This is a genomic window from Arthrobacter sp. S41, assembly GCF_004320535.1.
Taxonomy (GTDB): Bacteria; Actinomycetota; Actinomycetes; order Actinomycetales; family Micrococcaceae; genus Glutamicibacter.
Map to the genome: position 1 here is coordinate 1 of NZ_SIHY01000004.1, position 56825 is coordinate 56825.

The 56825-nt window shown below is 57.3% G+C and carries 54 protein-coding genes, 1 tRNA gene and 1 pseudogene (1 of these 56 running past the window's edge); 30 read left to right on the forward strand and 26 right to left on the reverse strand.

The genetic code is table 11. The features are described 5' to 3' along the window. Positions 1–474, forward strand: a 474-nt coding sequence (locus EYR88_RS16170) for a hypothetical protein (RefSeq protein WP_207306540.1), incomplete at its 5' end; no start/stop codon positions are given. Positions 475–562: 88 nt separating this feature from the next. Here EYR88_RS16170 and EYR88_RS15605 read toward each other — a convergent pair. The 7 genes from EYR88_RS15605 to EYR88_RS15635 all read right to left on the reverse strand — a co-directional run bounded on the left by EYR88_RS15605 (position 563) and on the right by EYR88_RS15635 (position 8980). After that, complete coding sequence (locus tag EYR88_RS15605; protein ID WP_131090695.1) at positions 563–1327, reverse strand: hypothetical protein; 765 nt, start codon at positions 1325–1327, stop codon at positions 563–565. Between the two features lie 213 nt (positions 1328–1540). Next, entirely contained in the window at positions 1541–2617 is a 1077-nt protein-coding gene (locus EYR88_RS15610; RefSeq protein WP_131090696.1) for an endonuclease/exonuclease/phosphatase family protein, read from the reverse strand. Positions 2618–2658: 41 nt separating this feature from the next. Continuing rightward, a complete protein-coding gene (locus EYR88_RS15615) occupies positions 2659–4311 on the reverse strand; it encodes a thiamine pyrophosphate-binding protein (protein WP_131090697.1) in 1653 nt (550 codons plus the stop codon). 158 nt (positions 4312–4469) lie between these two features. Next, on the reverse strand, positions 4470–5807 hold the full coding sequence (locus EYR88_RS15620) for a TIGR01777 family oxidoreductase (RefSeq protein ID WP_242632627.1): 1338 nt from the start codon (positions 5805–5807) through the stop codon (positions 4470–4472). A 130-nt stretch (positions 5808–5937) separates the two neighbouring features. Continuing rightward, complete coding sequence (locus EYR88_RS15625; protein WP_131090699.1) at positions 5938–6933, reverse strand: tripartite tricarboxylate transporter substrate binding protein; 996 nt, start codon at positions 6931–6933, stop codon at positions 5938–5940. A 39-nt stretch (positions 6934–6972) separates the two neighbouring features. Beyond that, positions 6973–8478 (reverse strand): tripartite tricarboxylate transporter permease, encoded by a 1506-nt coding sequence (locus EYR88_RS15630; protein ID WP_131090700.1) that lies wholly within the window; start codon positions 8476–8478, stop codon positions 6973–6975. A 1-nt stretch (position 8479) separates the two neighbouring features. Continuing rightward, entirely contained in the window at positions 8480–8980 is a 501-nt protein-coding gene (locus EYR88_RS15635) for a tripartite tricarboxylate transporter TctB family protein (RefSeq protein ID WP_242632628.1), read from the reverse strand. A 138-nt stretch (positions 8981–9118) separates the two neighbouring features. On the opposite strand from EYR88_RS15635, the gene EYR88_RS15640 reads away from it, so the two are divergent. The 6 genes from EYR88_RS15640 (at position 9119) to EYR88_RS15665 (ending at position 14156) form a co-directional block, all read left to right on the forward strand. Then, on the forward strand, positions 9119–9898 hold the full coding sequence (locus EYR88_RS15640) for an IclR family transcriptional regulator (RefSeq protein ID WP_131090702.1): 780 nt from the start codon (positions 9119–9121) through the stop codon (positions 9896–9898). Positions 9899–10134: 236 nt separating this feature from the next. Beyond that, the gene (locus EYR88_RS15645; protein ID WP_131090703.1) at positions 10135–10758 is read left to right on the forward strand and encodes a methyltransferase; all 624 of its coding nucleotides are present in this window, start codon (positions 10135–10137) and stop codon (positions 10756–10758) included. Positions 10759–10778: 20 nt separating this feature from the next. Next, positions 10779–11555: an NAD(P)-dependent oxidoreductase gene (locus EYR88_RS15650; RefSeq protein WP_131090704.1), complete on the forward strand. Its 777-nt coding sequence runs from the start codon at positions 10779–10781 to the stop codon at positions 11553–11555. A 32-nt stretch (positions 11556–11587) separates the two neighbouring features. After that, a complete protein-coding gene (locus tag EYR88_RS15655; RefSeq protein WP_131090705.1) occupies positions 11588–12925 on the forward strand; it encodes a TRAP transporter large permease subunit in 1338 nt (445 codons plus the stop codon). 14 nt (positions 12926–12939) lie between these two features. Next, positions 12940–13188, forward strand: a complete 249-nt coding sequence (locus EYR88_RS15660) for a hypothetical protein (protein ID WP_131090706.1) — start codon at positions 12940–12942, stop codon at positions 13186–13188. Then, positions 13185–14156, forward strand: a complete 972-nt coding sequence (locus EYR88_RS15665; protein ID WP_131090707.1) for a cyclase family protein — start codon at positions 13185–13187, stop codon at positions 14154–14156. Before EYR88_RS15660 ends, EYR88_RS15665 begins: the two co-directional genes overlap by 4 nt. 63 nt (positions 14157–14219) lie before the next feature. On the opposite strand, the gene EYR88_RS15670 is transcribed toward EYR88_RS15665, so the two are convergent. After that, complete coding sequence (locus EYR88_RS15670; protein ID WP_242632629.1) at positions 14220–15890, reverse strand: NAD(P)/FAD-dependent oxidoreductase; 1671 nt, start codon at positions 15888–15890, stop codon at positions 14220–14222. A gap of 2 nt (positions 15891–15892) precedes the next feature. Next, complete coding sequence (locus tag EYR88_RS15675; RefSeq protein WP_131090708.1) at positions 15893–17383, reverse strand: amino acid permease; 1491 nt, start codon at positions 17381–17383, stop codon at positions 15893–15895. A 97-nt stretch (positions 17384–17480) separates the two neighbouring features. Here EYR88_RS15675 and EYR88_RS15680 point away from each other — a divergent pair, with 97 nt between their 5' ends. Then, entirely contained in the window at positions 17481–19067 is a 1587-nt protein-coding gene (locus tag EYR88_RS15680) for a PucR family transcriptional regulator (protein ID WP_131090709.1), read from the forward strand. Between the two features lie 76 nt (positions 19068–19143). Further along, positions 19144–20604, forward strand: coding sequence for a DUF222 domain-containing protein (locus EYR88_RS15685; RefSeq protein WP_131090710.1), 1461 nt, complete (start codon positions 19144–19146; stop codon positions 20602–20604). 60 nt (positions 20605–20664) lie between these two features. On the opposite strand, the gene EYR88_RS15690 is transcribed toward EYR88_RS15685, so the two are convergent. Together EYR88_RS15690 and EYR88_RS15695 are read right to left on the reverse strand one after the other, a co-directional pair. Beyond that, the gene (locus EYR88_RS15690) at positions 20665–21462 is read right to left on the reverse strand and encodes a carbon-nitrogen hydrolase family protein (protein ID WP_131090711.1); all 798 of its coding nucleotides are present in this window, start codon (positions 21460–21462) and stop codon (positions 20665–20667) included. 157 nt (positions 21463–21619) lie between these two features. Continuing rightward, the gene (locus EYR88_RS15695; protein ID WP_131090712.1) at positions 21620–24451 is read right to left on the reverse strand and encodes an FAD-binding and (Fe-S)-binding domain-containing protein; all 2832 of its coding nucleotides are present in this window, start codon (positions 24449–24451) and stop codon (positions 21620–21622) included. 131 nt (positions 24452–24582) lie between these two features. Here EYR88_RS15695 and EYR88_RS15700 point away from each other — a divergent pair, with 131 nt between their 5' ends. The 5 genes from EYR88_RS15700 (at position 24583) to EYR88_RS16320 (ending at position 28844) form a co-directional block, all read left to right on the forward strand. Then, positions 24583–25233 carry a GntR family transcriptional regulator gene (locus EYR88_RS15700; RefSeq protein WP_131090713.1) on the forward strand — a complete coding sequence of 217 codons (651 nt, stop codon included), beginning with the start codon at positions 24583–24585 and terminating at the stop codon, positions 25231–25233. Between the two features lie 135 nt (positions 25234–25368). Then, positions 25369–26754, forward strand: coding sequence for an MBL fold metallo-hydrolase (locus tag EYR88_RS15705; RefSeq protein ID WP_131090714.1), 1386 nt, complete (start codon positions 25369–25371; stop codon positions 26752–26754). 33 nt (positions 26755–26787) lie between these two features. Continuing rightward, positions 26788–27327 carry a rhodanese-like domain-containing protein gene (locus EYR88_RS15710; RefSeq protein WP_131090715.1) on the forward strand — a complete coding sequence of 180 codons (540 nt, stop codon included), beginning with the start codon at positions 26788–26790 and terminating at the stop codon, positions 27325–27327. 3 nt (positions 27328–27330) lie between these two features. Then, positions 27331–28200, forward strand: a complete 870-nt coding sequence (locus tag EYR88_RS15715; protein WP_131090716.1) for a sulfite exporter TauE/SafE family protein — start codon at positions 27331–27333, stop codon at positions 28198–28200. Further along, positions 28197–28844 (forward strand): metal-sensing transcriptional repressor, encoded by a 648-nt coding sequence (locus EYR88_RS16320; RefSeq protein ID WP_242632630.1) that lies wholly within the window; start codon positions 28197–28199, stop codon positions 28842–28844. The genes EYR88_RS15715 and EYR88_RS16320 overlap by 4 nt, the downstream gene beginning before the upstream one ends. A gap of 182 nt (positions 28845–29026) precedes the next feature. Here the strand turns inward: EYR88_RS16320 and EYR88_RS15730 are convergent, their stop codons facing one another. From EYR88_RS15730 to EYR88_RS15750, 5 genes are all read right to left on the reverse strand, one after another. Continuing rightward, positions 29027–29431 (reverse strand): VOC family protein, encoded by a 405-nt coding sequence (locus EYR88_RS15730; protein WP_131090717.1) that lies wholly within the window; start codon positions 29429–29431, stop codon positions 29027–29029. A gap of 6 nt (positions 29432–29437) precedes the next feature. After that, entirely contained in the window at positions 29438–29851 is a 414-nt protein-coding gene (locus EYR88_RS15735) for a DUF779 domain-containing protein (protein WP_131090718.1), read from the reverse strand. A gap of 134 nt (positions 29852–29985) precedes the next feature. Then, positions 29986–31017 carry an alcohol dehydrogenase AdhP gene (gene adhP / locus EYR88_RS15740; RefSeq protein WP_131090719.1) on the reverse strand — a complete coding sequence of 344 codons (1032 nt, stop codon included), beginning with the start codon at positions 31015–31017 and terminating at the stop codon, positions 29986–29988. A 129-nt stretch (positions 31018–31146) separates the two neighbouring features. Beyond that, on the reverse strand, positions 31147–32670 hold the full coding sequence (adh, locus tag EYR88_RS15745) for an aldehyde dehydrogenase (RefSeq protein ID WP_131090720.1): 1524 nt from the start codon (positions 32668–32670) through the stop codon (positions 31147–31149). A 105-nt stretch (positions 32671–32775) separates the two neighbouring features. Then, positions 32776–33996, reverse strand: a complete 1221-nt coding sequence (locus EYR88_RS15750) for a transcriptional regulator (protein WP_131090721.1) — start codon at positions 33994–33996, stop codon at positions 32776–32778. A gap of 218 nt (positions 33997–34214) precedes the next feature. Between EYR88_RS15750 and EYR88_RS15755 the strand changes: the two genes are divergently transcribed. The 6 genes from EYR88_RS15755 (at position 34215) to EYR88_RS15780 (ending at position 39104) form a co-directional block, all read left to right on the forward strand. Then, positions 34215–34553 (forward strand): helix-turn-helix domain-containing protein, encoded by a 339-nt coding sequence (locus EYR88_RS15755; RefSeq protein WP_131090722.1) that lies wholly within the window; start codon positions 34215–34217, stop codon positions 34551–34553. Between the two features lie 11 nt (positions 34554–34564). After that, complete coding sequence (locus EYR88_RS15760) at positions 34565–35536, forward strand: SRPBCC family protein (protein ID WP_131090723.1); 972 nt, start codon at positions 34565–34567, stop codon at positions 35534–35536. A gap of 59 nt (positions 35537–35595) precedes the next feature. Then, positions 35596–36297 (forward strand): class I SAM-dependent methyltransferase, encoded by a 702-nt coding sequence (locus tag EYR88_RS15765; protein WP_131090724.1) that lies wholly within the window; start codon positions 35596–35598, stop codon positions 36295–36297. A 264-nt stretch (positions 36298–36561) separates the two neighbouring features. Further along, complete coding sequence (locus EYR88_RS15770) at positions 36562–38166, forward strand: ABC-F family ATP-binding cassette domain-containing protein (RefSeq protein ID WP_131090725.1); 1605 nt, start codon at positions 36562–36564, stop codon at positions 38164–38166. 75 nt (positions 38167–38241) lie between these two features. Then, positions 38242–38493 carry a hypothetical protein gene (locus EYR88_RS15775; protein WP_131090726.1) on the forward strand — a complete coding sequence of 84 codons (252 nt, stop codon included), beginning with the start codon at positions 38242–38244 and terminating at the stop codon, positions 38491–38493. A gap of 20 nt (positions 38494–38513) precedes the next feature. Further along, a complete protein-coding gene (locus EYR88_RS15780; RefSeq protein WP_131090727.1) occupies positions 38514–39104 on the forward strand; it encodes a dienelactone hydrolase family protein in 591 nt (196 codons plus the stop codon). Positions 39105–39322: 218 nt separating this feature from the next. On the opposite strand, the gene EYR88_RS15785 is transcribed toward EYR88_RS15780, so the two are convergent. Continuing rightward, on the reverse strand, positions 39323–40291 hold the full coding sequence (locus EYR88_RS15785; protein ID WP_131090728.1) for an AraC family transcriptional regulator: 969 nt from the start codon (positions 40289–40291) through the stop codon (positions 39323–39325). Positions 40292–40435: 144 nt separating this feature from the next. Between EYR88_RS15785 and EYR88_RS15790 the strand changes: the two are divergent. Continuing rightward, positions 40436–41299 (forward strand): annotated as a pseudogene (locus EYR88_RS15790) (SDR family NAD(P)-dependent oxidoreductase). A 64-nt stretch (positions 41300–41363) separates the two neighbouring features. Here EYR88_RS15790 and EYR88_RS15795 read toward each other — a convergent pair. Beyond that, a tRNA-Lys gene (locus EYR88_RS15795) sits at positions 41364–41436 on the reverse strand. A 160-nt stretch (positions 41437–41596) separates the two neighbouring features. Here EYR88_RS15795 and EYR88_RS15800 point away from each other — a divergent pair. From EYR88_RS15800 to EYR88_RS15815, 4 genes are all read left to right on the forward strand, one after another. Further along, positions 41597–42262 (forward strand): hypothetical protein, encoded by a 666-nt coding sequence (locus EYR88_RS15800; protein ID WP_131090729.1) that lies wholly within the window; start codon positions 41597–41599, stop codon positions 42260–42262. A gap of 62 nt (positions 42263–42324) precedes the next feature. Further along, on the forward strand, positions 42325–43536 hold the full coding sequence (locus tag EYR88_RS15805; RefSeq protein ID WP_242632631.1) for an MFS transporter: 1212 nt from the start codon (positions 42325–42327) through the stop codon (positions 43534–43536). A gap of 334 nt (positions 43537–43870) precedes the next feature. Next, positions 43871–44389, forward strand: a complete 519-nt coding sequence (locus EYR88_RS15810; RefSeq protein WP_242632632.1) for a hypothetical protein — start codon at positions 43871–43873, stop codon at positions 44387–44389. A gap of 5 nt (positions 44390–44394) precedes the next feature. Further along, positions 44395–45423 (forward strand): inorganic phosphate transporter, encoded by a 1029-nt coding sequence (locus tag EYR88_RS15815; protein ID WP_131090731.1) that lies wholly within the window; start codon positions 44395–44397, stop codon positions 45421–45423. Here EYR88_RS15815 and EYR88_RS15820 read toward each other — a convergent pair. The 6 genes from EYR88_RS15820 to pstS all read right to left on the reverse strand — a co-directional run bounded on the left by EYR88_RS15820 (position 45420) and on the right by pstS (position 50422). Continuing rightward, on the reverse strand, positions 45420–45617 hold the full coding sequence (locus EYR88_RS15820) for a helix-turn-helix transcriptional regulator (RefSeq protein ID WP_131090732.1): 198 nt from the start codon (positions 45615–45617) through the stop codon (positions 45420–45422). The genes EYR88_RS15815 and EYR88_RS15820 overlap by 4 nt on opposite strands. After that, on the reverse strand, positions 45617–46081 hold the full coding sequence (locus tag EYR88_RS15825; protein ID WP_131090733.1) for a hypothetical protein: 465 nt from the start codon (positions 46079–46081) through the stop codon (positions 45617–45619). The genes EYR88_RS15820 and EYR88_RS15825 overlap by 1 nt, the downstream gene beginning before the upstream one ends. Before the next feature lie 204 nt (positions 46082–46285). Beyond that, positions 46286–47065: a phosphate ABC transporter ATP-binding protein PstB gene (gene pstB / locus EYR88_RS15830; RefSeq protein ID WP_131090734.1), complete on the reverse strand. Its 780-nt coding sequence runs from the start codon at positions 47063–47065 to the stop codon at positions 46286–46288. 46 nt (positions 47066–47111) lie between these two features. Beyond that, on the reverse strand, positions 47112–48254 hold the full coding sequence (gene pstA, locus EYR88_RS15835) for a phosphate ABC transporter permease PstA (protein WP_131090735.1): 1143 nt from the start codon (positions 48252–48254) through the stop codon (positions 47112–47114). Next, a complete protein-coding gene (pstC, locus tag EYR88_RS15840) occupies positions 48254–49189 on the reverse strand; it encodes a phosphate ABC transporter permease subunit PstC (RefSeq protein ID WP_131090736.1) in 936 nt (311 codons plus the stop codon). The genes pstA and pstC overlap by 1 nt, the downstream gene beginning before the upstream one ends. 117 nt (positions 49190–49306) lie before the next feature. Then, on the reverse strand, positions 49307–50422 hold the full coding sequence (pstS, locus tag EYR88_RS15845; RefSeq protein WP_131090737.1) for a phosphate ABC transporter substrate-binding protein PstS: 1116 nt from the start codon (positions 50420–50422) through the stop codon (positions 49307–49309). Positions 50423–50639: 217 nt separating this feature from the next. Here pstS and EYR88_RS15850 point away from each other — a divergent pair, with 217 nt between their 5' ends. From EYR88_RS15850 to disA, 3 genes are read left to right on the forward strand one after another with little or no spacing between them, the layout of a single operon-like run. Then, on the forward strand, positions 50640–51782 hold the full coding sequence (locus tag EYR88_RS15850; protein ID WP_131090738.1) for an FUSC family protein: 1143 nt from the start codon (positions 50640–50642) through the stop codon (positions 51780–51782). A gap of 35 nt (positions 51783–51817) precedes the next feature. Continuing rightward, entirely contained in the window at positions 51818–53212 is a 1395-nt protein-coding gene (radA, locus tag EYR88_RS15855) for a DNA repair protein RadA (protein WP_131090739.1), read from the forward strand. A 34-nt stretch (positions 53213–53246) separates the two neighbouring features. After that, positions 53247–54320, forward strand: a complete 1074-nt coding sequence (gene disA, locus EYR88_RS15860; protein ID WP_131090740.1) for a DNA integrity scanning diadenylate cyclase DisA — start codon at positions 53247–53249, stop codon at positions 54318–54320. Between the two features lie 4 nt (positions 54321–54324). Here disA and EYR88_RS15865 read toward each other — a convergent pair whose 3' ends face one another. Continuing rightward, positions 54325–54930 carry a hypothetical protein gene (locus tag EYR88_RS15865; protein ID WP_131090741.1) on the reverse strand — a complete coding sequence of 202 codons (606 nt, stop codon included), beginning with the start codon at positions 54928–54930 and terminating at the stop codon, positions 54325–54327. 86 nt (positions 54931–55016) lie between these two features. Here EYR88_RS15865 and EYR88_RS15870 point away from each other — a divergent pair, with 86 nt between their 5' ends. Then, on the forward strand, positions 55017–55925 hold the full coding sequence (locus tag EYR88_RS15870) for an A/G-specific adenine glycosylase (protein WP_242632633.1): 909 nt from the start codon (positions 55017–55019) through the stop codon (positions 55923–55925). Positions 55926–55938: 13 nt separating this feature from the next. Then, positions 55939–56739: a DUF1206 domain-containing protein gene (locus EYR88_RS15875; RefSeq protein ID WP_131090743.1), complete on the forward strand. Its 801-nt coding sequence runs from the start codon at positions 55939–55941 to the stop codon at positions 56737–56739. A 3-nt stretch (positions 56740–56742) separates the two neighbouring features. On the opposite strand, the gene EYR88_RS15880 is transcribed toward EYR88_RS15875, so the two are convergent. Beyond that, positions 56743–56825, reverse strand: partial view of an amino-acid N-acetyltransferase gene (locus tag EYR88_RS15880; RefSeq protein WP_131090744.1) — the 3' portion only. Its footprint extends 430 nt past the window's final position; 83 of the gene's 513 nt are visible here — the last part of the coding sequence; its start codon lies off the right edge, out of view — the gene reads right to left on this strand; the stop codon is at positions 56743–56745.

The window sequence follows — 56825 nt, forward strand, 5'->3', positions numbered from 1 at the left end:
AAAAAACACTCAAGAACATCACACGGGGGTGCAATGCCTCAAGCAAATGTTATGTATTCACCAAATAAAATAAATATTCGGTATCAACAAACTTGGCACACTATTGAGTTCTCAAACAACAAACACTTACCGGTTCTTTACCGACCATTTCAGGCGGTAATTTCGTCCAGCGTTATATTCAAATCTTATCACCGTGAATTTCTGAAAGTCAAATCAATTGTTTGTGATTTGAATCAGTATTCATGGTTCCCATTCTTCAACATCTTTTCCACAGTGACCTGTGCAAAACCGTTGATATTCTGGGGTTTTGCCTCCGATTTACATCCGGTTATTTCTTCCGTTTTGCTCTCGGCGACAAGGAAAAACTATACACAGGTTTGGGGGGTCGTGCAAATCGGTGAGGTGGTTTGTTGCGGTGACCGTGCACACTTAATCCGCTGCAACCAGTTTAAACCGCGACATCATGCGGTTTAAACTCAAAAAAACACCCTGTAAAACAGTTTTAACTGTTTTACAGGGTGTTTAGTAAGCGCCGTCATCGGCGCCAAAACCTGTTAACCGTCTAGTCTTCGACGATTTCGGCGTCCAGAACGCGTGGGTCATCTTGCGACAGTGCGCTCGGGACAATCGTTGGCATGCCGGCGAAAGCTACGTTCGCATTCTCGATCACGCGCTTTGCCATGAATCGGTTGCCAGCCCCACCAATCACCGCGCCAACACCGAACGGAACCAATCTTCCCATCATGCTGGCAGCCTGGGTGCCAATGATCTTATGCAGGAACTTCTTCTGCAAGGTGCGCTGCATGCTGGAGTAGAGGCTGGTATTCTTGTTCGCCCCGAAGGCTTGGGCCCAACCCTTCACAGGTCCTCCACCACGGCCAGCGGCCTGAGCGGTAAGCCCTGCAATCATCGAGCTTCCTTCTTCACCCATGAGGATGCCCATCACCAAGACTCGTGACTGGTCTGGATCTTCGATGGCGATGCCGTGTAGTTCGGCCAAGCTCTGCGCATAGAGTGCAGAAGCTTCAAGGAAGCCCAGGGTCGCCGCAGCTGAAAGACTCAGTGATATCACCGTGCCAATAGCCGGTACTGCTGCAGTACCACCGACGGCAGCTCCGGAACCGGTGACAACTAATAGGTAGTCACGTTCGACGATGGCGGCCAGTTCGGTCGAGTCCGCTTGGGGGTGCCTCTTACGCAGTCGATTGATGTACGCAAGTACCAGTGGCCGCTGCACGCCAATGCCCTTCAAAATAGCTTGCTGCACACTAGGGCGTGGCTTGCCATCTTTGCCAATGAAAGTCATCGAGATTGGATCTTTTTTCATGATGCCTCCAGCTTTCCGCAAAACCCTGAGAGTTACCTTGAGTCTGCCGTGCTTTGCTCGGGTTCGCTGCCATTGAGTGGATGGTGCATTACTTGCTTGTGGAACTTAATCTACAGATAACTTCAGACCAGTGACGGTTACGGCACGTTCAGTTGCGGGATTCTGCAATGCTAAGGCAAGAAAATACAGGGATGATCGCCCTGCGCGAACGGGCTAGAACTGAATGTCAGTCCAGATTAATGACCCAGGTTCATCAATGATCGTTGGTATTGCTTCATCCAGCGGTGGCTGGCTCTGCTCGATAAGGCCCTGGCCAACAACCTGCCACGAAGTATCAGGTACCAAGTAGCTTCCGGACTTGTTGAGCGCATCTTCGCGGCCCAGTGACTTAAGGAACGGTTTGATGCGTGACTCGCCGGACTCTTGTAGGTTCAGGGCTCCGGCGATGACAAACTTCTCGTCGCCCACACCTTTGGCTTGGCGCCCCTCATCGATATGAACGTAGTCCTTGCCGGCTAGATAGTCGGAGATAACTTTAAGTTCATCACTCTGGCGAGCTGCGGCAAGGTCTTGGTTCTGATCTTCGGGTTCAGTCTGTGTGGCTACTACGTGCACACGCTGACCGCGGTACTCAATAGGAATGTCCCATAGTCCGGTGTTCATCACTGGAATTGATGCGGCCAGTACACCGTCGAGTTTGGTGTGGTGCAACTGGTTGTTGGCAACGTCCTGCCATTTGAGCTTGGAGACCGCGGTGATCTGATCTTCATCAACCGGGTACTTGGAGAGCACGACTACCGAGCCCTGCTCTTCAAATTCGCCCTGACCCCAGGCATCTTGTGCCCCACCAATGACACCGTCAGCGTTCAGATCCGCGCCACTCTGCAACCCCTTGGAACCAACGGCTAGATAGGAGTACTGATAGTCAACATCTGGACGTTCATCCTCGGTGTTGTTCAGGTACTGGTCGCGGAAGGTATCTAGGGCTGCCTGGTCCGCATCCACATCGGTAAGGACAACTACGTCAGCGTTGGACTGAGCGATGCTGTCAGCGACATGCCCTGCCTGCAGGTTGCTTGCCCCCATCAGGTTTTCGTTCAACTTACCCGGCGCATCCGCGGTGAGGTTCGCTTCGATGGTGGCAACACGCAATGAGGTCTGCGACAGTGCTTGGGTTGGGATGCCAGCTACATCAGTGGCTCCGGCTGGGACAGCAAGGGCCGAGGCTGCGGGGAACACTAAAAGCGTCCCTAGGCTCACCCCTGCTGCTCCAACTAAAAACTTTCGCACGGATCAACCCTACGCCGTACCCCAACCGTTTTTCCAGCACCTTAATCGGATTGTAATGCGAGCTTCATCGTCGCCTTCTTGTTGGCCTCGAGAATCTCTTCCATATAAGGGGCACGAATCCGCATAGATACGCGGGCGTCAACCAGACATACTCCATGGGCACCGGCACTTACCCAGTCGCCAACAGCGCTCAAGTCCTCAAGCTGATCAACCCGCACGCCAGTGGCACCCATGGACCGAGCGATGCCAGCGAAGTCCACCGTCGGAATCAGCATCGGATCCTCATGCAGACCGATCGAACCGTACTGGTGCACCTCGGCGCCATAGGCGGAATCGTTGTAGATCACGATGACTCCGCTGTTGACCGTGCGGATGATCGACTCCAGGTCTGCCAAGCCCATCAGGAAGCCGCCATCGCCGGCAGCCAGCACCACGGTTCGCCCCTCGGCCGCTGCGCCAGCGCCCACCATCGAAGCGATGCCTAGTCCGATGGACTGGTAGGCGGTTCCCACACAGCTCAGCGAGCGGGTGCCGGTGGTGGACCAATACATTGGTCCCCAGCCGATGAAGTGACCACCGTCTTGAACCAGCACACGGTTGGCCGGCAGAATCTTTTCCAGTTCGCTAGCCACCCGGCGCGGATCAAGCAAGCCGTCCTCAGCCACGTCGTCGCCGGCCGGACGGGTGCGTAGGTCCTCCAGATCTAGGCTCGGGCACCAGGTGCTGTCGGCGGTGTGCACTGCATGCAGCAAATCTTCGAGGGCAACCTGCACGTCGCCCTGGGCAAAGATGTCCACGCGCGCGTTGGTGGCATTCGGCGCCAGATCAATTTGAATCAGCGTCGTCGACTGGTCAATCAGCTCGCCGAAGCGCATGGTGAATTGGTTCAGGGACGCACCCAAAACCAGCACGGTATCGGCCTGGGCGATAATGCGCGCGTTGGCTCCGGTGCTGAAACCACCGGTGATACCTAGATCAAATGTGTAGTCCAACAAATCGCGTGCCAGCAACGTGCCCGAGGTACTCGCATCCAACTTCTGCGCCAGTTCTCTAACTTGCTCGGCGGCGTCGATGGCACCGCGGCCATAAAGAATGTGCGTGCGTTTGGAGGCGTCGATCTTTTGAACGATCTGCTGCAGTGTGGCGGAAGCAAGCCGGGGCTTGGGTGGCGCACAATTCATCGAAGCGAGTTCTGGAAGTTCTTCCTCAGCGCTTTCGGCCGCGGCCAGATCGTAGGGAATGGCCAGAACCACTGGAGTCTGCTCACGCAGCGCATGCGCGGCGGCTTGAAGAGCGGTGCTTCCCGGAGTGTGGCGGTCCACTACATAACGAGGTGCTCGCACCCCAGCGTCGATGGCGGCTTGGTCTACGTCCCAGCCGCGCAGTCCAGTGCTCGGCGCATCGCCGGTGACAAAAAGCAACGGGGTGCCAGCGGCGGCAGCTTCGGCCAGCGCGGTCACCGCGTTGGTATAGCCGGCACCATAGGTGGTGGTGGCGATGGCCAGCTTATTTGAAATCCGGAAGTACGCGTCAGCTGCTGAGACAGCGGCCGATTCATGGCGCACCGCGGTGTAGTCGAATCCCGCGCGAACGGCGGCATCAAGGAAGTGGGCGTTGCCGTTGCCCATCAATCCGAAGATCTGTGGGGCTACCGGTTTTAGGGCGTGGGCAATGGCTGCGGAAACGCTAGACATTATGGACTCTTTTCAAGAAATGATGATGAAGAAAATTCCATATATGTCTGCCGTTACCAGTTGCTACGGCAACGGGTATCGCCCCTTTTGAGAGCGCCGGAATCCACAATACTGTGACCCCTGACTCAATGATGATAGGGCACTGGGAGCAGTTTGCGCTAGAGCGCTTTGTCCTCAGGCTGAACGCCTAGGCAGTGCGCGAGCGCCTCATCCAAGTGCGGCGTGCGGAATGTGTGCGAGCGTTGAAGCAGTTTTGCAGGTGTCACGCGCTGGCTGGCTAGGGCCAACAAGTCTGCTCCTTGCGCGCCCAGAAGAAGTTTGGGCGCCAACGTCGGAACGGGAAGCAAGTCCAATCGGTGAAGTGCTCGTGCCAAGGTCTTTGAATACTCTTGATTCCTTACTGGGCATGGTGCCACCGCATTAACTGGGCCTTCCAAAAACACATCCCATAACGCACGATGATAGATCTCGACCAAGTCGTCTAGGCCTATCCATGACTGCCACTGCTGCCCTTGACCAATTCTTCCGCCAAGCCCCGACAAGTACAGCGGCCTAAGTAAGCCCAGCACCCCTGACTGAGGGCTTTGAACCAGACCGGTGCGCACCTGCACACGGCGCATACCCTGGGCTTGACCCTCGCGGGCTGCAGCCTCCCAGTCTTGGACCGTTTGGGCTAGAAAATCGGTTCCGTGTTCGGCATCCTCATCCAACAGCTTCTCTCCAGCGTGTGCGCCGTAAACGCCGATGGCTGAGGCTGAGACAAAGGTCTTCACCCCGGCTGCTGCGGCGGCCCTAGCCAACTTTCTCGTGGGCTCGATTCGACTGTCGCGAATCCGCTCACGATGTTTCTGCGTGAAGCGTCCGGCGATCGTGGCACCAGCAAGATGGATGACGGCATCGCACCCAGCCAAGCTCGCTACATCCGGGTCCTCGGGATTCCAGAAGCGCTCATTGTCCGCGCGCGCAGTGCCGCGGACCAGGCGATAGACCTTGTGACCTCCGGATTGCAGAAAAGCTACCAACGCGGTCCCCACAAGCCCGTGAGATCCAGTCACCGCGATAACCATAGGCTCCATACCGTGCCGGGCCGCACGCTGGTGAGCCGTCAGATCTTGGGCAAGCTGCCCATGGCGGTAGGTGAGCATTCGCCGTACCATCCGTGCCGGTAAATTGGTTTCGACCTCATCGCGCATGAGGCAAGTGTTCGCGCTTTCTGGCACAACCTCGTGTTTGTGTCGCCACCGAAGCGGCCGCAAAGGTAGCTGTCGAGACCCAACGGGCGCGAGCTCATCGGTGAAGAGTCGGAAACGTTCGTAGTCTGCAACTTGATGTTCCGCTCGCCACCGTAGACCGATAGGCAAACCAATGACCGAGGCACCATGGGCCAGCGAGTCCGCTTGGTGCACTGCGCGCACCGGTTGCCAAGGTGGTAGGAGCCGCTGCATGGCTCCAACACGCTCGTGCCAAGTGAAGACTTGTTCTGCACTGAAAGGCATGGACGACTCATGGATTATCCGCATATTTCACACTATGACCTAATGGCACGTTAAGCACAAGAACTTCAGCAGTTCAATACGACCGCTGACGTCCTCATGTTTAAGCCACGCCTGGCGCAAAAATACCCGACTATTTAGCCTGCACTAGCGGCAAAACCTTTTTGTAGTCGGCTTCCTGCTTGGTCCAGAATTTTCCGTATTCCGCCGAATCTTGGTAACTAGTTGTCAGGCCAAGATTGTCCATCTTTGAAACCACGGACTCATCTTCGATAGCAGCCTGCAACGCGGCCTCCAATTTTTTGGCCACATCTTCAGGCAGGCCCGCTGGCGCAGCGTAACCGCGAGCAGTTGCTGCCACCACGTCATAGCCTTCTTCACTGAAGGTTGGCACGTCCGGCAAGACCTCGGCGCGTTCCTTGTCCATCACTCCGAGCACCTTGGCTTTGCCCTGTTTCTGAAGATCAATCACTTCACTGATGTTTCCAACCAACACGTCAACGTGCTTGCCTAGGAAAGCAGTAGAGGCCTGCGAGGCTCCCTCCGAGAAATGAACTGGGCTCAGTTCAGCCCCGGTGGCCTCGTTGATCTGTGCGATGGCAAAGTGCTCGCCACCCATCTGACCTGTGGTCGTGGCGTTAATAGACCCAGGTTTGGCCTTGCTGTCCTCGAGCAGGTCCTTGAGATTTTTGTATTTGCTGTCGGCCTGCACAGCAATCACCATCGGATCAACTACCTGTCGCGCCAGCGGCTGAAGGTCTTCACGTTTGAAGGCCGCTCCGCGTGCCTCGTCCATTGGGATGACAACAATTGATGGTGAACCCACGGCTCCAATGGTGTAGCCATCAGGCTTGGCATTGGCCAGTGATGTGTAGCCGATTTGCCCACCAGCACCCGGCTTGTTGACCACTTCGACATTGGTTCCTAGCTCTTTTTCCAGTACGGGCTGAATCAGGCGAGCAGCGGTGTCCACTGGTCCGCCGGGCGAAAATGACACCAGCAGTTCTACGGACTTACCATTTTTTGGAAAATCGGCTCCTGCATTGGACGTGGATGCTCCACTGGCTGAACAGCCGGCAGCAGCCAGGGTGAGAGCACCTACAGCAACGGCGGTGATGATGCGTTTCATGTGTTTTCCTTCGTTTTCGGTACAACTTATTGCGAGTGTTTAGCTTTCAGGGTCTTCAGCCACCAGCGCGGCTGGCTTGCGCAGCTTCAGTAGCGGACTGCAGACAATAACCAATGCGATGAGCAGGAGCACCATCGTGATGGGACGGTCAAAGAAAATGGAGAAGCTACCGTGCGAAATGTCCAAGGACTCGCGCAGGGAACGTTCCATCAGTGGGCCCAAAACCAGGGTCAGGACCATCGGAGCCAGAGGGATGTCCAGACGACGCAGTCCCAAACCGACCAGGCCGAAGATGATCATGACAAATACGTCGAATACCGAGAAGTTGATCGTGTAGGCACCAACAACCATGAACATCAAGATCAACCCGGCCAGGATTGGGTAAGGCACCTTCAAGATCGAAGTCCACAGGCCGACCAGAGGAACGTTGAGCACAAGCAGCAGAACGTTACCGATGAACAGGCTGGCGATAATCGTCCATGCCAGCGTGCTGTGTTCGGCGAACAACGTCGGGCCTGGGGTCAGGCCCTGCTGCAGGAAAGCTCCCATGAGCACTGCAATGGTCGGCGAGGCGGGAATTCCCAAGGTAAAGAGCGGGATTAGTGCACCGTTTGCGTGCGCATTGTTTGCGGTCTCGGGACCGGCGACACCTTCGATGGCTCCTCGTCCCAGTTCGTTGCGATACTTGGAGAATTTCTTTTCCGCTCCGTAGGAAAGCAGGGAGGAAACCGATCCGGTCATTCCCGGAATCAGTCCCATCGCGAATCCAATGCCGGTACCGCGAGCGAAAGCTGGCGTGCTGCGTTTCCAGTCAGTTCGTGTGGGAAGTAGGGCACGCAGTCCAGGTGTCTGCGTCACCGTCTGGTTCTTTCCCGGGCGGTAAGACAAGATTTCCGACAACCCGAAGATGCCAACGATAACGGCCACAAATGAGACGCCGTCAAGCAAACGGTCCATGCCAAAGGTAAAACGTGGTGCTCCCATGACCGGGTCAATACCAATCATTGAAATCAGCAGACCCAGGGCACCGGAAATCAGCGCCCTGACCATGGAGCGTCCTGCCAAAGCAACAAGCAGAGAAATTCCAACAACTACAAGAGCGAAAAATTCTGGTGGACCAATGAGCAACCCCAGACTTCCGAGCGGTTTGGCAGCCAGGACCAGACCCACGGTGGCGATAGTCCCGCCGATGAATGAACCAACCGCGGCGATGGTCAGGGCTACGCCGGCACGGCCGACTTTAGTCATTTGGTAACCATCGATGGCGGTAATCGCAGAAGCGGCTTCGCCGGGCGTATTAAGCAGAACGCTGGTGATGGTTCCGCCGTAGGTTGTGCCATAAAAAATCGCGCACAGCATGATGATAGAACCGGCAGGATCAAGATTGAGAGTCAGTGGAATTAGCAAGGCGATGCCGGCGACCGGTCCGATGCCAGGCAGTACGCCAATGACCGTGCCCAGCAGGCAGCCAACGAAGGCGAAGAGCAGGTTTTGCCAGGTCATCGCCTCGGCAAAACCCATCATGAGTTCGTTAAGAACGTCCATATCAAATTCCAATCATGCTCAACGGCAGCAACGTTGCCACCGGAAGAGAGACGTGCAGGACGGTCGTGAACAGGTAGAACACACCGACGCTCCCGCAAAGAGAAATAACTACGGCTTTCACCCACCCGATCCGAGCCCGGAAGCCAAGGTGATACATGAGGAAGGCAAATACGCTCAGCTGGAATCCGAGGAATGGCAAAGCGGCAGCCAGTATCACCAGGCTGAGGATGACAGCCCCTACTTGCGCCCCGTCGAACGACTCTGCCTCGGTTTGCTCTGTTGGCGTCGCGCGTCCCTGCAGGAACCACAAGACGGCAAGCACCATCAGGAATATGCCAAGTACCGCGGGGAAAAAACCGGCGCCTGGGCCCAAAGCGCTCCCGAGTCCAAGCTTCAATGAACCCAGCAGCGCATACAGGCCGATAAGCGCGATGACTGCTTGGCCAATGAGCAGTGGCCATCGCCCGGAAGGAACCGAGCTCCCCGTTGCATCATTCGACACAGCATCCTCCAATTGCATAGTTTGTTCGTAAATTTCATACAGTAAAATTATCTAGCGTTCCATGAAATAGTGACATGAGGCACAAGAGGTCGTCAAGCAAGTGCATCAAATTACAAATTAATTGCATAGAATGAAATCATGGCGGCAGAAAACGAGAAGTCCGAGACACCCAATGGCATGAGGTCATTAACCAGAGCTATTGCCGTATTCGAGCAGATTCAGCGCTATGAGCACCCTCGGCGCCTGAGCACCATCGCTGCCGATATGGGCATGAGCTCGCCAACCACACTTCGGATCTTGCGAGTACTTCAGGAAGCAGGCCTCGTCAGCCAGACCGACAAGAGCTACCGATTGGGCCCAGCGGTGCTCCCTGCGGCCCGCGTCTTCCTGGAAAACGATCCCTTGCCGCGAGTTGCCCAGCCGATCCTTCAGCAACTTTCTCAAGCCACGAAGCTGACAGCTTCGCTGTACACCCGTCTGGGCAGTGAGCGAGTTTTGGTTGAACGCGTGGTGGGCGAAAGTTCCCTAGGTTACAACCTCCCGCAGGGACGACGCCTTCCACTAACGGCCGGCGCGGCCGGACGCATTTTCTTGCTTGGCGCAGACGACGATGAGCTAACGCAGATTGCCGAGACGTCTCGACGCCTGCATTACGAAGCAGAGGACTTTGACCTCTTGGCCATCAAGGACCGCGCCCCCAACACCGATGCCAACTACGCCATCTCCGAGGATGAGCGTGCCCTTGGCATTATCTCGATTGCCGCCGCCATTCCATCTCGCCAAGGCCCACCAACCGAGGCACTCTCCTTGACCGGCCCCATCCACACGCTTACCCGCGAAGCCCTGGAAACTCGGGCTCCGGAACTCCTTCAGGCCGCTCGTCGCTTGTCCGATCTTCTAGCAAGCAGCGTCTACTAAGGCAATAACCAACCCAATCAGGCGCGTGAATCACGCGCCTGATTGTCGTGCCCAGAATTTCCGACACTTTTGGCGCCCTCTGCGCGAAACACAATTTCCCACACCTTGACACTGTGACGCAGCCCATGCCATGATTCCGTACATCATCAAGAAATTGCGTAGTGTGAAACTATAGAACGTCTACTGAAATTAACTCAGTTGTTTCACGCTCACCCCAGATTTGGGATAGGTGCCCCATGAATCAATCGACACAGTCTCTTTGCGTCGCACAATCTGTCATCAATCGACTTGCCGCGCTTCCTGCCGCCAACATCGGCGATGCCATGCAGCGACTAGGAATTGCTTCGGCGGACATCCAAGCAGTGTGGGATGGCGCTAAAATTTCCGGACCTGCCTACACGGTATGGGTGGCCCCAGGCGACAATGCCGGAATCCATGAAGCGCTCAAACATGTTCAGCCCGGCGAAGTCATCGTTGTCAACGGCGGTGGTTATACCGACCGCGCACTGCTCGGAGAGCTTATCGGCGAGCGCGCAATATCCAAGGGTGTCGCGGGATTTGCCGTCGACGGGGCGGTTCGGGATGCGGTGGATCTCGGCGAAATCAATCTTCCGGTCTTTGCTCGAGCTACTAGCCCCGCCGGCCCCTACAAGAATGGTCCCTTCGAAGTTAACGGAACCATCGCCTTTGGCGGTGTTGCCGTCTCGCCGGGAGACATTGTCGTCGGAGACTCGGACGGATTGGTCATCATCCCGGCAGAACGCGCCAAGGACATCGCCACCGCTGCCGAAGCCGTGAACCTTGACGAGTCACAGCGCCGCGCAGCCATTCTTGCTGACCGCAAAATCTCCCATTCCTAATAATCTAAGGTCCTCATACTATGAAATGTGCACTCATCGGACTCGGTGAAGTCGGACAGACTTATGCTGCCGCGCTGCTCGAAGCTGGTCACGAGATCACCGGCTACGATCCGTTTATCAATCATGCCCCGCAGGGCGCGCAATTAGCGCAGTCAGCTGCCCAAGCAGTTAAGGATGCAGACATGGTTTTGGTTCTGACCGGCGCCGGCGCCGCACCAAAGGTCGCGCAGGAATGCTTACCGGTGATGAAGCCAGGATCTGGTTACGCGGATCTGACCAGTTCATCCCCCAAGGTCATGGAAGACTTGGGTGCCACCTCGGGCCAGGTCAACTTCATCGATGTCGCCATCCTTGGACCCGTTATTGCCCAGGGTGCAAAAACTCCGCTGATGGCTAGTGGCCAGGGAGCTGAGGACTTTGCCGATCTGCTCAAGTCTGTGGGAGCACCGGTCGAAGTCGTAGCAGGCGGACCGGGCAGCGCCATGGCCCACAAGTTGCTACGCAGCGTCTTCACCAAGGGTCTTGCATCCGTGGTGATTGAAGCCGTTCACGCAGGCGCCGCTGCAGGACTTGAACCATGGATCCGAACAGAAATCTCTACAATGCTTGCCGGTGACGGACAGGCAACCATCGACCGGTTCCTTAGCGGCACCGCCAAACACGCGGTACGTCGCGCGGCAGAAATGCGCTCGACCGGCGGGTACTTGGAAGACCTAGGCGTCCCACACGAAATGTCTGACGCCTCGGCCAGTGCAATGGAGCGCATGACCATCGATACTAAAATGACAGCTGGCTAGCAGCGACGCTAGCAAGCTTGGAAGGAAACAGCATGATTGGCATCTGGGCGCTAGGCGTCTACCTCGCGGTCATCATCGTTTGGACGGTGCTAATGCGCCGTAACGTCGGTGAAGCGATGATTCTTGGCTTCGTTGTGGCCGCAGCGTTCAGTGGCAGCCAGATGCTGTCCGTTGGTTGGGCCGCACTCTATGAGGCGCTCACCGACGAAATCGTCTATGCAACAGTGATCTTCGTATTCATGGGCTACCTGCTTGAACGAGCCGGAGTCATGGAACGCATGATCAACCTGCTGGACTCGTTGATCGGTGGCAGTAAGGGCGGAGCCGCCTACGTGTCCACGGTATCCTCGGCCGGTTTGGGTAGCATCGTGCACAATCAGGCGGCCATCGCCGCAACCGTTGGATCGATTACCATCCCGTGGATGGAACGCTCAAAGATCGACCGCCCTACCGCAGCCACCATCGTGGCCGGTAACGCGGGCATGGGAATCACTTTCCCGTTCAGTGCTTCAATGTTTGTTCTTGTTGGTTCCTCCACCGTTGGCCCTTTGCTCTCAGCCAATGAGTTGCTGGTCCCCTTGATTTTTGGTGGGCTTTGGTGCGTGGCGCATCGACTGGTTGTGACCTATCTTTTGGTTCGCCGCAGCGGCGCCCAAACCACACCCACCGAACAGCGCCAGCAACTATCGGTGGCTTTTAGGCAAGGGTGGAGCACCCTACTGCTCTTTGTCGGTGTTGCCATTCCGATGATCATCACCAGCGGTGCCATCGCCGAGGCACTGAGCAATTACACCCAAACCAACGTGGCCAAAGCGATCAGCCCGATCTTCTGGATCCCCATCGCGTTGATCGTCATGGGATTGCTGCTCGGATTGAGCAAATTGCCACGCAGCCTCAAGGCCTGGTCATCCATGCTTGAGGACTCCATCCCCCGCTTTGGCATTGTCGGAATTACTGTGCTCTTCGCCTTTGCCGGCGCCAACGCCCTGGCCAGCACCGGATTGCCGGAGCAACTCACCACGGTGTTGAACCAGCTTTCACTGCCGGTGTGGCTGCTCGCCCTGGTGATTGGGTTAATCGTCATTGCTGTGGCGGCTCCGTTGTCCTCAACAGCAACCATGGCCGCGGTGGGCACCGTGGGAGTGGCCGCCCTTGTGGCCGCCGGAGTCCCGGCGCCGACCGCTGCCGTTGCTGTGCTGGTATTTTCCTCCTGCGAAGCGGCGGTTCCCCCGGGTGGAGCTCCGTTGTACGTTGCCTGCGGTATTGCCGGGGTCAACCCGTACAGCACCTTCCGTTCCATGATGCTGTTCTACGCAGTGCCGTTGCTGGCCATTGGTATGTTGATCGCATCCGGAATCCTGCCGGTCTAAAAGGAAACGAAAAAATGTATCAACTTATACTTCGAAAAACCTTTGTCGCCTCCCTGGCACTGGCCCTGTGCGGCGGAATCGTCTTTGTCCTGTTACAGCTCGCCGGAATGATCTTCGGCAGTGCACTCTTGCTGACCGGCCCCAACGCGGTGTTCAAAACGGTACTTTGTATCTGTGCATCTATTGCCTCAATCGCCGCCTATCTATTGCTCCATGTGGGCTCCACCCCGGTGAAATATGCACAGGAGAACTCATCAAAATGAGCAAGTACCCCACTCGTGCCGAGCTAAAACAACGCCCGGGAATCCTTGCCGGTACCTCATGGGACCTATTTAGCTCCCCGTCTGCTGGCGCCCCCGACAAGATTGATGCGGCCAAACGTATTCAGGCGGCCACATCGGTCCGCTTGGGAGAAACCTTTGGGCTGGACTATCCGATTGATGCGTTTTCGTCTGGCATGTCTAAAACCCGAGGCGCTGCAGAGCACCACATTTTTGGCAATCATCCGGCCCATCGTGATGACTACTTGGACAGCTTTTACCTTCAAGGCTCCTCGCAGATCGATGGACTGCGCCACCGCCGTTCGGATGAAGTCGGCTTCTACAATGGGGTGCCCGACGAAAAGATCATTGTGGGTACCAGCGAACTGGGCATCCAATACTGGTCGGATCAGCCCATCGTGACCCGTGGCGTGATGATCGACCTGGACGGGTTTGCTCAATCCCAGGGCCATCAACTTGATCATGCCAACGGGGAGCAGATCCCGCTTTCCCGGCTCCTTGAGGCCATAAGCCACCATGGAATCTCACTGGAACAAGGCGACGCGTTGATGGTTCACACCGGCTGGAGCGAATGGTTCTTAGCGCTATCCCCGGAGGGAAAATCCCGACAACGTGACTCAGGCAAAGCCACCGGGTTGGTGCAATCCGAAGAACTACTAGACTGGGCGTGGGATTCGGGATTGAGCATCCTGGCGGCCGATAACTTCGCCGTGGAGTGCCTGCCACCGGTGGCCAACTCCCCCTTCATCAGCACGGCCCCCAATGATCGCGGAATGATGCACCAAGAGTTTTTGGCAAAGCTCGGCCTCCCGCTTGGAGAGCTTTGGCGTTTGGGACCATTGGCCCGACGCATGAGCCAGCTGAAGAGGTGGGATTGCCTACTGACCATTAAGCCACTGAATGTTATTGGCGGCACCGGATCCCCAGCCAACGCCACCGCGGTCTTTTAAACCCAAAAGTCTCGCGCACTACCAAAGCAGTGCACGAGACTTTTGATTTTTTGCTGGTTCTAACTACAGCGCCTTCGGTCCGAATTCGGCCAAGAACTGACCCGGACCCGGGTTGGCTGGCGCGTCCGAGCCACCAAGGTGCTGAAGTACGCCCCACACGGCATTCAGTCCGGTGGTCACCGCGCCTTCGGCCCAGCCAGCGGTCCACGACACGTCGTCTCCCGCAAGGAAGATGCCGCGGTGACCGGCAGCCATCTTTTGCTGGTCAAAGTGCGTGTAGAGACGCTGCTGGTAGCGGTAATGGCCCGGCAGGTTGGCCTTAAACGCACCCATGAAGTTCGGATCGGACTCCCACGATACGGTGATTGGCTGGCCCACAATGTGGCTACGGATATCCACACCCGGGTAGATCTTCTCCAGTGAGTGCAGCATCAGTTCCATGCGGCGTTGCGCCGACAGGGAGAGCCACTTGAGCGCATCATCGTTCCAGGTGTAGGAAAGCAGGATGACCGCGGGCTGATCCTCCCCGTTATCTAGCAGGTAGGTGGCGCGGTTCAGCCGGTCGGTGAGCGTCATGGACATCAGGTGCTCCCCGGTCACCGGGTCGCGGTCCTTCCAGAACGGGCGGTCCACCATCACGAAGGTTTTTGAGGACTGCATGTAGTGGCTGCGCTCGATCGCGGTCCACAGTTCGGCTGGGAAGAGCTCCTCGTCGGTGTCGATCCCGGTGGACAGCAACCAGGACTGCACGGTGGAAACCACGGCGCCAAATTCTGCGGTGCGACCAAATCGTTCGGTCACCTCAATGGTGTTAGCCCCGTTAAAGCCTGGGTTTTGGGTGCGGTACACCTTGGAGACCGCACCGCGTGGCGCGCCGCCGTGCAGCGAGGACAGGGAAGTGCCTTCTGGCCAATGCGCCATCTTTTGTGGTGCGTGATTCCATAGCGCCTCGGGCAGTTTGGCCGCGCCGCCGGTGATGCCGCGGTGGTAGTCATCGGCGTCGGTATACACCACGCGCAGGATTTCCAGGATCGAGTTGGGGAAGTCGGTGTCCCAACCGCCTGAGCCGAAGCCCACCTGGCCAAAGGCTTCGCGGTGCTCAAAGCCGGCCTCCTTGAAGGCCTTGGAGTTGGCGATGAAGCCGTAGAAGCTTTCCTCGTCGAACTCTTCAAGCGTCGAGTCCCACAAGGCCTTGATGGTGGCGGTATCGCGGTCGCGGATGGCCTGCTGCATCTGCTCAAAGTGGGCGTCTTCGCGCAGGGCCTGCTTCCACGCCTCGGCCACTTCTTGGTAGAAGACCGGCAAATCGGCGGCGTCTTCTACGTAGATTTTCTGTCCCTTAAGCTCGATCACCGTGGAGTCGGTGGGCTCGGCCAGCGGGTTCGGGAAGTCGTAGGTATCCAGCTCAAGCAGCTCGATGTAGTGGTAGAGCGCCTTGCTGGAGACCGGGAAGCGCATGCCGCCCAGATCGCAGGTGATCTGCGGGGCTGCGGCGAAGCTGGCGGTGCGCAGTCGCCCACCGATCGAATCGGCCTCATAAACTACTGGCTTCAGGCCCAGCTTCATCAGTTCATAAGCGGTCACCAGACCCGAAAGTCCGGCGCCGATCACGGCCACCTCGGTGCCGTACAGCGCTTCGGGCACTGAACCCAGCCCGGCCTCGTTGGCTACAAATCTGTCGTAGCTGAACGGGAAGTCGGGGTTAAGCATGGTGATGGGGTTGCTGGTATTCATTGCTAGTCCTGAGGTAGTTTCGAAAGGTGGCTGTCGATATAGGCCTGCTTGCTTAGTTTGCCCAGCGTTGATCGGCGGCGTCCATAAGCCAGGTAGAGCACGATGCCTACCAGCATCCACGCACCGAAGACTACCCAGGTGTGCCAGCTGAGCTGGGTCATCAGGAACAGGCAGGCGAGCACGCCCAAAATCGGGGTGACTGGGTAGAACGGCACCTTGAAGGTACGCGGTGCCAGTGGCTGCTTGCGGCGCAGGTACATCACCGAGACGCCCACCAGCGCGAAGGCGAAGAGGGTGCCGATGCTCGTGGCGTCGGCCAGTGCGCCCAGCGGGATAAAGCCGGCGGTGATCGCCACCAGCACACCGGTAATCACGGTGCCCAGCACCGGGGTGCCGGTGCGGCGCGAAATTTTGCCGAAGGCCGCCGGCACTAGTCCGTCGCGGGACATGGACAGCAGGATGCGGGTCTGTCCGTAGAGCACGGTCAGTACCACCGAGGCAATGGCCAGCACCGAGGCCAGCGCAAAGACCAGCACCATCCATGGCTGCCCGGTGATTTCGCCGACGATCTGCACCAGGGCAGCTTCGGAGCCTTCAAACCAGGTCCACTTTCGGGCGCCGACCGCGGAAACCGCCACCAGCACATAGGCCACGGTGACGATCAGCATCGAGAGCATAATGGCTCGTGGCAGATCACGCTTGGGGTTTTTGGCTTCTTCGCCGGCCGTGGAGGCGGCGTCAAAACCGATGTAGGAGAAGAACACGCTGGAGGCTGCGGCGGTGACGCCGGCTGCGCCCATCGGCAACAGCGGCTGGAAGTTGCCCGCATCAAAGGCGCTGAAGGCGACGATCGAGAAGAAGATCAGGATGCCGGCCTTGATGATGACCACCACGGTGTTCACGATGGCCGATTCGCGCGCTCCACGCATCAAGAGCAAGGTGGCGAGCACCACGACGATCAACGCCGGCAGGTTCACTACCCCACCTTCAGCCGGTCCCCCGGCCAGTGAAACGGGTAGTTCCAGGCCAAAGGCGCGCAACGCTTCGTTGACATATTCGCCGGCGCCCACGGCCACGGCGGCCACGGACACCGCGTATTCCAGCACCAGACACCAACCGCAGATCCAGGCGATGCCTTCACCCATGGTCGCGTAGGTATAGGAGTAGCTGGAACCTGCCACCGGCACCATTCCGGCCATCTCTGCGTAGGACACCGCCGAAAGCAGTGCGGTGATGCCAGCGATCACAAAGGAGATCCAGATGGCCGGGCCTGCGATCGGCACCGTGGCGCCAAGAATCACCAGGATGCCGGTGCCCAGGGTCGCGCCGACACTGATCATGGTCAGCTGCCACATGCCTAGGGTTCGGCGCAGTGTTCCGCCCGATGAGTTTGCTTCGCTCTCGGAGACCATCTGCGTGATCGACTTGCGCCGTCGCAGCTGCGGACCGAGGCCGGTGGCTGGCTTGCGCCTGGCTTGTGTCGTGCTGTTCATCTCGGGTCCTCGCTGCACAGTGGGTTTTCTTCTGCCTTCAAGCCTAGATCTGTGATCCGGCTCTCAGCATGGAAGTTTTGAACTAAAATATTTTCCTATGGGACATTTTGCACCGCCGCCATCCTCGTCGAGCGTCGACACCCCGGGCATCACCTTAGGTCGTTTCCTGCGCCAACTGCCACCGGAAATCACGCTGGTCAACGACGCAGGTGATCGGCCGCTGCGCTGGGTAGAAGCCAGCGATATGGATGACCCCACCGATTACCTACTGGATCAGGAGATGATCCTCACCAGTGGCTTCCCCCTAGTCGGCCACAGCGATGATGCGCAGGTGGTCAACGGTTTTATCAGCCGGCTGGCCAACGCCAAAGTCAGCGCCCTGGGTTTTGGGCTGGAGCCATATTTCACCCAAATCCCGAGAACGGTGCTCGACGCCTGCCGCAAGCACCAGATGCCCCTGCTACAAATTCCGGCCAGCGTGCCCTTCGCCGCGATCGGCATCGCCTTTGCCAAGCTCACCGAGGCCGACAACGCCGCGCAGCTGCGTGCCAGCGCCGAAGCCAATCGCGCGCTGATGCGCTGCCTGACCCAGAGCGATCCCGAAAGCGCGCTGGTTTCCGTACTCTCCCAGCGCCTAATTGCCAGCGTGCGACTGCTGGGTACCGAAGGCGCCATCCGCTACCAGGCCACCATCGGTGACACCGCTGAGCTCAACGAGGAGCTGAAGTTAGAGCTCTTCACCCAGGCCACCACCGCCGCTGGGCAGTTCGCCCTGCACCAAGAAGATTCCTTGGTCGACCTAGCCTTCCCGATCCGCGCCACACTTCCCATCGGCGGCCGCGCGCCACTTCTTGGGGTGCTTTCGGTCGGCTTCGCCCGTAGTCCCTCGGCTTTTGACCACAACCTCATCACCACCGCGCTGGGTCTACTCGAAGTCCTCGCCCGCGAGCGCGCCGCCAGCTCCTCCACCGCAACCCAGCTGGCCACCGCGCTGCTTTTGGGCAATCGCGGTCCGCTGGATGACTCGATGCTCTCCCTGCTGAATCTCAACCTCGGCGGGAACCGCACAGACCCCGCCCGCGTTGTCGTAATCACCGCACTGTCGCATCAACCCGGCACCGAGGCCAACTTCCACCTCACCCACCTGCAGGCTCTGTTTGATACCCGACTGGTCATGCAGCACGACGATTACTTTGTGGCCCTCACCCGTTGCGAATCCACCCAGACTATGTTCGATCGGCTCAAGTCCTCCGGCTACCTCGCAGGCTTCAGCACACCAGCGCCCGTCGACCATCAGCTCGGCGAAAAACTGCACGACCTACTCGCCCAGGCAACCGGCTTACTGCCTCGGATGCGCGAACAGGGCCAGAGCCTTGATGCTCAAGTGATTCCCCGCTCGTTCCTCTCCCTACTACCCAGCCAGGCCGGAAAGCAGCTAGCACAGGAGACCCTGGCACACATCCTTGATTTACCCGAAGCGCGTCGCGACCTGTATCTAGAGGTGCTGCAAGGCTGGTTGGAAGCCAACGGTTCCTGGGACCAAACGTCGAAAAACATCGACCTGCACCGCAATTCCGTGCGTCGCCACATCGCCGCCATCGGCGAGGTTCTTAACAAAGACCTCAACCGCGCCGACGTCCGTCAGGAGCTATATCTGGCCTTAACTTTCCGCTCCATGAGCTAAGCCCAGCGCCCGAGATTCAAGAAACTTTTCCACAAGATTCGAAGACATATTCTAATTAACGAAGTATAATTAGAATATGTCCGAAGCAAAGGTGCACGGAGATGCCCTGCCCCAGGCGGTAGAGCCAGCGGAATTCGAAAACCACTGGCTCGCATTGCAAAGAGACCTGACGTGGATACAAGACCACGGCAGTAAAGAGGACTGTGTCCGGGGCATCGAGTTACTCGAAGGGCTCATAGCGTCTGCCAACTTCCAGCAGGCCGGCCTCTCTCACCAGCTGGAAAAGAAATTCGTTTCCGACCATGAGGAACGTGGCGTCAACCTTGACGACCAGACTCGTGGTGCCGCTGCTTGCGTAGCCATTGCCCGCAAACAGTCCCCAAATGGCTACCGCAATTACCTAGTCAACTGCCGCATCCTCTTTGAAGACACACCAAATATCGCTGCAGCCTTTTCCCGGGGCGAATTTACCGAACCTCAAATTTTCACCATCCTCAACGAACTGCAGACTGTCAAAGCGCAACGTCGCACCGAATTTGATGATCTCTTCGGCCAGAACCCGAACATGTTCGAGGGCATGGGGCGGAATCGGATCAAGGATACCGTCCGAAATTTCACGCTTTCCTTCAATTCCGACCCTATATCCAAAGAGCACAAAACTGTCGAAGAGTCTCGTTTCGCTCGCATGACTATCGACGAGAAAAAGGGCTGCGTGAAGCTGACCGCACAGTTCCCACTACTGTCGGGAATGGGACTCAAGAACTACTTGTACAAGGAGTCCCGCAAGCTCAATAAGAAGGGCGACAAGCGCACCAAGGACCAGATCCGGGCCGACATTCTCTTTAGCTACATGATGATCGGTGAGCCCTCAAAGATGCCCATCAACTTGCAGGTTGGCGTCATCATGACCGAGCGAGCACTCTTCCAAGGCGAACGTGAACCCGCTTTCCTCGAAGGCTACGGCTACATTCCCGCACAAGAGGTGCGTGAATGGATCGGCGGGCACCAGATCGACAACGAATTAACCTTCGAAGAGATGGAAGCAAAGCTCACCCCGGAACATATTGAAGAAATCGAAGTGCTCACCGAACTCGCGAGAATATATACGGCTCCCGGCAACCAAGACTTGATAAGCATGGATTCCAAGGCCCGGATCTTCCCGGAGAAGCTCAAGAAATTCGTCAGCATTCGAGATCGACATTGCCGCACACCTTTCTGCGACGGAATCGTTGCCGAAACTGACCACGTGGAGCAGTACGCGCGGGGTGGGAAGACCAACGTGCACAATTCCTGCGGCCGTTGCGAAAACTGCAACAAGAATAAGGAAGCTTACGGTTGGATTGAGCTCACGGCCATGAAGGGTCCGCACACGATGCTCATCAGCCCGGTATCCGGAATGTCTTATCAGTCCACGGCCCCACCTGCGACCGGATATGTGCATAAGCCTTTCCCACAGTTGGCGACCGATGCAACGTGGTTCAAAGACTTCAAGGGCAGGCTGAGCCGGGGCGATCCGCCGGCTTCCAACACATCATGACCGCAAACCTAAGGTGTTTCCGCGCAGCACTTCGCTGCGCGGGCATACCCTATGGGTCAGTTATTTCTCCATTAGCCATTGCGCGTAGAGATCCGTCCGAGCTTCGGCAAGGTACGGAACTTCCGATCTAATCTTCGCCAAAGAACTCACGTCGATATCCGCAGCAAGAAGCTCGGAACCTGCACCGGCTTGAGCCAGGATGGTGCCATCAGCACCGGCGATTACGCTGGTGCCTGCCAACTCAAATCCAGCTTCAGTTCCGCTGTGGTTTGCGTAGGCAATAAAAAGCTGGCTCTCCATGGCGCGAGTTGGAACAAGTTGAGTGCACACTTGCTCGTATCCGCGGCCCATGGCAGTGGGAACAAGTAGCAACTGCACTGAACGTCGCGAGGCTTCCCGGACAACCTCCGGGAATTCCACGTCAAAGCAGATCACCATGCCCAGCGTGATGCCCTCATATTCGAAGGAGGCTGGAGGGTTGCTGCCAGCGATAAAGACTTCATGCTCTTCAGTACCAAAGAGCTGCACCTTTTGATAATGGGCCAGCTTCGCTCCCCGATCATCAACAAAAGTAGACGTGATCAGCCAACCGTGATCAGTGATCTCGGGTAGGGAGTAGACCAGGGCAATCGAATGCTTGGCGGCAATGGCCGACAACCGCTCACGCGCACCAGGCAACAACGAAATATCCAGCGAATCGCGCAGGACGTAGGGCGCATAGCCGACGGTGAAAAGCTCGGAAGTGAGCAGGATTTTGGCGCCATCGGAGGCAGCACGTTGCGCAGCATGATCGATGGCAAGAAGATTGCGCTCAATCTCCAATACCTCTGCCTCGGCCTGCATTACTACGATACGCATTTGGTTCCTTCCAAGCATCATCGATGGCTAGGTTTAACCATATTCTGAGCGCACCCTGATATGTCTAGGTTATTTGGCACCGCGAGTGCAGATCTGCGTACTTTTCGCACCAACAACAAAGTCGCCCAGAAAAGCTTTCTGGACGACCTCATTGCGATTACTTGCCGACGGCCTCAGCAAGAAGTTCAACCACGTGGCGGTACTCTTTGCCGGTGGCGCGGGACATTCCAAGTTCGCACGTGCGGTTGCACGACGCATGGGCTTGCGCATCCAGCTCGCGAACTTCGGCAGCTTCGCGTGCGGTGGCCGAGTCAGTCAGCTCGGGGTGCAACATGCCACGATCCCCCGCAAAGGCACAGCAACCCCAGTTCACTGGAGTGTTCACCTGCTGCGCCACGGTCTGTGCGATTTTCTGCAGATCAGGGTTCAGACCCATTTGGGTGGACGAGCAGGTCGGGTGCAACGTGATCGAGGAGATCTTCTGAATTTCAGGCAACTTGTCCAGCAGGTGCTTTGAGGTGAAAGCCAACAGGTCAACCACTTCATACCCCTGCTCTTCGAGGGTGTGGGCAAAGCCCTCGGTGCAGCTGGAAGCATCAGAAATGATCGGCAGATTTTTCCCCGGCAAGGCTGAACGAACTTCTTGAAGGACGCGCTCGGCCATCGCCTCGTGCCCCTCCGCGTAGCCCTTGGAAGTCCAAGGGGTACCGCAACAGGTGGATTCAATGCCTTGCGGGACATATACCGAAACGCCAGCGGCATGCAGCAACTTGGTGAAGGCCGAAGCCACACCTTCGCCTTCACCGGTCGGGCCAAACATCGAGTTCACACACGCAGGAAGGTAAATCGCCAGCGGCTCGGTGCCAGCAGCGCCTAAATTCCCAGCCAATAATTTACGTGCCTTGCCTCCCCCGGGAAGATCCGCATCATAGCGTGGCATAACATCGGTGCTCACGACCTTGCGGGCCACATCGGTGACGCCTCGTACCAGCGGTGCCGGGAGTTTATCGGCAACACTGAGCGCAAGGGACCCCGCACGAGTGGCCGGTCCCCAGCCCTTGGCGACGGCCTTAAAACCGGCAGCCAAAACCGGGTGAGTATCTTCGCGACGCAGACGCTTGACCAGCAGACCGGTATTGATACCGACCGGGCAGGCGGTCACGCACATGCCATCCACGGCGCAGGTCTGTACGCCGTTATATTCGTAATCGCGTTCCAGCTCCGCAGCCAGTTCAGTGTTGCCTTCGGCTTCAGCCTTGGCAATGGCGCGACGCACCACGATGCGCTGGCGCGGGGTGAGGGTCAGGTCCTTGGAAGGGCAAACAGGCTCGCAGTAACCACATTCCACGCAGTGGTCGGCCTCAACTTCGATGGTTTCGTTGAGCTTGATATTGCGAATGTGGGCCGCGTGGTCCTCGTCGATGATCACCCCTGGGTTCATCATCAGCCGCGGGTCACAGGCAGCCTTCAATTCAAGGTGCACCTCGTAGAGTTCGTCGCCGTACTGCGCGCGAACAAATGGGGCCATGGCGCGGCCGGTACCGTGCTCAGCCTTCAGGTTCCCGTCCTTGGCCAGGATCAGTTCAACCATTTTGTCGTTAAACGAGTTGTAGCGGTTTAGTGACGCATCACCCTCGAAGCGGTCGGTGAGCATAAAGTGGATGTTGCCGTCCTTGGCATGGCCGAAGATCACCGAATCTTCGTAACCGTACTCCGTGAACAGGCCTTGCAAGTTGTCGCAGGTTTCAGCCAGTGATTCAACCGGGACAACGACGTCTTCTAGTAGGGCGGTGGTCCCGGATGCGCGAGCGCCTGCCACCGAGGCGTAGAGGCCCTTGCGGAATTTCCAGGCAGCCTGCCGGCTCTTGGCATCGTCAGAGAGCAGTGCGGGGGCGCGTAGCGCCGCGGTGTCCAGCAGACGTTGGCCAGCGGTTTGCAACCCGGTAAGTTCTTCGGCGTTATCCGCGTGGTATTCGATCAGCAGCGCCGCCTGTTGATCCACCTCAAAGCCCATAATCGCCTCGGGCACACCGGGCAGTTCTTGACCCACACGCAGTGAAGTGGAGTCCATTAGTTCAAGGGTCGCCGCCCCGGATTCCAACAGTTCAGGCAGGGCACGGGTGGCCAAATCCAGGTTTTCGAACACGGCCAGGGTGGCGATGGCCAACTTACGGATCGGCACGGTACGGAACACCGCTTCGGCAACAAAGGCCAAGGTTCCTTCGGAGCCGATGATTAGGTGCGCCATCAGATCCGCCGGGGTGTCATAGTCCAAAAAGGCGTTGATGCCGTAGCCCATGGTGTTTTTTAGGGCAAAGTGCTTTTGGATTTTGGCCACCGAGGCCGGGTTGGTGCGCACACGCTTGACCAAGCGGTCCAAGGTGGCGACCAGTTCCGGTTCCGCGGCGGCTAGCTGACGGTCGGCATCCGGATCGGCGGTATTAATCATGGTGCCCGAGGGCAGCACAAAGGTCATCGATTCCAAGGTGCGGTAGGTGTTAAACTCGGTGCCGCAGGCCATGCCAGAAGAGTTATTGGCGATCACTCCGCCGATGGTGCAGGCCGCTTCGCTCGCCGGATCCGGACCGAGCTTGCTGCCGTACACCGCCAGACGCGCGTTAACTTGGCGGACGGTGGCGCCGGGCTGCACCCGCACGCGAGCACCGTCGTCGAGCACCTGAATGTCGCGGAAGTTGCGGCGCACGTCGATCATCAAACCATCACCGCTGGCCTGGCCAGCCAGCGAGGTGCCGCCCGAACGCAGGGTCACCGGTTGGTTATTAGCGGCCGAGGCGCGCAGCAGGGCTGCGACTTCAGCGGCATCTTTGGCAAGGATTACGGCCTGAGGGGTGTACAGGTAATGCGAGGCATCCGAGGCGTAGGCGACACGGTCGATGGATCGAGTTTTAACGCGCCCCGGATCGCCCACGAGGTCGAGAATACTGGATGGAACCCTAGGTTCACCGAGTGCCGGCGTGCTCAATGCCATGGTGCGCTCCTGTGTTGCGGGCAGGTGGTTACTGCCCAAGAAGAAAATTGTCTAACAAGTACACATGCCATGATAGTACGTTTCATGGGATACTTACATAGTTATTTTCTGCCGGCGCGAAAGGAAATCACGTGGCAGCCCGATTAGGAGTGGTTTCGGTGGTGCAGGCCGTCATCACCTCACTGCGCACCCGCATCTTCAGCGGCGAGCTGGCCCCCGGCACCCCCTTGGGCGAAGTCGATGTGGCCACCCATTATGAGGTGGCCCGTCCCACCGCCAAGGCCGCGCTGGAAAACCTCGTGGCCAGCGGCCTGCTCACCCGCAACGCCCACCAGAGCGCCCGGGTCACGCGCCTGACCTCGGCTGATGCCCGCGACATCTACAGCACCCGCGCCATCATCGAAGCCGAGGCTGTGCGCCTGCTGGCCAGCACCGGCCAGGTTCCGCAAGCCGCTCGTGCGGCCAACGAAGAAATCACTGCCCTGCGTGATGCCTCGCCGATCCAGATCGTGGACCCGGACGTTCGCTTCCATACCGCCTTGGTTCAGGCACTAAATTCGCCGCGCACCAGCGCCATTTACGGCCAACTCAGCGACGAGATCCGCTTGTGCATGACGCAGGTGCAAGATGCGACGTTGCTAAACACCACGGATATCGCCGACGAACATGCCCGCTTGCTACAAAAGATTGCCGACGGTGACCAGCAAGGTGCCGCAGAATTATTAGCTCAGCATTTAGAGAATGCGAGCGAACGACTAGCCGCGCACCTAGATAGCTTGTAGGCAACAGCGCGGCCGGAGAACCCTCCCACAACAAGCCGACTTTCACTGGACGCACGCATACCCCCGCCCGTATTCTTGAAATACCCCAGGGGGTATGTATAAGCTCGTACTACATCCGTCCCGAAAGGAATCACCATGTTGCTTGAACGCCTCTACGATGAGGACCTCGCGCAGGCCAGCTACTTTATTGGTTGCCAAGCTAAGGGTGAGGCCCTTGTGGTCGATGCCCGTCGCGACATCTCCGACTACCTGGCTCTGGCTTCCAAACACGGCATGCGCATCACCGCCGTTGCCGAAACCCACATCCACGCCGACTACCTCTCCGGCACCCGCGAACTGGCAGCTGCCACCGGCGCCACCAGTTACGTTTCCGGTGAAGGTGGAGAAGACTGGCAGTACGGTTTTGAAGCCCAGCGACTCTACGACGGGGATGAAATCGCCTTGGGCAACCTACGCATCGTCGCTCGCCACACCCCGGGCCACACTCCAGAACACCTGGCCTATCTGGTCACCGACGGCGCGTTCAGCAGCTCCCCGGGCTACTTGCTCTCCGGAGACTTCATTTTTGCCGGCGATCTGGGCCGACCTGACCTCCTAGACGAGGCCGCCGGAGGCGTAGACACTCGTTTTGAAGGCGCCCGCGATCTCTATGCGTCCCTAAAGAAGACTCTCGCCGAACTGCCCGACTACATCCAGATCCACCCGGGTCATGGGTCCGGTAGCGCCTGCGGCAAGGCACTTGGCGCGGTTCCATCTACTACGCTGGGCTACGAGCGCAAGTTCGCTTGGTGGAGCACCTACCTGGCCACTGATGATCAGGACGGTTTCATCGCCGAACTGCTCAACGGCCAGCCAGATGCCCACGCCTACTTTGCCCGTATGAAGCGGCAGAATCGTCAGGGACCAACTATCCTTGGTGAGCTTGAACAGCTCACAGAGCTCGATGCCGCACAGATCCTTGAGCAGATGGAAGCTGGCACGTCGGTATTTGTTGATACCCGCAGTCACACCCAGATCGCTGAAGGCACAGTTCCTGGCGCACTGTCGATCCCCGGCAAAGCAAAAACCGCGAGCTTCGGCGCATGGGCCTACGACCCTGAAGAGGATCGTCGTTCAATGGTGGTGCTGGCGGAATCTGTTGGGCACGCAGATGAAATCCGTGCACACCTGATGCGCGTAGGGATCGACGCCGTGAAGGGTTACGCACTCTCCCTTGATGGCCTCCCAAGCTACAAGCCGCAGTCAATCACACCTGCACAACTGACTGATTTCGACCATGACTTACTGCTAGATGTGCGCAACAAGACCGAATTTGCCGCCGGGCATATCCCTGGCGCCACACAGATTTCCGGTGGTCGAGTGCTGTGGCAGCAGGACCAGTTGCCAACGGATGGCACCATCGTGACCTACTGCCAGAGCGGCATGCGCAATGCAGTGGCTGCCAGCGCCCTACGTGATGCCGGATTCAACGTGATTGAGCTCGAAGGTAGTTACCTCGGCTGGTCCAAGCTAGACAACTAATCATCGACAGTACCGAAAGCTGAACTGAATTTTATGACTTCCCCTAAGACTGTGCTGGACGCTGAAGCACTCAAGTGTCTGGTAGCTACCCCGGATAGCGAGCTCGCGCTGATCGATGTACGCACGGCTGGTGAATTTGAGACCGTCCACATCCCCGGTTCCTACAACGTACCGCTGGATGAGTTCCAAGCGAACGCTGCCGAGGTGCTGAACAAAATTCCTGGCCGCCCGATACTGATCTGCCACAGTGGTAGCCGGGCCACTAAGGCGCAACACGTTCTGCAGGAACTGAATATCACCGGTAGCACCGTTCTCAGTGGTGGTATCACCGCCTACGAATCTGCAGGTGGCACTATAGTGCGCGGTACACAGCGCTGGGCCTTGGACCGCCAGATGCGCATGACCGCCGGTTCTTTGGTATTAGTTGGATTGCTCGGCGCAAAGTTCATCTCCCCGAAGTTCGCTTACCTTTCGGCGGGGATCGGCGGTGGGCTTGCATACTCGGCTGTACGCGATAGCTGCCCGATGATCAACGTCCTGTGCATGGCACCCTGGAACAAGGTAAAGAAGTAGACCATGGAAATTGGACCTCTGCTGATCATGATCTTGGCCCTAGCGGGCGTTGTCGGGCTAGCCCTGGGAATGTTCGGTGGCGGGGGTTCAATCCTGATGGTTCCGCTACTGAGCTATGTAGCCGCGATGCCCACCAAAGAAGCAATTGCCACCTCTCTACTTGTGGTGGGAGCAACCTCGGCGGTCAGCCTGTTGCCACATGCGCTCAAAGGTCATGTGCGCTGGGTACAAGGTCTGATTTTTGCAGCCACCAGCATGGTTGGCGCCTACGGAGCCGGGTTATTGGCCCAAGGAATTCCTGCTCAGCTCCTCATGATCGGCTTTGCAGTGATCATGGTAGGTAGCGCCCGCGGGATGATCCGTGGACGGAAGGAGCGTGCCAACGCCAGCCTTCCTTTGAGGTTCTTCGTCCCTGTGGGTCTGGGCATTGGAATGGTGACCGGACTGGTGGGCGCTGGCGGTGGTTTTCTGATCGTTCCGGCGTTGGCCTTATTAGCTGGCCTGTCCATGCAGCACGCCGTGGGAACTTCCTTGTTGGTGATCACCCTGAATTCAGTTGCCGCCATGTCAGGGCAGCTTAATGCCCTCTCAATTAATTGGACGCTAGCATTGGGCTTGGCGGCAGCAGCAATCGTTGGATCTTTGATCGGGATGAAAATCTCTCAAAAAATCAACGACAGCGCGTTGCGTCGCGGATTTGGTTATTTTGTTTTAGCCATGGGGGTATTTGTACTCAGCCAAGAGCTTCCAGCTCCAGGCGGGCTGATACTCAGTTGGACAGCGGTGACTGGCGGTGCACTTCTTATCTTGTGCCGCATGCTTCCAACGCTCGACATCCGATGCCCGCTTGTGGCCAAAGGCGGCGGCCTATGAAGCCGATAGAACTCACCGCCTACAATTTTGCGACATTCATTGAGAACAATGAGCTGGTGCTTGTGGATTTCTGGGCACCTTGGTGCTCTCCTTGTCGCAGCTTTGCACCGATCTTTGACCTGGCCAGCGTGCGACACCCGAAAATCGCGTTTGCGAAGGTTAATACCGAAACTCAAAGTGAACTGGCACGAGCAGCCAAAGTTGCTTCGATCCCGACACTTAGGGCCTTCAAAAATGGGATACTTGTACATTCAAAACCCGGCGCGTTAAACACTGGCGACTTGGAACAGCTGATCGAACAGTTCAAGACGCTTACACCGAACGATCACCAGTCCGATGGCCGGCCAGCTAACAAGGAGACAACGATGCGTACCGCTGACGAAGCAACCCGCAAGCGAATTCTTAACCGACTCAAGCGCGCCCGTGGCCAGCTTGATGCAGTCATCAATGCGGTGGAAACCGACGGATCATGTCGTGAAGTTGTCACGCAGCTCTCGGCAGTGTCTACCGCCTTGGATCGTGCAGGCTTCGCCATCGTCTCCACTGCAATGCAGTACTGCATTGCAGATCCAGAAAAAGCTTCCAAAGAAGAAGATGGACTGAGCGTCGAAGAACTCGAAAAGCTATTCCTCTCCCTGTCCTAACCACACCACTAAACACCAAGGAAAATTATGTGCCGTCAAGTTCAATGCAAGATTTGCCAGAAGACCACCTGGGCTGGCTGCGGCCAACACGTTGATTCAGTAATGCGCAACGTTTCGGCCAAGGACCGCTGCCAAGGTCACGAAGCCGAACCTAAAAAGGGTTTCTTCAAGCGGTTATTCGGCTAGGCCGATTCAACCTCGAAGCCAACCAGCCAGTGAAGACCAAAACGGTCGCGGACCTGGCCATCTGTAGCACCCCAGGGTTTGAGTGACAGTGGGTCGATGACCTCACCGTCAACACACAGTTGCTCAAACCACTGGCGCATAATTTCTGGCTTAGCGCTCCCCAGCAGGGAAAGCATTAGGCCTTGAGTCTTCACCGCACTCTGCCCTGCCGCAACATCTGCGCCGCCTAGGTTCACCACCCCACGCAGCTCGGCGTGCGCGATCGCCTCAGGCGTACCTTCGTCGCGATTGAACTGCTCATGGGTAAAGAGCCGAAGCTCTCCACCAAAAATCTCCGCATAAAAGTTCATCGCTTCGCGTGCATTGCGCTCGAAGAGCACGTAAATCATTGGGGAAGACATGTTTCCCTAACTGGTTGGAAATTCGATGAGCTGACTGCGGATCAAAAAACGTTTGCCTTCTGGGGCTTCAACAGAGAAGCCGGAGCCACGACCCGTGACCACATCAACGGTCAGTTTGGTGTGCTTCCAGTATTCAAACTGCTCTTTGGACATCCAGAATTCGATCTCTCCCAAGGCTTGCCCGTTGGCATCATCGAGGGGAAGTAATCCGAGCAAAATATCCGAGTCACCGGTGCGGAATTCCCCGGCCGGGTAGCACATGGGCGAGGAACCATCGCAGCACCCGCCGGACTGATGGAACATCAGCGGACCATGGATGCCCCAGAGTTTGCGCAACAGGTCTAGGGCCTCGGACGCGAAGGCTACTCGGGAGAAGCCTTCCCCGGCGATGGTTGCCTTGGTTTCAGTTACGGATCTCATGGTTCACTCCTGCGTGAAGTTGTTGTTGCCAGTGTCCTCCATTTCATCCATGCAGTCCACGGTGTTGCTGAAGTAAAAACCTCGGGCTTGCCCGCCACAATGTTGCGGCGGGCAAGCCCGAGGTTACACGTAAATTATTTTGTTCCGGTGTAGTCGATGACCACGCGTCCATCGATCTTTGCATGACGCATTTCGTCGAAGACCGCGTTAATATCTTCCAGCGGACGAGTGTGGAACGTCGGCTTGATCTTGCCTGCAGCGTAGAAGTCCAGTGCCTCAATCATGTCTTGGCGTGTACCAACGATCGAGCCGCGGATGGTCAGCCCCTTGAGCACAATGTCGAAGATGGGAGCTGGGAAGTCACCAGCGGGCAAGCCGTTGAACACGATGGTTCCACCACGACGAGTGATGCCGATCGCCTGGCCAAAGGCTTTAGGGTGGACCGCGGTGACCAGCACACCGTGGGTGCCTCCGACCTTCTCCTGAATAACTTCAGCTGGATCCTGCGCGAAGGCGTTGACGGTAATTTCCGCACCGTGCTTGGAGGCCAGCGCGAGCTTGTCATCGGCCACGTCAATGGCGATCACACGCATCCCCATGGCCACAGCATATTGCACCGCAATGTGCCCCAGACCACCGATGCCGGAGATCGCAACCCATTGACCTGGCTTAACCTCGGTCATTTTCAGCCCCTTGTACACCGTCACCCCAGCACACAGCACCGGCGCGATCTCATGCGGATCAGATCCTTCAGGGATGTGGGCAGCGTAGCGTGCATCCACGAGCATATACTGCCCGAAGGAACCATCCATGGAGTACCCACCATTGGACTGCTCTTCACACAATGTTTCCCAGCCGGTGCGGCAATACTGGCAGTGCCCGCAAGCACTGGCTAGCCACGCGTTGCCGATCAGATCACCCACGGCAACTTCGGTGACACCTTCGCCGAGCTTTTCGACGGTACCTACCCCTTCATGCCCGGGGATCAGCGGAAGTTTGGGCTTGACCGGCCAATCCCCCTCGGCAGCGTGAAGGTCGGTGTGGCAGACGCCGGAGGCGATCAGTTTGACCAGCACCTGCCCGGGGCCGGGCTGGGGAATGGTAGCATCTTCGACTTCTAGTTCGTCGCCGAAACCTTTGACTACTGCAGCTTTCATCGTGCTCATGTACTTTGTCCTTTGCAAGAAAAACGACAGTGCTGGGCAGAAACCACCGTTGGGAAAATAAAACCAATCGCGTCCCTGACGTTTCTTAAGTCGACCCGCACCTTTGGGTTTTTGTGAATACCTTTCGGTTTAGAAGAAGCCGAGTTTATCTTCCGAGTAGGAGACCAGCAGGTTCTTGGTCTGCTGGTAGTGATCAAGCATCATCAGGTGATTCTCACGTCCGATGCCCGAAGACTTGTAACCGCCGAAGGCCGAGTGGGCCGGGTAGGCGTGATACTGGTTGACCCAAACACGGCCGGCTTGAATAGCGCGGCCGGCACGGTAGGCGACGTTGCCGTTACGGCTCCAAACACCGGAACCCAAGCCGTAGAGGGTGTCGTTGGCGATGTTAATGGCATCGTCGTAGTCCTTAAACTTGGTCACCGCGACCACCGGCCCGAAGATCTCCTCCTGGAAGATGCGCATGTCATTGGTGCCTTCAAAGATGGTCGGCTGCACGTAGAAGCCACCGGAGAGCTCCCCACCCAGGTCTGCGCGGCCACCGCCGAGCAGTACCTTGGCACCTTCGGCCTTACCAATGTCCATGTAGGACAGGATCTTTTCCAGCTGGTCATTGGAGGCTTGGGCACCCATCATCACGTCGGTATCCAGCGGGTTGCCCTGCTTGATGGCCTTTGTCCGGGCTACCACATCGCCCATAAAGCGGTCGTAGATGCTTTCCTGAATCAGCGCACGTGATGGGCAGGTGCAGACTTCACCCTGGTTCAGGGCAAAGAGGGTGAAGCCCTCTTGGGCCTTGTCGTAGAACGCGTCGTCCTTGGCGGCGATGTCCTCAAAGAAGATGTTTGGGGACTTGCCGCCCAGCTCAAGGGTGACCGGGATCAGGTTCTCGGAGGCGTACTGCATGATCAGTCTGCCCGTGGTGGTTTCACCGGTGAACGCGATCTTGCGGATGCGCTTATTGCTGGCCAGCGGCTTGCCGGCTTCCACACCAAAACCGTTAACGATGTTCAGCACACCTGCTGGCAGTAGGTCACCGATCAGTTCCATCATCACCAAAATGGAGACCGGGGTCTGCTCGGCTGGCTTGAGCACAATCGCATTGCCGGCAGCGAGGGCTGGGGCCAGTTTCCACACGGCCATCAGGATGGGGAAGTTCCAAGGGATGATCTGCCCAACCACGCCTAGCGGTTCATGATAGTGATAGGCGGTGGTGTCATCATCAAGCTGGGACAAGCTGCCTTCTTGAGCGCGAATGGCTCCGGCGAAGTAGCGGAAGTGGTCTACAGCCAGCGGCAGGTCGGCATTCAGGCATTCGCGGATAGCCTTGCCGTTATCCCAGGTTTCGGCCACGGCCAGCATCTCAAGGTTCCCTTCGATGCGGTCGGCAATCTTGTTCAGGATGACCGCACGTTCGGCTGGGCTGGTTTTGCCCCAGGCCGGAGCTGCGGCATGTGCTGCATCCAGTGCCACTTCGATGTCTTCGGCGGTGGAACGGGCAACTTCGCAGAAGACCTTGCCGGTGACCGGGGTGACATTTTCGAAGTACATGCCCTTAACTGGGGCGACCCACTGCCCACCAATGTAGTTTTCGTAGCGCTCTTTAAAATTGACCAGCGCGCCGTCGGTGTTCGGGTTTGCATAAACACTCATGGTGACTCCTTTGTCAGTGACTGATGCCGCGAGTTTCCCCGCAGTGCCTTGAGTGTGACTCTAGTCACAGAAACGTTGCAGGTAGGTTGCAACGCACCGACAGTTTTAGACTTCGAGTTCTTGGATCTCGGCAACGATCAGCGAACGGGCCGGAGAGGTGGCCGGAAGTTCACGCAGGGCCGAGCGCAAAAGGTTTGAATCGGTGAGCTGGCGGCCGAGGTTCAGTAGCTGTTGCGCGGTACCGCGGTCCATCACCAATTCACGCAGCGCGGCCTCAGCACGGTAGCGCAGTACCAAAATGCCGGGAGCTTGCGAGCGCTCAAGCATGCCCGGCGAGTAGAGCTGCAGCGCGGATTCGATATCGCCACTTTCTAGCGCTCGACGCAGTCGTCCGAGGGTAGTTTGCAGTTCCCACTGCAAACGGTACGGGCGAGAATTCAAGGAACGCCCCGGGAATCCAGCCAAGACTTTGCGCAGTCGCACCATTTCCGCACGGACGGTGCCTTCGGCTGCGGAATCCGGCCTTTCAAACAGCTCGTCAACCAGCTGTGCGCTGGAGAGCCCATCACGATGTTGAGCCAAAAGAGTCAAGATCTCGGCATGCCTCAAAGAAATTGGGTGCGATCCAAGGTGAGCACCATCGGGTTGACCCAAATCAAGGTAATCCGGGTCAGCCACCACACCTGCGCCAGGAAGTAGCAGCTGAGTTTCTGCAGCCATCACGGAGGCCTGCAATAGCGGCATAGAGTGCATGGCGATCGCATCCGGCCCACCGGTCAGATCAATCGCGCCTATCACCTGTCCGGTGCGCGGGTTGCGAATGGGAACCGCCGAACAGCTGTATTGCTGCGCTTGCTCGTAAAGATGCTCCGCACCGGAAACTTGAGATCCTTCCCCGGTGGCCAACGCCATGCCAGGCGCGGAGGTGCCGACCGACTTTTCGGCCCAGTCGGCACCGGCCATAAAACCTACGTGCTCGGCTTGGCTCATGGAGCTGTTACTACCCGCCACCCACAACAACGTTCCTCCGGCATCCGCCAGCGCGACCAAAAGATTGGCGTCGGTCGCGGCAGGAACAAGGAGCTTTTCAAAAACAGGCCAGATCCGCTGAAGTTCACTGCGTTCACGGGCAAGGCGCAGCCGGTCGTCGCTCAAAACCGGTGGGCCTTGGAGCGAACCCGTTTGGGCCAGTGACCGTTTCCAGGATTCGCGAACATCTGTGCGCAATGGAAGCTCACCTAGAGCCGCTTCTTGTGTGGAGAGTAGCTCGCGGGCTTTTTGTGCGCGGCGAGTTGCGTTGGACCAGTCGATAGCAGACGTGCCCATACTCCCCCTTCACCCCATTAAAAAGTTGGTTCTTTGCAGTTCCAACCAGACTAGGTCAATAGCGGAAGCTTGAGAAGAGATATCAAGCCCCGCCAGAGCATTCGGTTCGACAAGTCACCTACATTGAGCCCAATTTATAGTCGACAAGTACACTATCTTTCTTTTATTTTTACCCATTTCTTTACTCTGCCCTCTGCGCGAGAGTAATATACAACCAAATGGTTGTATATGAGTTGAGCGAAGAACAGACGAACAAGGTCTTCCGCGCCTTGGCAGACGCCACACGAAGAGATATCGTACGGCGGACCCTTCACGTCGAGGTCAGCGTTTCTGAACTTGCCGCAAGCTACGACATGTCGTTTGCGGCCGTTCAGAAACACGTCGCCGCATTGGAAGCCGCTGGTCTGGTCATCAAAATCGCACGTGGTCGCGAACGCATAGTTCGCGGACAGCCGGACACCATCCGGCACGCACAAGAACTACTTTCTTCCCTCGAAGGCATCTGGCGTCAGCGCATCAGCAGGCTCGATGATTTGCTCGCCGATGGGGACAAATAAGGAGCATTCCCATGCCCGTCACATCCGTTGTCAAAGATCCGGAAACACTCTCGCTGACCGTCCATGCAGAATTTCCGGTCAAGGTATCCCGCCTTTGGGATGCCTACCTTGATGCCCGGCAGCTTGAAAAGTTCTGGGGTCCGGTTGAATGCCCGGCAACTTTCACCCGACATGATGCCATTGTTGGCGGTCGTTCGAATTACCACATGACCACGCCCGAGGGAGAAGAATTTCACGGTTATTGGATCTGGAACGAAATCGTCGAGCACAAGTTCTTCGAAGTTAGTGACGGCTTTGCGCATGCAGACGGGACTCCGAATACCGATTTGCCACTCAGCCGCATGGTCTTCACTTTCGACCCGACACCCGAAGGATCAAAACTGAGCATTACCGCGGTTTTTGACTCCGTCGAGGAACTAGAACAGGTGGTGGCCATGGGCATGATCGATGGCACCCGTTCGGCGATGAGCCAGATCGAACAGGTCCTCATCGACCTGCGTGACTACGCCGAAAATTTCAGTACCGATGCACAGATTCTCTCTGATACCCAGGTACGCATCACCCGCCTGATTCGCGGGTCAGTCGCGCAAGTTTGGCGGGCTCACCATGACGAGCAGCTCATAAAGCGCTGGATGCTCGGCCCCGACGGATGGCAGATGACTGAATGTGCAACGGCGCAGGAAACAGGCGAGACCTACCGATACTGGTGGGAGCCGATTTCTGCTGATGCGGGTTCCGGGTTCGGGTTCACCGGCGCCGTGCTGGAATCCTTGCCGCAGTCCTATGAACAGACCACCGAGCAGATGATCGACACGGACTACCCAGCCACGGTGAACGAGCTGACACTGACACCAAATGACGGCGGAACCCTGCTCACCGCGCTCATTACCTATCCCGACGCGCAAACCCGCGACATGGTGCTCGCCACCGGAATGACAGAGGGAATGGAAGCCAGCTACGCCCGGCTCGAATCAATTCTCTAGATGGCGATTCGCCCCACATCCTGTCTTCGCTCGCGCGCAAATATGAAAGACTTAGCTTCATGAGTTCTCACAACGCGCGCGCGGGCCTGGATAAGAAGGCCGATCAGGTTCAGGACATGTTCGACAAGCTGGCTCCACGCTACGACTTGCTCAATACCTTGATGACCGGTGGCATTGTGAACTACTGGCGCAAGATCACCACCGAGGCTATTGCCCCAAAGCCCGGCGAGCGCATCCTCGACCTAGCAGCTGGCACCGGCACCTCTTCGGTCCCGTTGGCAGCAGCGGGCGCCAATGTCACCGCCTGCGACATGTCCAACGGCATGCTCGAAGAAGGACGCAAGCGTTACCCACAGCTGGACTTCGTCTACGGCGACGCACACGAACTTCCATTTGAAGATGACACCTTTGATGCGGTGACCATCTCCTACGGTCTGCGCAATATCGACGACACCGAGAAGGCACTCTCGGAGCTGCGTCGCGTGACCAAGCCAGGCGGACGCATCGTCGTCGCTGAGTTCTCCACCCCAACGGTTACCCCAATCAAGGTGGCCTACCAGCAATTTTTGCCACGCGTGATCCCTGCGCTGGGCTACATTGTTTCGCCTAACCCAACCGCTTACGCGTACCTGGCAGAGTCCATCGCGGCTTGGCCAAACCAGGAGGATCTGGGCGCCAAGTTCATCAACGTTGACTGGAAGAATGTGGAATACCGCAATCTGACCGGCGGCATCGTCGCGGTACACCGCGCCTGGAAGTAACCCTTCACAGTCTTACTTTTCGGCTCGCATCCTTTGCTGGATGCGGGCCGAAAGTTCGTTAACGACGAGACAACAATCTGCTGTTACACTCGTTTTCATGGATACCTACTAAGCTAGCCAATGATCTTGCGCCCCTCATATTCGGGGCGACCCGTTCATTTTGGCTACCGGCTACGGTGTCCCTTTCTTTCTAGCTCCCTATAGGTTGAGCCAGTTCTTGATTCCGCCAGTCGGCAGCCTCTTCACCATCTGTGGGAGGAATATATGTCTTTGACTCCACCAATAACCCTGCACAATCTCAGCTTCCAATGGCCTACCGGCGAGCGCGCTTTAACTAACTTGGAAGGAACCTTCCCGGCCGGACGAGTCGGACTCACCGGCAGAAATGGCAGCGGAAAATCGACACTGCTTAAGCTCATGGCCGGGCTGCTGAAGCCTACCAGCGGATCAATTGAAGCTAACGCCCAGATCGGCTACCTGCCACAAACGATCACCTCGGAAAAGAACGCAACTGTGGCGCAGCTACTTCGCGTTGACAAGTCGCTTGTTGCGCTGCGAGCCATTGAGGCTGGCAGTGTCGATCCGGCCGACTTTGATGCGGTGGGCGATAACTGGGATGTAGAAGCGCGTATTGAAGCTGAGTTGGACCGACTTGGCCTTGGGCACCTGAGTTTGGAACGTGAGGTAGGTTCACTCTCCGGTGGCGAAGCCATGTTGCTGGCCGTGCTGGGCCTACAGCTTGCCGGAAACGAGACCACTCTGCTTGATGAACCAACCAATAATCTTGATGCGCCCACCCGTGAGCTGCTCTATGATCTGGTGCGTTCTTGGAAAGGATCGTTGATTGTGGTCAGCCACGATCTGGCGTTGTTAGAGCTAATTGAGCACACCGTGGAACTGTACGCCGGGGAACTGCGCGTATTTGGCGGGCCCTACAGCGTTTACCTTCAGCAGCTGGATACTGAACAGCTCGCCGCACAGCAAGCGGCAAAAACTGCTCAAAATCACCTGAAGGTGGAAAAGCGTCAGCGCGTGCAGGCTGAGACCAAGCTGGCGCGCGCCAAACGCAAAGGCCGTGCCGAACAACTCGGCGGCGGATTACCGAAGATTCTGGCCAATAGCCTGCGTCAGAAGTCCGAAGCGAATGCTGGAAAGATGCGCTCAAATCTGGAGGGAAAGGTCGAGAGCGCTCAGGGAAAGGTTGATGACGCGGATCAAAAAGTGAGAGAGGTTGAACATATTAACCTTGAACTGCCTGATCCACAGTTGCCCGCAGGTAAGCAGGTAGCTACGGTGCTTTCTGGTCTAACTCAGCACATCATTCAGGGTCCTGAACGAGTCGGGCTGATCGGGCCTAACGGGTCAGGCAAAAGCACCTTGTTGCGGCAATTAGTTTCAGGCACAAAGCCCGAAGAGCAACTGAGCGGGACGCTGCACCTAGAGCGCGTCGGCTATCTACCGCAGCGGCTGGTGGGTCTTGATGACCAGCTCAGCGCCATGGACAACGTGGCTGCCGTAGCGCCGTCGGCAAATAGCGGGCAGATTCGCAATATGCTCGCCCGATTGCTGTTGCGTGGTGCCAGCGCAGATCGGGCACTGGGCACACTTTCAGGCGGTGAGCGCTTCCGCGTTTATCTAGCCACGCTCTTACTGGCTGAGCCCACTGCGCAAATGCTCATACTCGACGAGCCGACAAATAATCTGGATATCGACAGTGTGCGACAGCTAGCCGAAGCTTTGCAGACCTACCGTGGAGCGTTGTTGGTAGTCAGCCACGATCAGCAGTTCCTGGCACAGCTGAAGCTGGACTATTTTCTTGAACTCTCGGCACAAGGAAACCTGAGCAAGTCCTACCCCGACCCGGTTTGATCCCCAACTGGCGGTGTGCTTCCGGTTTAGACTTGAGCAAAGCACACCGCCGCGGATCTCGAAAGCAAGTGGAACATGTCATATCCCCAGCGCACCGTTGAAGTAGTAAACACCGGACTGGTCATCGACCAGTCCGCCACCTTGCTCTGGACTGATATCAAACGTGCGTTCATTTACGAAACCGGATCAGGGCAAGAAGCCCTTACCTGTGCAGAATTCATGCTGGTTGAAGGCTACAGCGTAGAAATCAACAGCCAAATGCCTGGCTGGGATCTCGCTTTGGAGCACTTACCTCAACGTATTAATAACCTCGTCGACGAACGCTAGAGACTTCTAGGAGTACTGTCATGGCAACCATTGTTTTGTTCCACCACGTCCAAGGACTAACCCCCGGCGTCCAAGCGATGGCGGGCGAACTGCGTGCGGCCGGGCACACGGTTCATACTCTGGATCTGTTTGCAGGAAAACTCCCCAAGGACCTTGAGTCCGGAATTCGTCTGGCCAATAAGCTCAGCGAAGACAAGATCCAAGAACGCGTGGACAAGCTCTTCAGCAAGCTACCCGAAGAGCTGGTGTACATCGGCACTTCGTGGGGTGCAGCCTTGGCCCAACAGTGCGCACAACAGCGCCCGGGAACCGTCGCAGCTGTGTTGCTTGAGTCCTTCGTAGACCTGGACGCCGACTGGAGCTTCGGGCCATGGCCGGAAAATGTTCCAGTACAGATCCACGGTATGGATGAAGATCCATTCTTCGCCATGGAAGGCGACTTGGAATCGGCACAAAACTTCGCCGAAGGTGAAGGTAAAGACGTGGCGCAGTTGTTCACCTACCCGGGAAACCAACATCTGTTTACCGACAGCTCCTTGCCTTCGCATGATCCTGCGGCCAGGGCGCTGGTCATGGAACGGATCATCAAGTTCTTGGAGCCTTACGTCTAGGACTTGTCCTCAACCAACGATTCATAGAAGCTGTCTTCTTCAGCTCCATGATTTTCTGAGAATACTCGGCATTTCTCTGTCGTCACTCGAATATTTGGAAGGTCCGCGTCCAGATATCGGTTGCTGAAGGCAGGGCATCGCCGAATGGGTGCATGCCCACCATCTTTTATTTGTTGCCGTAGCGGATTTGGCCACGGCTATTACGCCTTGGTCGATCATCAAAAACGCTCTGAACCTTGCAATGCGGTTCGCCGGTAAGTTCCCGGAGGACTGCCCAACTCCCGCTTAAAAGCAAGGGCGAAGGCAGCTTCCGAACCATAACCAACTTCTTCAGCGATAGTGGCAATGGTTTCATCTGTAGAGGTCAGACGGTGGGCTCCAATCTCAACGCGCCAACGTGTGAGATATTCAAGCGGACCGACCCCTACAACCGCTTTAAATCTGGCCGCCAAGGTGGATCGGGAAACATGCGCTTTATCAGCAAGAAGCTGAACAGTCCAACGCGCTGACGGGTTGCTGTGTATGGAACGCAATGCGTCGGACGCAACTGGATCAGAGAGCCCATTGAGCCAGCCAGTGCCTTGCGGATCCTGAGCCAGATAATGACGAATGATATCGATCAACAGGACAACTGCTAGGTGTGCGCCTACAACACCGGCGCCAATACGCTGGTCAGATGATTCGTGACCAATCCTCCCCAATAAGTACTGTGACATCGCAGCACCCGGAGCGTGCGCCGGTAAATGAATGACCGGCGGAAGCGAATCCAGCAACAGCTCATGCGCGTTGCGGTCAAACCTGAAGCTCCCGCCGATTAGCACTGCGCTCACCGGTTGCTCGCTGGCACCAACCTCTGCGCTACGACCGGCCGTGGCCCGGAATAGCGAGGAAGCTTGCTGTTCGGGAACCTGACCGGAAGTGGAGAGGACAAATTCTTGCGGTCGGGTAAGCAGGAAAGAATCACCTGTATTTAAGGTCAGCGGCTGAGCCAAACCTTCGGTATCCAGTGTGCAGGAACCTTCTAAAACCGAATTGAACTTGGCTCCGCCCGGAGCCGGAAATCGCACCGCCCATGCCCCACGGCCGGTGAAGGTCGAAGTACGCTCACCACGGGCCTTGAGTAATGCGAGGACGTCCTCAAGTGGATCGATCAAATCTGGATGATTTATAGGTTTTTCTGGACTCATAACGATAGATAGTCTATCTCTCGCGGGCCTATTGTGGAAGAAGTTCACAAAAGTAGCACAAATGACCAATCTAATCACCACCGAGTTCCCCCTCGCGCAACGGCAGATCACATTCTGGACGGGGTCGCACTTAATGGCAAACGCATGATTGTCACTGGCGGAGCCTCCGGCATCGGAGCACAAACGGTGCGCGCCCTTGCCAAGGCTGGTGCCGAAGTTACCGCTGCCGTCCGCAATCCAGCCGCACTGCAACCAATCATTCAAGAGGCAAAAGACAAAAACTGGCCCGGGACGATTAACGCGGCCCGGCTTGACCTTGCAGATCTTGGCTAGGTACGCGAATTTACTGATTCCTGGGACGGACCTCTGCACTCATTGGTAGCCAACGCCGGAATCATGGCCATCCCTGAGTTGCGACGCGCGCCCGGCGGCTGGGAGCTACAACTAGCTACCAACTATCTAGGCCACTTCACATTGACCACTTGGTTAGATGACGCACTGCGTGCCGCAGGCGATGCGCGAGTAACCATCGTCAGCTCAGGTGCACATCGGAACAACCCCTTAAACTATCAAGATCCCCAATTCGAGCAGACACCTTACGATCCATGGGTTGCCTACGGCCAATCCAAAACGGCAGGCGTACTGCTGGCAGTTGGCATCGCGAACCGCTGGGCGAAGGACGGTATCGTCGCAAACGCGCTCATGCCTGGCTGGATCAATACCAATCTGCAGCGGCACATCGACTTGGAAACATTGCAAAAAATGGGCGGGGCAGACGCTGAAGGCAACCGCATCGATCAGCCGCATTACAAAACAATGGAACAAGGGGCGGCAACGAATGTTCTGTTTGCGGCGTCACCGATCCTAGCGGGCGTCACCGGACGTTACTTCGAAGACAATCAGGAAGCAGCCATCGCGACAAGTGACACTGGTGCCGGCGTAGCTGCGCACGCACTTGACCCTGAGCACGCCGAGAAACTTTGGGAGTACGCCCAAAGCGTCCTCTAAGCAAAAAATGGGCCGAAAATCGAAGATCCCCTTCACCGAATCGGTGAAGGGGATCTTCTGGTTGTGCGCCCTGCGGGGATCGAACCCGCGACCAATGGATTAAAAGTCCAGTGCTCTACCAGCTGAGCTAAAGGCGCACGGCACAAGGCCAAAAACCATACTACCTGATGTAACCGCGTGAGTATTAATCGGCCGTATTAGCGCGTCGGACAACCGCATATTTGGCTAAATCCCGCACCTTGTGCGCTGCAACACCAGTTAACGAACCCTCAAGGTTCGGGGAGTATTCTTGAGCCCATGAAAGGTGCACGCGCAGGATCAAAAGTAGCTCAGGATGCCGGATACCGTCATCACAAACCACGCCCCTTCTCCCCCGAAGAATTCGAGCCCTACGAAGGTGGTGCCGACCCGGCGCGCGTTTCAGAAGCCGCTCATCTTTCAGCCCAAGCATTTGTCCGCCGTGGCATCGCCAACAATGACCCAGAGGTTTCTAACCGGCTGATTGCGGTGGCCGAAAATGAGGGTCTTGAGGTGCTCGCAGAACTGTGGAGTGAGGCACCAGCTCATTCACTGCCCGGCGCACTATGGCGTCTGTACGCAGTTCGCGCGGCAACCATGAGTAAACCAGAAGTGCATTCGGCGCGTTTCCAAGCAGGAGCGCATAGGGCCCAAGTTGAACGGATTGTCGCCGGCGTTGCCGAACCTCCTACCGCGGAAGAGCTGAAGAACATGACCGGCTCGATTCTATCCGGCGCATTTGACGGAGATTTCGCCCACGCCTTGGAGCGTACCGCGGCCTATTGCCGAGTCCTTGTGCTGGGAATGACAGAACACGCTGATGCCGCTGACCTGTCCAATAGTGATCGCGGCAGCAAGCTGACACAGCAGGCTCGTGCGCTGAGCAGGACCGCAGCCGATCTGGAAATCTGCGCCCGACTGTGGCGCCAAGACGCATTGGATTAAAAAGCCAGTACAGAGTTCTAGGATGGATGAGGAACTAGTCCCGTAATTTTAGGCAGGTACGTGTGGTCGCTGGATCAAAAGCGAACTCTTCGGGGATCATGCGTTGGCTGGTGATACTGATTGCCACCGGACTGCTGTCCCAGGCAGCTTTAAACCTCATTCGCCCGGTGACCACCTATAAACTCATCTCCTTTGGCTCTGGCTCATTTACCGTTGGTGCGGTGACGGCCGCTTACGCAATTCTGCCGCTATTCACGGCAATGCTTTTGGGCCGGGTTAGCTCTCGAATCCGACGCATCCGGTTACTCATGGTGGCCGGTGTGGCACTGATTGCCGTGGGCGGTGTGGGCATTAACCTGTCGCCTAATGCGCTCAGCGTGGCCCTGTCCAGCGCAGTGTTGGGCTTGGGGCATTTGATGTTCACCATCGGTGGGCAGTCATCCATCGCCCGCTTTTTCCCGGACAGTGATTTGGATAAAGGCTTCGGCTGGTTCACTGCTGCGTACGCGGCCGGGCAATTTTTGGGCCCGCTAGTTGGCGGCCTGCTGCTGGGCACCGGCACGGATGCCCACTCGGCGCAGCGAATAGCCGACATTAGCCAGTCATTGTGGATCGGCGCGGGATGCGCGCTACTTGCGGTGCCGTTCTTGCTTCCCAATTGGCAGCCTCGAACCTCCAAGTCGGTCACCTCTGCGCGCCCGGAACGCTCCACAGCGTCCATCGGTTCGATCCTGAAAATCAAGGGCATGATCTCGCATATGTTTGCGTCGTTGACCTTGCTGTCTATGTTGGACATTTTGACTGCCTTCCTACCGCTGGTTGCGGAGAAACATGACGTCACACCGGCAGCAGTTGGTGTGCTTTTGGCCATTCGTGGTTGCGCTTCAGTGGTGTCACGATTGTTCATTCCGAAACTCTCCGCGCACTTTGACCGACGCCAAATGTTGGTCGCCAGCCTGTACATTTCCGGCGTTTCCATCGCGTTGGCTCCGACGTTCATCGACGTGCTCTGGGTTTCTGGGTTGGCGCTGCTCATTGGAGGCTTCTTCCTAGGTCTGGGTCAGCCGATGACCATGACCATGATTTCTACCTTGGTGCCCACGGTGGATCGTGGGTCTGCACTGGCCGTGCGGCTTATGGGAAACCGGCTCGGACAAGTAGCTTTACCGGTTATTTCAAGTTCAGTGGCCGCTGGTCTCGGTCCGGCAGGCGCCATCTGGTTCTGTTGCGCGCTGTTATGCCTGAGCGGTGCGGAAAAGAATCTGCGTCGTTAGCGTGAGAAATTACACGCACAGGTTATTACGGTTGACATCAGGGGCGTAAGGCGAGAAAACTAGGTAACGGTGTCGGGCCGCTGGTAACCCCGGGCTCCAAAATTCTGCCGCTTCGAGCGGCCTTCCGCCGAGAGGCGTTCCCGGTCCGACACCTTCAATCCCCCGGCGTTAACTTCCACGTCGTAAACTGTTCTGCGTTGGTACCAAAAGCTGTCGATTTGAATGGTGCGCCCAAAAAGTGAAGTTCCAGGTCTTTCCCTCCTCCTCGCGTGGCATTGAGTTGCTTTGTGCTCTGACCACCACCATTCGGGGGTCCGTGGCTAGTGTGGCCGAAATGATCGGCAGTCCTAGCACGCGCACGGAACAATTGCGCAACCTTGCAAATGCTGAAGCCGAGGCCTCGGACTTGGTGCACGCGGTGCTCACCCACTTAAGAACGAGCTACATCAGCCCGCTGCCACGCGAGGACATGTACGCACTCTCGCGCTTCTTGCACGAGACCATGGAGCACCTGCGTGGTACCGGCGAACTGATTATGACCGTGGGTTCCACCCCGCTCTCCGAGCGTTCCTCGGAGCAGTTGGAGTTGATTGGCCAGCTTGCTGAGTTGGCCTCCGATGCGGTGCAACGACTGAACAACCTCGATGATTTGGAAGATCACTGGATGCAGATGCTTCAGTTCTCCAAACGTGCCGCACGCACCCACCTTGTGTGGGGCGATGAGATCGCTAATTTTGCTAAGGCTGGCACCATTCACCGCCATCAGCAGGTCGCCGACCAGCTGATGCTCACCGTCAACACTCTGCGCCAGTTCGCCGACCACCTCGGTCGAGTGCTGGTCAAGGAATCCTAAAACCCATGACCCTCATTACGGTCCTCACCGCTGTGGCGGTCGTCCTGACGCTGGCCTACGCCGTGCTCAACGGCATGCGTGACGCCTCCACCGCGGTGGCAGCTTCGGTGCGCACCAGGGCGTTGCGCCCGGCCATTGCGGTGTCTTTAGCGGCGGTGTTCGCCTTCATTGGCACCATGGCAACTTCGGGGTTGAGTGTGACCCTGGTGCAGGAACTGAACATCAACGTGCCCTCGGGAGTTGCTGGGTTAAAACTGCTGATCAGCGGGCTGATCGTCGCCGGCATCTGGGGCATTTATTGTTGGTGGCGCGGTTTGCCGATTAGTTCCACGCACGCATTACTCTCCGCTTTAGCCGGTGGCAGTGGTGCCTCGGCGATCATGGGCGATGAGTCCACTCGCAATGTGTGGGGCTTGTTGCTGTCCTCGGTGATCATCCCGATGGTGCTGGCCTCAATCATCGCCTATGTCCTGTCCTACCTCTTAGTTTTCCCGGCAACCTGGTTCTTGCGCCACACCACATCGCGCTCCGTCAACGAAGGCTCCAAAGCGGGACAGGCGGTTGCGGCGGGGGCGGTGGCTCTGGGTCTTGGACTGCAGGACGGCCAGCGCACCGGCGCCCTGTTGAGTCTGGTGCTCATCACCGGCCAGATGATGAATCCTGGGCCACTGACCGTGGCCATTCAGCTCACGGCGGCTTCCGCCTTGAGCTTCGGCGTGCTGCTGGGCGGCTGGAGGATTACCTATACCCTGGGCCGGCGCTTGGTGCACTTTGATCCGTTGCGCGGCATGATTGCCCAGGGCGTGGCTGCTGGCATGCTCTTTGTTGGCTCCCTGTTGGTCCACCTACCGCTGTCCACAACGCAGGCGGTGACCAGCGGTATTATCGGCGCTGGCCGGAATCAGTCTTTTGAATCGGTGGCTTGGCGCAATGTGTACCGCGTGGTCTGGCACTGGCTATTAACCCCGGTGGTTTGTGTCCTCGGTGGCGCGATTTTCACACTGGCGGTGCGCCCGCTATTTGCCGGTCACTAAAGATCCTCGGGGATAAATAGGTCTTCGATACGGCAGTTGAACTGTGCGGCGAGTTTAAACGCCAGCGGCAAGGACGGGTCGTAGCGCCCTTTTTCTAGGGAAATGATCGTCTGCCTGGAGACCCCCAGCAGGTCGGCTAGCGCCTGTTGGGAGATCCCGCGGTCCTTGCGGTATTCACTGAGATTGCTCTGCACTAGCTCTGCGCCCGCTTGATCAAGAAGTAGCGCAGGATGAAATCTGCCCCGGTGAGTAGCAAAACACCGGTGAGCACCAGGCTTACAGATGCCTGCACGTTGATAAACGAAAATACCGCTGCGCCGAGACCGCAAATAATCATCAGGTCTTGGAACACTTTGACAACAGCCTCGTCATGCCATTGACCTTCAATTGAGATCTCGGGATTTCTTAGGGATCCGCGAACCGTATTTCGGTCAACCAACAAGACCCAGAAAATGACGGACAGTATCGGCCACAAGGCCGCGGCCATAATCAGTGTGGCAAAAACTGGGTTCTGTGGGGCGTTCAGCTTGGCAAAGAGCAAACCAGCTCCAAGAGCTAGGGCCGCACCTGCGATAAGGCTGATGCCGATCAACAGGGCTGTGCCTCCACCAAATCGCGAACGACCCCATCTGGTTTTGGACGATAGTTCTGCGTTCATTTTTATCGCTCTCCTTCATCGCTGTGTAAACGTTACTTTACAGACAAGGACGCTTTACAGTCAAGGGTGCTTTACCTCAGATTTTAAAAACCAGCGGCGCACCCTTGATGGTGCGCCGCTGGCGGTGATCCCCTCCAGGATCCCCGGAAGACCCCCCTTCCGGTTCGTCTACCGCCTACTAAAAAGTGGCGGCATCCGAAATCTTTATCCGAAGCGTCCGGAGACGTAATCTTCGGTGGCCTTCTGCTCTGGGTTAGAGAAGATGGCGGTGGTGTCGTTGAACTCGATGAGCTTGCCCGGCTTGCCGGTGCCTGCGATGTTGAAGAACGCGGTCTTGTCGCTCACGCGGGCTGCCTGCTGCATATTGTGAGTCACGATCACTACGGTGAAGTCGTCCTTGAGCTCGTTGATCAAATCCTCAATGGCCAAGGTAGAGATCGGGTCCAGTGCCGAACATGGCTCATCCATCAAGATCACATCTGGCTTCACCGCGATGGTGCGGGCGATGCATAGACGCTGCTGCTGACCACCGGAAAGACCGGAACCTGGCTTATCCAGACGGTCCTTAACCTCGTTCCAGAGGTTGGCGCCACGTAGCGACTTCTCAACCAGGTCCTCGGCATCCGAGCGGGAGATCTTGTTGCCGTTCAGCTTTACGCCGGCGAGCACATTGTCCTTGATGGACATAGTTGGGAATGGGTTCGGACGCTGGAAGACCATGCCGATCTGGCTGCGCACGGTGACCGGATCAACGCCGGGTGCGTAGAGGTCGTCTCCGTCAAGCAGTACCTGACCCTCAACGCGGCCACCGGGGATGACTTCGTGCATACGGTTCAGCGTGCGCAGGAAGGTGGACTTGCCACAACCCGATGGGCCGATGAAGGCGGTAACGGACTTTGGCTCGATGTTGATCGAGACGCCCTCAACGGCCAGGAACTTGGAGTAGTAGACGTTCAGATCGTTGACGTCGATGCGTTTTGCCATAATATTTCCTTAAAACTTTGGGTGGGTCAGAGACGGAGCCTTAAGCTCAACGGCCCTTCTTGGGAGCGAAGATCGAAGCGACCAGGCGGGCGATCAGGTTCAGTGCCATCACCATCAGAATCAGCAGCAGGGCTGCTGCCCAGGCACGCTGGACCGATGGGTCAACGTTGGTTGGGCTGGTCGGGTTCATGATCTGGTAGTAAATGAAGGTCGGCAACGTGGACATCCAGTTAGCAAACACGTTCATGTTGATGTTGCTTGCGATGCCGGCGGTGACCAAGATTGGTGCGGTTTCGCCGATGACGCGGGCGATTGCCAGGGTGACACCGGAGGCGATACCGGAGATCGCGGTTGGGACAACTACCTTCAAGATGGTGCGCCAGCGGCGCACACCCAGTGCGAAGGAAGCTTCGCGCAATTCGTTCGGGACAATCTTGAGCATTTCCTCGGTGGAGCGAACCACTGTTGGAATCATCAGTACGCTCAAAGCCACCGCGGCAACAATGCCCATTCGGGCGCTTGGGCCAAGGATCATGCCGAAGAACGCTGCTGCGAACAAGCCGGCGACGATCGAAGGGATACCGGTCATTACGTCCACGAAGAAGGTGATCGCCTTGGATAGCGTCTTGCCCTGACCGTATTCAACCAGGTAAACCGCGGTGAGCATGCCCACTGGTACGGAAATCAAGGTAGCCCAGAGGGTGATCAGCAAGGTGCCCATCACTGCGTGGTACGCGCCACCGACAACTGGTGTGCCGTTTTCCACGCCCTGATTATCTACTGCACCGGTAACACCATTCATCGAGGTGAACAGGAAGTGACCGTTCAGGCCCGGCAGACCCTTTTCCAGCACCGTGTAGAGCACCGAGGCCAGCGGGATCAGTGCCACGATAAATGCGGCGTAGATCAGGTAGGTCCACATCGCGTTGGTGCCGCGACGCTTGCCTTCCACCACGGTGGTGATTACCGAGGCGGCAACTAAGAAGATGATGGCGGAGTAGATCGCAAAGGCGGCAATGCTAAAACCGGTCAGGGTTGAAGCTGCAGCGCCGATGATGATCGAACCGGCTGCGATGGCCCAGATGGCCCACTTAGGCAGCTTGCCCTTGGCCAGCGAATTGCGCTTGCGTACCGGTGGAACCGGGCTGTTGCCGGTGCTATGTCGTGCGTTAGTGGTTGTAGCGCTCATTAGTTAGCCCCCGAGAATTCCTTGTGGCGGGCGATGATGCCACGGGCGAAGATGTTCACAACCAGGGTGATCAGGAACAGTACTAGGCCGGCAGCGATCAGCTCCGAGAGTCGCAGGCCGAAGGCCTCAGGGAAGTTCAACGCGATTTCCGCGGCGATGGTCTGGTTTCCAGTCTTGATCAGCGAAGGGATCAGGTTGCCTGTGGAAAGCACCAGGGCCACTGCCATGGTCTCGCCCAAGGCTCGTCCCAGTCCCAGCATGACCGCCGAGATAATGCCCGGGCGGGCGAAAGGAAGAACGGCGGTGGTGATCATTTCCCAGCGGGTGGCACCCAAAGCCAGGGCGGCTTCTTCGTGCAACTTTGGAGTCTGCAAGAAGATTTCTCGGGTCAGCGAGGTGATAATCGGCAGAACCATCACGGCCAGCACAATGCCGGCGGTGAGCATGGTCTTACCGGTCTGCGAGGCAGGACCGGCGAAGATCGGGATGAATCCGAGGTTCTTGGCCAGCCATTCAAATCCGGGAACCAAGGCTGGTGCCAGGATCATGTAGCCCCAAGCACCGTAGATCACCGAGGGGATTGCTGCCAGCAGGTCAATGAGGTAGCCCAGCGGGCCAGCAACCTTGCGTGGAGCGAAGTGCGAGATAAACAGTGCCACACCCAGACCGACTGGGGTAGCTATCGCCAGGGCGATAGCCGCGGCGATGACCGTACCGATAACAATCGGCCAGATATAAGCGAAGAATCCTTGACCGCCGGAAACCTCTGCCGGATCGGCAAAGAACGTCGGCAGGGCTTGGATCAGCAAGAAGACTGCGACCGCAAAGAGCGTGATTAGGATCAGTACACCGGCGGCCAGGGCTGCACCGGAGAAGATCTTGTCGCCTAGGCGGCCTGAAGTCGATGACTTGCTTGTCAAAGCATTGGTAGTCATGGCTAGAGCCTTTACAAAACGGGGGTGATGCAGCCAATGCTGCAGGGGTGGAGGGGTGTTGCTGGTGCGGGTGGTCGAGTTCACCACCCGCACCGAGTGCCGGATTCCGGCGAGTTACTACTTGGCGACGGTGATTGCGTCGATAGCCTTGGCAGCCTTTTCTTCGATGCTGCTCGACAGTGGAGCGTTGCCGGCTGAATCCGCAGCAGCCTTCTGGCCCTCAGCGGAAACTACGTACTTACCGAAGGACTTGACCAGGTCAACAGTTGCCTGATCCTTGTAGGTGCTGCAGAAGATGTGGTACGAAACCAAGACGATTGGGTAGGTACCGGCTTCGGTGGTGTCGCGCTTCAGATCCAGTGCCAAGTCGTTCTTGGAGGCACCCTTCACTGGGGTTGCGGTCTCCAGCGCCTTAGCGGCAGCGTCTGCTGAGATCTTGGTGTATTCGTCGCCCACCTTGACGTTGACGGTGGACAGCTTGCCTACAGCCGAGAAGTCAGCGTAGGTGATTGCGCCGTCGGTGGAGGTGGTGGTGGAAACCACGCCGGAGGTGCCCTTAGCGTTTTCCGACTGGATGTCGCTTGGCCATTCTCCGGAAACTTCGTAGTTCCAGACCTTGCCAGCGGCAGCCTTGAGGTACTCAACAAAGTTCTCGGTGGTCCCCGACTCATCGTTGCGGTGAACAACGGTGATTTGCTTGTCCGGCAGGGTTGCATCTGGGTTCTGCTTGGCAATCACTGGGTCATTCCACTTGGTGATTTCCTTCTTGAACACCTTGGCGATGGTCTGCGCATCCATGTTCAGCTCGTCAACACCCTCAAGGTTGTAAGCTACAGCGATTGGCGAGACGTACGCAGGAATGTTGAAAGCGCCTTCTGGGCCACAAATCTTCTTGGACGATTCGGCTTCGTCTTCCTTCAGGTAAGCATCCGAGCCAGCGAACTGAGCGCCACCAGCCAAGAATGCCTTACGGCCAGCGCCCGAGCCATCTGGCGAGTACTGTACGTTAGCGCCTGCGTTGGCAGCCTTGAAGCCTGCGCTCCAGGCTTCCATAGCCGAGGTCTGGCTGGAAGCGCCAATGCCGGTCAGGGTGCCACTGGCACCTGAGCCCGACGAGCTTGCGGAGCTGCCCGAGCTTGAGGTGGCGGTCGGATTATCCGAGCCACAAGCAGTCAGTGCGATTGCCGCTACAGAAAGGACGGCAGCTGCACTGCCAAGGCGATTAAGCTTCACGAGTTGGTACTCCCCATGTTGAATACGATGAATATGAAAACTTCCAGCGGATCTTCCCCCGCTTCATCTATGACGTTAAAGAGCCAAGGTAACCAGATCCCCCGGCAAAGGTGAACAAAGGGTTAACAGCTTCTACGTATTGTCGTGATCCTGCTCACTAGAGCAATATGCAGGCAACTTCATCGGGTTAAAGCCCTGAGCGTGGGAGACTGACCCTATGGCAATTCAGAGCAAAGCGAAGTCGCTACCAACCCGGGTAACTGGCTTCCTCGCTGCGCGCAACCGCTCTGGGCTGTTACGCGCGCGCAGCTCCCTTCCAAGGATTTTGCGCATGACCATGGGCGCCATCGGCGCCTTCTGGATCGCGGAGAGCATCTGGGGACATACACAACCGATTTTTGCCGCCACCAGCGCACTGATCTCCTTGGGCTTTGGAGCCTCAACCACGATACGCAAAACCGCTGAAGTCGCTTTGGGCTGCACCTTGGGTGTGGCACTGGGCGATACGCTGATGCATTGGTTTGGCCAAGGTATCTGGCAGGCCGCGGTGGTGATGTCGCTGAGTTTGGTGGTGGCTCGTTATCTAGATTCCGGGGCCATCTTCTCCACTCAGCTCGGGATGCAGTCAGCCCTTGTGGTGTTATTGCCGATCAGCGTTGATGGGCCTTTTGCCAGATCCATTGACGCTTTAACCGGATCATTATTGGCGTTGCTGGTGATTGTTCTTTGGCCTTCGGACCCGCGGCGCACCCCGGTCTCAGCGCTCAGCGACTTGTTTAAGGAACTTTCTGAGGCAATTTTGGAATGTTCCTGGGCCATTCGTGACGATGATCGTCGTGCGGCATTCCACGCGCTGATTAAGGCGCGCGCCACCCAGAGTCACCTGGATAAGTTACCCGGCGCTTTTAGTGCTTCGAAGGAACTGGCGATGATTTCGCCGTCCGGACGCCGGCATCGCCATGAGCTCAATCGGCTTTCCGAACGCTTTAACCACTATGACTGGACGGCGCGTAACCTTCGCGTTTTTGCCCGCCGGTTATCTTCGGTCATCACCAATGGGGCGCTGACCCCAGAAGGTGCCGAATCGCTCGCGCCACTTTTGCGTGAAGTATCCGAAGCGGTGAACGCGCTGGCGCACTCGGTTCGCGAACAGAATCTGGCCGGTCAACGAAAGTACGAACGGGCAGCTATCCGCCAGCTGGAAAATGCGGCAGCACAGCTAGACCCGCAGAGCTTAGGCGTCCAAGGTTTGCAAGGTGAAGGATTAGTCCTGTTGTTGCGCCCGATGATCGTTGACCTTCTAGAATCTGCAGGACGCAATCACGATGAAGCCATCGCAGCGTTGCCCAAGCTCTCCTGAACAAAAATGTCGGCCGGGGTCGATAGCATTAGGCTATGGCCAAAACCTCCACGCGCACCAAATCTTCAGCAACCTTCAAATGCTCGGAATGCGGATGGACCACTATCAAATGGGTGGGACGTTGCGGCGAATGCCAAGCGTGGGGCACCGTTGAAGAAGTAGGCACCGTTTCGGCGCGCACCGTCGCGGCGGCCAAGGTGGCGCATCCGGCTAAGCCAATCGCTCAGATTGACGGCTCCGAGGCAGCCTTCAGGCCCAGCGGTGTTTCCGAACTGGACCGTGTTTTAGGTGGCGGATTGGTTCCAGCTGCAGCAATCCTGCTCGCCGGAGAACCGGGCGTGGGTAAGTCCACACTGTTACTGGATGTAGCGGCAAAGGCAGCAAATACCGGTCTTCGAGTGCTGTATCTGACCGGTGAAGAATCGGCGGCTCAGGTGAAATCCCGGGCCGAACGTATCAACGCCGTGGCCGATAACCTTTACCTCGCTGCAGAAACTGACCTTGCCCTCGCGCTGGGACAGATCCAAGAGATCGACCCACAACTGCTGATTTTGGACTCGGTCCAGACCTTCTCCTCAGCGGAGATTGATGGGGCTGCCGGCGGCGTCTCCCAGGTACGCGAGGTGGCGGCCTCTATCATCAACGCTGCCAAGACCCGGGCCATGTCCACCATCATGGTCGGACACGTGACCAAGGAAGGCTCCGTGGCCGGTCCGCGCCTACTCGAGCACCTAGTTGATGTGGTCTGCCAGTTTGATGGTGAGAAGCATTCGCGCTTGCGCATTCTGCGAGCGCTGAAAAACCGTTACGGTGCTACCGATGAGGTGGGCTGCTTTGATCTGAATGAGGACGGCATTGAATCGCTCACCGATCCGTCCAAGCTTTTTGTCACCCGTACCCGCAATCCGGTACCGGGCACCTGCATCACCGTGACGCTGGAGGGCCGACGCCCGCTGGTAGCCGAGGTGCAGACCTTGCTATCACGCAGTAATGCCCCAGCTGCCCGTCGTGCCACCAGTGGCCTGGATGCTGCACGCGCCCAAATGGTCGTGGCCGTTCTACAAGCTCGGGCCCATATGGATCTTTCTTCGATGGACTCCTATATCGCCACGGTGGGCGGAGTAAAAATTGCCGAACCCGCTTCGGATCTTGCCTGCGCGTTGGCTTTGGCTTCCTCGATGAATGAGTTCCCGCTGCCCCAGGACTTTGTGGCCTTTGGTGAGGTGGGGCTGGCCGGTGAAGTACGCCAAGTTCCCGAGATCTCGCGGCGAATCACCGAAGCCCAACGGCTTGGGTTCTCCTTTGCTATGGCTCCGGCGACCCCGGAACCACTGAAAAACATTCCCGAGGGTATCCACGTATTCCAAGTGGAGAACATAGCTCAGGCACTGGATGTTGCCTTCACCCAGCGACAGAAACCAGCACGATAAACTTGAGTGTTGTCGCCCGCTGAAAGGACGCAAATTGAAAGCGCACCCATCCCCCGAATTTCTTGCCATCTTGGCCCAGATTGCTCCGGGAACCGAACTCGCTGCGGGTCTTGAGCGCATTCAGCGTGGCCGCACCGGCGCCCTGATTGTCTTGGGCCACGACAAGGTCGTGGAATCGCTGAGCTCCGGCGGATTCAGAATCAACGCGGACTACAGCCCAACCCGGATCCGCGAGCTGGCCAAAATGGACGGCGCGATCATCCTTGACGGCACGGCACGGCAGATCCTGCAGGCCGGCGTACAGCTAATGCCCGATGCGCAGATTGATACCCAAGAATCGGGTACCCGTCACCGCACGGCCGAACGTGTTGCAGTACAGACTGGCTTCCCGACCATCTCGGTCTCCCAGTCCATGCAAACCATCACCCTGTATGCGGACGGCGAGCGCCACGTGCTTGAACCGGCCGAACGACTGTTGGCCCGAGGTAACCAGGCTGTTGCTACCCTAGAGCGCTACCGGCATCGTCTGGACCAGGTCACCAGCGCTTTATCGGCGGCGGAAATTGAAGACGTCGCCACCGCACGTGAAGTATTGGCGGTTCTGCAGCGCACCGAAATGTTGCGACGAACCAGCGAAGAAATCTCCCGCTACGTTCTGGAGCTGGGTATTGATGGTCGACTGCTAGCGGCACAGCACGCAGAATTGCTTTCCGGGATCCAGGTTGATAATCAGTTGCTCTTGCGTGATTATGCTCAGGCTGAAGGATCCGAACTGGATATCGATCTGGCGCTTGGGCGACTTCATGAGGTCAGTGACGCCCAGCTAATCGATATTGAAGGGCTGGCCAAGATCCTGTTCCCACAGGGAACTATTGGTCAGGATGATCAGCTCTCCCCTAAGGGTTACCGTCTGCTATCGCAGATCCGCACCGTACCTAAGGCCATCGGTGACCGGTTGGTGGCGTCCTTTGATAATTTGCAGCTGCTGATGGCCGCCTCGACCACGGCATTGATGGAAATTGAAGGTGTGGGCGAACAGCGTGCGCGGTCCATCCGTGAAGGGCTAGCTCGAATGGCTGAGTCTTCCCTGCTGGATCGCTACATCTAGCCAGTTACTCCAGTTTGAAGCTCACTGGTTCGGATTCAAATTCTCCGATGGCCGCCGTGAACTTGTAGGTACCGGGGCTTGGCTGCACACTCACGGCCTTGCAGCCCGGTGCCGAGCGGTCACGGTTCCAGGTGAAACGCGCGTCCTCTTTTTGTCCCGCGGCAAAGGTCAGCGGAACATCTTCACGGTTTTGCAGGCAGTCCACGGTGGAGAAGACGCGGTCGGCTCCACTGGAGATCAAAAATTCTTGCTGGCTGGTTCCCACGTTTAAGTCGCACTCGCGCTTTGAGATGTTTTCGATACCAAGGATCAGCACCGGTTTTTTGCCAGCCGGGTAGCTTTTAGCGTCGGTGGTCGCGGTAATTTTGATCTCGTCCGACTTGCACTTCTTGGCCGCATCCTCCGAAGATTCTGTGCTTGGCGCTGCCGAAGAGCTCTGCGCGGTCGGCGAAGGCGCCGGCGCGCTCTGCGGGTCGGAAGTGAGCAAACCTGCCACTGAGACAACGCCCCAAATGATCAACCCAATCAGTACCACGGCGATTACCGCCACGGTAATACGCCGACGCCGATAGACGCTGGCTGATGGCTTGGATCCGGGTGCATTGCTCATAGCTTAAGGCTAATTCATCGGCACACCCGATCCCGGTAATGGCAGGGGAATCGAGCCAAATGCACAAGGTTGGATACAGTGGTGAGGTGCAGCAAATCCATCACAAAATCAACCAGTGGTACTTGGCAAACTCAAGGGACCTGCCATGGCGTCGTGAAGGCGCAAGCGGCTGGGAGGTTATGGTCAGCGAATTTATGCTGCAGCAGACTCCCGTGGTGCGCGTACTACCTGTCTGGGAACAGTGGATGAGTCGTTGGCCGCGGCCACAAGATCTGGCCGCCGAACCTTTATCTGAAGCGCTCAAGGCCTGGGGACGGTTAGGTTATCCACGCCGCGCGCAGCGCCTACATGCGGCGGCGATTGAAATCACCACCGAATACAACGGTGAGGTACCGCGCACCGAAGAAGCGCTACGTGCGCTGCCCGGGGTCGGAGACTATACCGCCGCGGCCATTGCTTGTTTTGCCTTTGGTCAGCCCACCGTGGTGGTTGATACCAATATCCGACGGGTACACGCCAGACTCTTTGGCGGCATGGCGCTGCCCGAACCCACCCCGCGGGCTAGTGAATTCGCCCGTGCTCGGCAAGTGCAGCCCGAAGCTAAAGACGACGCAAATTTGTGGAACGTCTCGGTGATGGAACTAGGTGCCTTGGTTTGCACCGCGCGCAGCCCCAAATGTGATGCCTGCCCGGTCTTTGACCAGTGCGCATGGATTGCTGCCGGACGCCCGGCACCGCACTACACCCCCAAAGGCCAAGCCTGGCAAGGCACGGACCGTCAGGTTCGTGGAGCCATCATGGCCATATTGCGAGAACATGAGCATCCGGTGACACAAACATCTTTCCTTGCTGACCTGTCCCTACAGGAGCACACCAGCTATGTGGCGCTAGAAGGATTGCAAGCTGAATTAGCGCAGCGTGAACGAGCCCTGTCCGGTTTGCTCAAAGACGGGCTAGCCGTGCTTGAAGACGGACACATTTGCCTGCCGTCCTAGTTATGATTAGGCCATGAACGCTTCTGTAGACCCGACCAACGCTGCCCACCAGGTAGCCCGGCATCCTTGGTTCGAACGCTTGGCCCGCCTAGGTTATGTCGCCAATGGTGTACTACATGCCACCATGGGCATACTTGCTGCATTTGTGGCCTCCGGCGGGCACGCAAAGGCAGATCAAAGCGGTGCCATGCGTGCTTTGGCAGCACAACCCTTTGGCATAGTTCTGCTCTGGATCTGCGCGGCCGGGGCACTCTTACTGGGTCTGTGGTCGCTGGCTCAGCTCTTCCTTCCCGAGAAAGAGCTACGGGAGCGACTGAAATTTGCGGGAACGGCCGTGGTGTTCTTGGCCGTTGGTTTCACCTTTGGTCGATTTGCCGTGGGCAGCCCGAGCGATTCGGGAAAGACTACCTCTAGCTTCAGTGGCGAATTGATGAAGTCCTTTGCCGGACGGGCCGTGATAGTTATCATCGGGCTGATCCTGTTGGGTATGGCTTGTTACTACATCTATAAGGGTGTCAGTAAGAAGTTTCTGAAGGATCTGGAAAATTCGAGCCGCCGGGATATCTCCAAGGCGATCACCTACACCGGCATGCTTGGCTACCCAGCTAAGGGTCTAGTCCTCGGCGCGCTGGGAGTGCTGTTCATCGTGGCCACCGTACAGGGCGATCCCAAAGAAGCCAGTGGCATTGACGGTGCGCTGAAGGCTATCCGTGATCAAAGTTTCGGCCCCATTGTTTTGGGCGTCATTGGAGTGGGTCTGGTTATCTACGCGCTGTACCTGATCTTGCGTGCGCGCTACGACCAGATGGACTAGAGGCTACTGCTCCAATGAGATGATCATGCGGGTATTGCCCAAGGTATTGGGTTTTACCCGCGCAAGGTCGAGGAACTCGGCCACGC

What these genes read in the sequence shown, in the direction of transcription:
- EYR88_RS15605 (WP_131090695.1), bottom strand. Translation starts at nt 1,327, where the DNA reads ATGAAAAAAGATCCAATCTCGATGACTTTCATTGGCAAAGATGGCAAG.
- EYR88_RS15615 (WP_131090697.1), bottom strand. Translation starts at nt 4,311, where the DNA reads ATGTCTAGCGTTTCCGCAGCCATTGCCCACGCCCTAAAACCGGTAGCC.
- EYR88_RS15620 (WP_242632627.1), bottom strand. Translation starts at nt 5,807, where the DNA reads ATGCCTTTCAGTGCAGAACAAGTCTTCACTTGGCACGAGCGTGTTGGA.
- EYR88_RS15625 (WP_131090699.1), bottom strand. Translation starts at nt 6,933, where the DNA reads ATGAAACGCATCATCACCGCCGTTGCTGTAGGTGCTCTCACCCTGGCT.
- EYR88_RS15630 (WP_131090700.1), bottom strand. Translation starts at nt 8,478, where the DNA reads ATGGACGTTCTTAACGAACTCATGATGGGTTTTGCCGAGGCGATGACC.
- EYR88_RS15640 (WP_131090702.1), top strand. Translation starts at nt 9,119, where the DNA reads ATGGCGGCAGAAAACGAGAAGTCCGAGACACCCAATGGCATGAGGTCA.
- EYR88_RS15645 (WP_131090703.1), top strand. Translation starts at nt 10,135, where the DNA reads ATGAATCAATCGACACAGTCTCTTTGCGTCGCACAATCTGTCATCAAT.
- EYR88_RS15650 (WP_131090704.1), top strand. Translation starts at nt 10,779, where the DNA reads ATGAAATGTGCACTCATCGGACTCGGTGAAGTCGGACAGACTTATGCT.
- EYR88_RS15655 (WP_131090705.1), top strand. Translation starts at nt 11,588, where the DNA reads ATGATTGGCATCTGGGCGCTAGGCGTCTACCTCGCGGTCATCATCGTT.
- EYR88_RS15660 (WP_131090706.1), top strand. Translation starts at nt 12,940, where the DNA reads ATGTATCAACTTATACTTCGAAAAACCTTTGTCGCCTCCCTGGCACTG.
- EYR88_RS15665 (WP_131090707.1), top strand. Translation starts at nt 13,185, where the DNA reads ATGAGCAAGTACCCCACTCGTGCCGAGCTAAAACAACGCCCGGGAATC.
- EYR88_RS15670 (WP_242632629.1), bottom strand. Translation starts at nt 15,890, where the DNA reads ATGAATACCAGCAACCCCATCACCATGCTTAACCCCGACTTCCCGTTC.
- EYR88_RS15675 (WP_131090708.1), bottom strand. Translation starts at nt 17,383, where the DNA reads ATGAACAGCACGACACAAGCCAGGCGCAAGCCAGCCACCGGCCTCGGT.
- EYR88_RS15680 (WP_131090709.1), top strand. Translation starts at nt 17,481, where the DNA reads ATGGGACATTTTGCACCGCCGCCATCCTCGTCGAGCGTCGACACCCCG.
- EYR88_RS15685 (WP_131090710.1), top strand. Translation starts at nt 19,144, where the DNA reads ATGTCCGAAGCAAAGGTGCACGGAGATGCCCTGCCCCAGGCGGTAGAG.
- EYR88_RS15690 (WP_131090711.1), bottom strand. Translation starts at nt 21,462, where the DNA reads ATGCGTATCGTAGTAATGCAGGCCGAGGCAGAGGTATTGGAGATTGAG.
- EYR88_RS15695 (WP_131090712.1), bottom strand. Translation starts at nt 24,451, where the DNA reads ATGGCATTGAGCACGCCGGCACTCGGTGAACCTAGGGTTCCATCCAGT.
- EYR88_RS15705 (WP_131090714.1), top strand. Translation starts at nt 25,369, where the DNA reads ATGTTGCTTGAACGCCTCTACGATGAGGACCTCGCGCAGGCCAGCTAC.
- EYR88_RS15710 (WP_131090715.1), top strand. Translation starts at nt 26,788, where the DNA reads ATGACTTCCCCTAAGACTGTGCTGGACGCTGAAGCACTCAAGTGTCTG.
- EYR88_RS15715 (WP_131090716.1), top strand. Translation starts at nt 27,331, where the DNA reads ATGGAAATTGGACCTCTGCTGATCATGATCTTGGCCCTAGCGGGCGTT.
- EYR88_RS16320 (WP_242632630.1), top strand. Translation starts at nt 28,197, where the DNA reads ATGAAGCCGATAGAACTCACCGCCTACAATTTTGCGACATTCATTGAG.
- EYR88_RS15730 (WP_131090717.1), bottom strand. Translation starts at nt 29,431, where the DNA reads ATGTCTTCCCCAATGATTTACGTGCTCTTCGAGCGCAATGCACGCGAA.
- EYR88_RS15735 (WP_131090718.1), bottom strand. Translation starts at nt 29,851, where the DNA reads ATGAGATCCGTAACTGAAACCAAGGCAACCATCGCCGGGGAAGGCTTC.
- adhP (WP_131090719.1), bottom strand. Translation starts at nt 31,017, where the DNA reads ATGAGCACGATGAAAGCTGCAGTAGTCAAAGGTTTCGGCGACGAACTA.
- adh (WP_131090720.1), bottom strand. Translation starts at nt 32,670, where the DNA reads ATGAGTGTTTATGCAAACCCGAACACCGACGGCGCGCTGGTCAATTTT.
- EYR88_RS15750 (WP_131090721.1), bottom strand. Translation starts at nt 33,996, where the DNA reads ATGGGCACGTCTGCTATCGACTGGTCCAACGCAACTCGCCGCGCACAA.
- EYR88_RS15755 (WP_131090722.1), top strand. Translation starts at nt 34,215, where the DNA reads ATGGTTGTATATGAGTTGAGCGAAGAACAGACGAACAAGGTCTTCCGC.
- EYR88_RS15760 (WP_131090723.1), top strand. Translation starts at nt 34,565, where the DNA reads ATGCCCGTCACATCCGTTGTCAAAGATCCGGAAACACTCTCGCTGACC.
- EYR88_RS15765 (WP_131090724.1), top strand. Translation starts at nt 35,596, where the DNA reads ATGAGTTCTCACAACGCGCGCGCGGGCCTGGATAAGAAGGCCGATCAG.
- EYR88_RS15770 (WP_131090725.1), top strand. Translation starts at nt 36,562, where the DNA reads ATGTCTTTGACTCCACCAATAACCCTGCACAATCTCAGCTTCCAATGG.
- EYR88_RS15775 (WP_131090726.1), top strand. Translation starts at nt 38,242, where the DNA reads ATGTCATATCCCCAGCGCACCGTTGAAGTAGTAAACACCGGACTGGTC.
- EYR88_RS15780 (WP_131090727.1), top strand. Translation starts at nt 38,514, where the DNA reads ATGGCAACCATTGTTTTGTTCCACCACGTCCAAGGACTAACCCCCGGC.
- EYR88_RS15785 (WP_131090728.1), bottom strand. Translation starts at nt 40,291, where the DNA reads ATGAGTCCAGAAAAACCTATAAATCATCCAGATTTGATCGATCCACTT.
- EYR88_RS15800 (WP_131090729.1), top strand. Translation starts at nt 41,597, where the DNA reads ATGAAAGGTGCACGCGCAGGATCAAAAGTAGCTCAGGATGCCGGATAC.
- EYR88_RS15810 (WP_242632632.1), top strand. Translation starts at nt 43,871, where the DNA reads ATGATCGGCAGTCCTAGCACGCGCACGGAACAATTGCGCAACCTTGCA.
- EYR88_RS15815 (WP_131090731.1), top strand. Translation starts at nt 44,395, where the DNA reads ATGACCCTCATTACGGTCCTCACCGCTGTGGCGGTCGTCCTGACGCTG.
- EYR88_RS15825 (WP_131090733.1), bottom strand. Translation starts at nt 46,081, where the DNA reads ATGAACGCAGAACTATCGTCCAAAACCAGATGGGGTCGTTCGCGATTT.
- pstB (WP_131090734.1), bottom strand. Translation starts at nt 47,065, where the DNA reads ATGGCAAAACGCATCGACGTCAACGATCTGAACGTCTACTACTCCAAG.
- pstA (WP_131090735.1), bottom strand. Translation starts at nt 48,254, where the DNA reads ATGAGCGCTACAACCACTAACGCACGACATAGCACCGGCAACAGCCCG.
- pstC (WP_131090736.1), bottom strand. Translation starts at nt 49,189, where the DNA reads ATGACTACCAATGCTTTGACAAGCAAGTCATCGACTTCAGGCCGCCTA.
- EYR88_RS15850 (WP_131090738.1), top strand. Translation starts at nt 50,640, where the DNA reads ATGGCAATTCAGAGCAAAGCGAAGTCGCTACCAACCCGGGTAACTGGC.
- radA (WP_131090739.1), top strand. Translation starts at nt 51,818, where the DNA reads ATGGCCAAAACCTCCACGCGCACCAAATCTTCAGCAACCTTCAAATGC.
- EYR88_RS15865 (WP_131090741.1), bottom strand. Translation starts at nt 54,930, where the DNA reads ATGAGCAATGCACCCGGATCCAAGCCATCAGCCAGCGTCTATCGGCGT.
- EYR88_RS15875 (WP_131090743.1), top strand. Translation starts at nt 55,939, where the DNA reads ATGAACGCTTCTGTAGACCCGACCAACGCTGCCCACCAGGTAGCCCGG.